Origin of the sequence: Achromobacter sp., assembly GCF_050285585.1 — a bacterium.
Lineage (GTDB): Bacteria > Pseudomonadota > Gammaproteobacteria > Burkholderiales > Burkholderiaceae_B > Achromobacter.
The window spans coordinates 54,354-108,112 of record NZ_JBLZXF010000013.1 but is presented as its reverse complement, the minus strand read 5'-3'; the positions used below and the strand labels follow the sequence as shown (position 1 = coordinate 108,112).

Here is a 53,759-nt window from a genome sequence, read left to right as displayed (position 1 = left end):
CGAAGGCGCGCCGTTGCTGCTGGGCCTGGTCCTGGGCCCCATGATGGAAGAGAACTTCCGCCGTGCCCTGCTGCTCTCGCGCGGCGACTTCAGCACCTTCGTCACGCGTCCGCTGTCGGCTTCGCTGCTGGCGATCGCTCTCTTCCTGGTGGTCCTGGTTGCTCTGCCCGCCATCCGCAAGAAGCGCGAAGAGACCTTCGTCGAAGAAGACTAAAGCGCTGGCTGCCGCGGCTTGCGGCGGTCCCTGCGCAAAAAGCCCCCGGCCTGGCCGGGGGCTTTTTTTTTGCGCGCATGCCTGGCACGACAAAAGCTACAAATTAATACAACACAATACCGGCTGTTCCGAAATTTCGGTCATCTACGTTAAGCTACGGGTTTACCCCACGCGATGATTCGAGATGAATTTCGACTGGAACAACCCCTACCCCAGCACGCGGCGGCCAGTATTTGCCCGCAACATCGTTGCCACTTCGCAGCCGCTGGCTGCCCAGGCCGGCCTGCGGGCCCTGGCCCGGGGCGGCAATGCGGTCGACGCAGCCATCGCGGCGGCGGCAACGCTGGCCCTGACCGAGCCGGTCAGCAACGGGTTGGGATCGGACTGCTTCGCGATCATCTGGGACGGCTCGAAGCTGCACGGGCTGAATGCTTCCGGGACCGCGCCCGCGGCCTGGAACCTGGATTATTTTCGCCGCAAGCACCAGGGAGCCATCCCGGCCCGAGGCTGGGACAGCGTCACCGTGCCCGGCTGCGTGGCGGGCTGGGCCGCCTTGCATGAAAAGCTGGGCCGCCTCGCTTTCGCCGATGTTCTCGAACCCGCCATCGAGTATGCCGAACGCGGATTTGCCGTGTCTCCGGTCGTGCAGGAAAAATGGGCCGCGCAGGCTGATGTCCTGCAGCCCCAACCCGGGTTCGCGGACCATTTCCTGCCTCGCGGACGCGCTCCGCAAATCGGCGAACACTTCGTCCTGCACGGCGCCGCCGCCACGCTCAAGCGCATTGCGGCAACCGGAGGACGGGATTTCTACGAAGGGGAAACGGCGCACAAGCTGGTGGCGCACGCGCAGGCGCACGACGCCGCCCTGACGCTCGCGGACCTGCGCGACTACGCGCCGGAATGGGTGTCTCCGATCAGCCAGCCGTACCGCGGTTACGCCGTGCACCAGATCCCACCCAACGGCCAGGGCATCGCGGCGCTGATCGCCTTGGGCATCCTGCAGCACTTCGACGTGGCGGCCCGCCCGGTGGATCATCCCGATACGCAGCACCTGCTGATCGAAGCCATGAAACTGGCTTTCGCCGACGTCTACGCCCACGTGGCGGATGCGCGCCACATGCGCATGACGCCCGAACAGATGCTGGACGCGGGCTACCTGGCCGAACGCGCGCGCCTGATCGATCCCGGCGCGGCCCGGGACTTCGTCAGTGGCCACGCGCCGCGGGGAGGCACGGTCTACCTGACCGCCGCGGACCGGAACGGCATGATGGTGAGCTTCATCCAGTCGAACTACATGGGATTCGGCTCCGGCGTGGTGGTGCCCGGCACCGGCGTCAGCCTGCAGAACCGCGGACACTGCTTCAGCATCGATCCCGGCCACCCCAACGCGGTTGCCGGCGGCAAGCGGCCCTTCCACACCATCATTCCCGGCTTTCTGATGCGCGACGGCGCTCCCGTGATGAGTTTCGGGGTGATGGGCGGCAATATGCAGCCCCAGGGGCAGGTGCAGGCGCTCGTGCGCATGCTGGACTACGGCCAACAGCCGCAGGCCGCCTGCGACGCCCCGCGCTGGAAATGGAACCACGGGCTGACGGTGGACCTGGAGGCCGGCATGGCTCCGTCCGTTGCCCAGGGCCTGCGCGCGCGGGGCCACATCCTGGAAGGGCTGGAAGACCCCTACATGGACTTCGGATCGGGTCAATTCATCTGGCGCCTGGGCGATCCGGCCGTGGACGGATACGTGAGCGCGAGCGATAGCCGCCGGGATGGGCTCGCCGCGGGCTTTTGATTGCGTTAAGGTTAGTGTCCTCAGACTGACCTTACCCTCATAGAGCGGAGTTCCCTGCATGGCAACGATCGGTACCAAGAGCTACGACGCGGTTGTAGCCCAAAAAGTCACTTTCCTCGGATTGGGCGTGATGGGCCTGCCCATGGCGGGCCACCTGGCCCGTGCAGGACACGACGTCACCGTCTACAACCGCACGCCGGCCAAGGCCCAGGCCTGGATGGCCGAGTTCGGCGGAAAAAGCGCGGCGACCCCGCGCGAGGCCGTCGCGGGCGCGCAGATCGTCTTCGCCTGCGTCGGCAACGACGACGACCTCCGCAGCGTCGTGCTCGGCCCGGACGGGGCGTTCGCGGGCATGGCGCCCGGCGCCGTCTTCGTCGACCACACGACGGCGTCGGCCGATGTGGCGCGCGAACTCTACGCGCAGGCCAAGGAGCTCGGCCTGAACTTCGTGGATGCCCCCGTGTCTGGCGGACAGGCGGGCGCGGTCAATGGCGTCTTGACCATCATGTGCGGCGGTGAACAGGCCGTGTTCGACGCGGTCAAGCCCGTGGCGCAGTGCTTCGGCCGCGCCGTCACGCTCGTCGGCCCACCCGGCGCCGGCCAATTGGCCAAGATGGTCAACCAGATCTGCATCGCCGGCGTCGTGCAGGGGCTGTCCGAAGCCGTGGCCTTCGGACAGGCGGCCGACCTGGACATGAAGCTGGTGCTGGACGTGATCAGCAAGGGCGCCGCGCAGAGCTGGCAGATGGAAAACCGCGGCGGCACCATGGTCGACGACAAGTTCGACTTCGGGTTCGCCGTGGACTGGATGCGCAAGGATCTCGGGCTGGTGCTGGCCGAGGCCCGCCACAACGGCGCGCGGCTGCCGCTGACCGCCCTGGTCGACCAGTTCTACGGCGACGTGCAGAAAATGGGCGGCGGCCGCTGGGACACGTCCAGCCTCATCAAGCGCCTGCGCGACTGAGTCTCGCCGGCCCGGCAAGCAAAAAAAGGCGAGCCCTCGGCTCGCCTTTTTTGTGCTTGCGCCCGGAATCACGCCGCCAGGCTGGCCGGAGCCGAATCGGACACCAGCGCATCGATGCGCTGCTTGGCCTGCGCAATCCCCTCCAGCGCCGCGACCTCGCCCATGGCCATGCCCTCGGCGGCAATGAACGTCACGTCGTCCATGCCCAGGAAGCTCAGCATCTGGCGCAGGTAAGGCGTCAGCGTGTCGGACGGCGTGCCTTCGGCCTTGCCGCCGCGGGCGGTCAGCACGAACACCTGCTTACCCTTGACCAGCCCTTCGGGCACGCCTTCGGACGTATAACGGAACGTGACCCCGGCCCGGGCGACGTGATCGAGATAGCTCTTGAACTGCGCGGGCAGGTTGAAGTTGTAGACGGGCACCGCGAAGACGATGCGATCGGCTTCCATCAGTTCTGCGACCAGCGCGTCGCTCATTTCGACGATGCGATGCTGCTCGACGGTGCGCGCGTCGGCCGGAGTGAAGAGCGCGCCGGCGGTATTACCGTCGAAATACGGGATGGGCTGCGCCCCGAGATCGCGCACCTTGACGGCGGCGGCGGGGTTGGCGGACTTGACGCGCGCAATCAGGTGATCAGCCAATTGCTTGCTGTTGGAACGGTCGCCGAGAATCGAGGAAAGGATAACCAGGGTCTTCATTGCAAATTTCTCCAGTGGGCAGGTGCCGAATGCATGGCGTCACTGTAGATCGGTTAATTGATCACATAAATACGGTTATCATGAACTGTTCGTTCCAGGCACAGAACAATCATGCAAGATCTCAATGACCTCTACTATTTTTCCCAAGTCGTCGAACAGGGCGGCTTCAGCGCCGCGGCGCGGGCGCTGGATATTCCGAAATCCCGGCTGTCGCGCAGGATCTCGCACCTGGAGGAAAGCCTGGGCGTACGCCTGCTGCAGCGCACGACCCGCCGGTTGCGCCTGACCTCGGCCGGCGAACGCTATCTGCACTATTGCCGCGAGATGGCGGCTTCCGCGCGCGCGGCCGACGAGGCCATGCGGCAGCTGCAATCGGAGCCTAGCGGGCCCGTCATCGTGAGCTGCCCGGTTTCCATCGCCCAGGACGTGCTATCGCCGCTGCTGCCCGAGTTCCTGGACGCCTGGCCGGCGATCTCCGTGCAATTGCTGGTGACCAACCGCCGCGTGGACCTGATACGCGAGGGCGTGGACCTGGCGCTGCGGGTGCGGACCAAGCTGGACACGGACGCCGAACTGGTGGTGCGCCATTTCGGCACGGCGCGCGGCACCCTGGTGGCGAGCCCGGGCTACCTGCAGCGCCACGGCGTGCCCGACACGCCGCAGGACCTGGCGACCCATACCACCCTCAGTTTCAGCGATCCGCAACACGAGGTGCGCTGGCCGCTGCGCAACGACAAGGGCGAAGAGGTGCACGTCGAACTGAAGCCGCAGCTGTCCTGCAACGACTTCATCGTGCTGACCGAAGCGGCGGTGCGGGGCCGCGGCATCGCGCTGCTGCCTTCGATCGCGACGCACGAGGAACTGAGGCGCGGCCAACTGGTGCCGGTGCTGCCCCAGTGGCAGTCGCCCGAAGGCATCGTGCACTGTATCTATCCCTCGCGGCGGGGCATGATGCCCGCCGTGCGCGCCCTGCTCGATTTCCTGTCGGAACGCCTGCCGTCCATGTATCAGCGCCTGGAAAAGGCGCCCGCTCCGGCGGCTCAATAGCCGCGCGAGCGCTCCACCACGCCGCTGATCGCTTCGCCGCGCAGCATTTGGGCGACCTTGCCCGCAATCTGCGCGATGCTTTCGTCGCGCAGCGTGCGCGCCGCGATGTGGGGCGTGACGTGCACGCGGGGGTCGTGCCAGAACGGGTGGTCCCGCGGCAAGGGCTCGGTGTGGAACACATCCAGCGTGGCGCCGGCGATCTCGCCCTCTTCGAGCATCTGGACCAGATCGTCCTCGACCAGGTGTTCGCCGCGGCCCACGTTGACCAGATGGGCGTCGGGCAAGAGCCGCGACAGGGTGTCGCGGTTGAGGATGCCGATGGTGTCGGGCGTCAGCGGCAGGACATTCACCAGGAACCGCGTGCGGGCCAGGAACGCCGGCAGCGCGGCCTCGCCCGCGAAGGACTCGACGCCGGGGAGGTCTCGCGGCGTGCGCGACCAGCCCGCCACGGGGTAACCGAAATCGGCCAGGGTCTGCGCCACGCGCAAGCCCACCTGCCCCAACCCCAGCACGCCCACCGGCCAATCGGCCGGCCGCGTGCCTTCGCGCGTGTCCCAGTGCTGGCGAGCCTGGGCCTGGTCGAAGGCTTCGAAATCGCGCGAAACGCGCAGCAGCGCGTACAGCGCGTACTCGGCCATCTGCACCGCCATGCCCGCGTCTTCCAGGCGCACGATGCGCACGTGCGGCGGGATTTCGGGCATTTTCAGCAAGGCATCGACACCCGCGCCCAGATTGAACAGCGTCGTCAGGCCGGTCTCGTGCTTGAACAGCTCGGCCGGCGGGCGCCAGACCAGCGCGACGTCCGCTCCCGACGGCGGGCCTTCGGGATCCCAAACCGAAATGCGGCAGCCGGGCATGGCGGCTTCCAGACGCGGAACCCAGGAGTCGGGATCGTGGTGGGGGCAGGCAAAGAGTATGTGCATGGTGGCGTTCATGTGCGGAACTCAGGGAACCCCAAGCATGAGGGAAGCCGGCGCACAAATCAAACGGCCCGGCAGGGGCCGGGCCGTTCGCTACCGTGAATGGAGCCCCGCTCAGGCCGCCTGCGGCACTTCGGGCTTGTTCCCGCCCTTGTTGCGGCTGCGGCGCAGGAAGGCCCACACCTGCAACAGGACCAGCAAGGCGCTCGCGGCGATGAACCAAGCGCTGATCGGCCGTTCGATGAACACCGCCAGGTCGCCGCGCGACAACAGCAGCGCGCGACGGAAATTCTCTTCCACCATCGGCCCGAGCACGAAGCCGAGCAGGATGGGGGCAACGGAGAATTCCAGGGTCATCAGGACGGCGCCGATCACGCCGAACGCCAGCACTTCCCAGATCTGGAAGAGGCTGTTCTGCGTGCTGAACACGCCCACTGCGATGAAGAACAGCGCGGACGGGAACAGGTAACGGTAAGGCACCTGCAGCAGTTTCACCCACACGCCGATCAGCGGCACGTTAAGCACCATGAGCAGCACGTTGCCCACCCAGAAGCTGGCGATCAGCCCCCAGAAGATGTCCGGATGCTCGGTGATCAACTGCGGGCCAGGCTGGATGCCCTGGATCAGCAGCGCGCCCAGGATCAGCGCCATCACGGCGTCCCCCGGAATGCCCAGGCTCATCGTCGGAATGAAGTCCACCTGCGTCTTGGAGTGCGACGATGCTTCGGGCGAAGCCACGCCGGCAATCATGCCGGTGCCGAACTTCTCTGGCGTCTTGGAAATCTTGCGCTCCAACGCATAGGCCACGAACGTCGTGATCGTGGGGCCGGTGCCGGGCATGGCGCCGAACAGCGTGCCTACCGTCGTGCCGCGGACCATGGGCCAGAAAGCCGTCTTGAGTTCCTGCCGGCTGGGCCGCATGTCTTTCAGGCGCAGCTTGGCGCCGCTGCCGATGATGCTCATGCGGTTGACGCTCATCAGGAAGTCGGCCACGCCGAACAGGCCCATCGAGATCGCCACCAGCTCCAGGCCGTCGGACAGATCCAGCAGGCCGAAGGAAAAGCGGATGGTGCCGGTGTTCACGTCCGTGCCCACCACGCCGCACATCAAGCCGAACAGTGTCATCGCCACGCCCTTCAGCGGCGAGCCGCGGGACATCGTCGCGCCCGCAAGCAGCCCCAGCAGCATGATGGAGAAGATTTCCGTCGGACCGAATTTGAACGCGATCTCCACCAGCAGCGGCGAAGCGAAGATCATGACGATGATCCCCACCGAGGCCGCGAAGAACGAGCAGATCATGGTGATGCCGAGCGCCGTCCCGCCCTTGCCCTGTTTGGTCAGCGGATAACCGTCCAGGCAGGTGACCGCGTGGGGCGGATGCGAAGGCAGATTGAGCAGGATCGCGCCGATGGCGCCGCCGTACTGGGAGCCGTAGAAGATGCCAGCCAGCATCAGAATGGCGGGCACCGGATGCATCACGTAGGTCAGCGGCAGCAGGATCGAAATGGCCGACAGCGCGCCCATCCCGGGCAGCACGCCGATGAGGTTGCCCACCAGCACGCCGAAGAACGACCACATGAGGTTGTGCCACTGGAAGGCGACGCCGAAGCCGTACCAGAGGTCCATCAAGGATTGGGAAATCATGGTGCTTCAACCCCAGCGAAACAGCGGCAGCTGCAGTTGCAGCGCCCACCAGAAAACGACGACCGCGATCGCGACCATGGAGATCGAAAGCAGGAACGCCTGCTTGATCGTGTTCTTGCGGTCGCCTAGCGCTGAAATGAAGACGACGGCGAACGTGGCGGGCAGCAGGCCGCCATAATGGCCCAGAAGCAGGAACGCCAGGATGCCCAGCAGGATGCATGCCCCGCCGCGGAAATCCGGCAGCCCGTGCGCGTGGCCGTCCCCGGGAGCCGGCGCCGCCGTCTGGCCCGAACGCGCCGACATCGCGATCAGCACCCCGGTCAGGGCCAGCAGGCCGCCCAATGCGGCCGGAAAGAAACCCGGACCCATGTGGCTCAGCGTGCCGATGTGATAGTCGGTGCCGCCGTAGATCGCCCCCAACCCGATGAGGACCATCAGCGCGCCGCCGTAGTAGTCCTTCCTGTTGATTGTTTTTTGCACGTCATCCTCCTTCCTGGTGCAGGGCACATGCCGGCCCTCGATGTGCCGCCCTGGACGGACGCCACCCGGCCTCTGACGAAAGGCCGGAGCGCAGATTAAGGAAGGAAGCTGCGAATTCGCTTTCTGCGCGCTGTCGCCTTCCTGAATTCAGGGGTAATCCCTGACCGGAAGACGAATCTCATGTGTAAGCAGCAGTGAAAGCCGCGCGCGTTATTGGTCGCCCTTGAGCTCGACGTCAAGCGGGCGGGGATACTGCGAGACCGTCGAGGCTATCGGCAGCCACAGCACGGAGGACAGGCCGATGCCGCCCTGCGCATTGGGTTCGCCGTCGCGCAGTTCGATATCGCCGTCGTTGCGGCGCGCGTAGGCGCGCGCGATCGCCAGCCCGAGGCCCGAGCCCGACGAGGTGACCGGCTTATCGGTGCCGACCCGCTCGAAACGCGAGAAGGCGCGCTGGCGCAGAAGCGGCTCCAGGCCGGGCCCGTTGTCGGATACGGCGACCTCCGCCCGGTTTTCCACACGGCAGACCGACACGGTGATGCGCGCCCCGGCGGGCGCGTAGTGGATGGCGTTGTGCACCAGGTTCGATAGCGCCTCGTGCAATTCGGCCTCGTTGCCCGAGACCGGCACGGGCGTCTCCTGCCCGTCTTCGGAGCCGGCTTGCACCCACCCCAGGTCCTGCTGCTTCTCGTGCGCCAGCGGGAGATACTGGAGCACCACCTCGCGCGACACGGCGTTCATGTCGAGCAACTGCCTCGGCAACTGGTCGGCCTGGTTGGCATGCGCCAGGGACAGCAGCTGTTCGGTGAGGCGCCGGGTGCGGCCCAATTGATCGACGATGGCTCGCAGGCCCTCCTGCGCGCGCGCGGGATCGCGTTCGCGCAGCGCATATTGCGCCTGCGTCAGCATGATGGCCAGCGGCGTGCGCAATTGATGGGAGGCATCGGCCAGAAAGTGCGACTGTTCGTCCAGCACCCGGCGATAGCGCGCGATATGGTGATTGACGGCGTCGACGAGCGGAGCCACTTCGCTGGGCACGCGGGACGCATCCAGCGGCGTGAGGTCGTCGGGGCGCCGCCCCCGGATGTCGTTGCGCAGCCGGCGCAGCGGCTTCAAGGCCCAGGATACGCCCCACCAGACGAGCAGCACCACCAGCGCCAGCATGCGGGTATCCCGCAGGATTTCCTGGCGCCGCGCGCGGTTCTCGGCCTCGATGCGCTTGCCGGTGCTTTCCGCCACGACGACCAGCACCTGGCGATGCTGCCCCTGGTAATACAGGTCCCGCACCACCGCAACGACCCGCACGGGGTCGTTGCGATAGACCCCGTCGTAGAAGACGGGTTGGCCATTCGAACGCGGCCAATTGGGCGGACGGGGCATTTCCGGCATGCCCAGCAGGGTCTTGCCCTGGTCCGCGGGCACCGGCGAGCCGTCCGGCAGGGGCGGATCGATTTCTTCGATGCGGAAGTACTTGCGCAGGCCGGCGCGCGATTCGAGCATCACCTGCGCATAGAGCGGCGTGGCGACTTGCAGCTTGCCGTCGGGCGTGAACTCCAGACTGCTTTCCAGGACGCGGGCCGGCTCGACCAGCGCGCTGTCGTACGCTTCGTTGGTGATCTCCGACAGGGTGCGGTAGTCGTTCAGGCTGTCGACGACCAGCAGCACCACCACGCCCGGCAGCAGCAGGATGATCAGCAGCGCGCGGATGCCGACGCGCGGAAGCCCCGGCAGCCGGAGGCTCACGGGCGCTTCGCGCCGATACGGCAACGGATGCGGGTAGCCATGCCAGGCGCCTTCCGGAGGCTATGAACCCGAGGGTTCCGCGGATTCGCTGGCCACGCTTTCGAGCATGTAGCCCAGCCCGCGGACCGTCACGATGCGCACGTCGCTGCCCGCGAGCTTCTTGCGCAACCGGTGCAGCACGACCTCGATGGCATCGGGATTGGCTTCGCTATCGTGCGTGAAGACCTTGCCGAACAACTGGGACTTGTCCACCGGATAGCCGCTGCGGGTCAAGAGCGCCGCCAAGGCGGCGTGCTCGCGCGGAGTCAGGAACAGCAGGGAGCCGTCCAGCGTGAATGCGCGGCTTTCACTGTCGTAGGACAACGAGCCGCACTGCAGGCGCGGATGCTGGCGGCCGCGGCTGCGCCGCACCAGGGCGGTCAGCCGGGCTTCCAGCTCTTCGAGGGCGAAGGGCTTGGTCAGGAAGTCGTCCGCGCCGAGGTTCAGGCCCCGCACGCGGTCCTGCAGGGCGCCCTGGGCGGTCAGCAGCAAGACCGGCGTGCGGTCGTCGCGGTTGCGCATTTCGCGCAGGACCACCAGCCCGTGCTTGTCGGGCAGGCGCAAGTCCATGACGATGGCGTCGTACTCCGTGCCCGCCATGAAAGCCTCGGCCGTCCTGGCGTCGGCGGCATGGTCCGGCACGAACCCGCTCTGGGCGAGCGCGCGCATCAACCAGGACGCCATGTCCCGTTCGTCTTCAACCAACAATATGCGCATGACCGTCCGTTCCTTCGGGCAAATTCTCTGCTGCCCGCTGACCATGCACCCGCTGGCGCAGGTAGCGGGTCTCGTGATGGCGCCGAAAGAGGATAGCCGACAACTCGTTCAACGCCTGGGTATAGACGTCTCGCTTGAACTCGATGACGGCATCCAGCGGAACCCAGTACTGGCTCCAGCGCCAGGCGTCGAATTCCGGATGCTGCGTCGCGCGCAAGCAAACATCACTGTCACGTCCCACCAGGCGCAACAAGAACCAAATCTGTTTTTGTCCTTTATAGTGGCCACGCCACTCACGCCGGACAAAGTGATCGGGCACGTTATAACGTAACCAATCGCGTGTACGCCCCAAAATACGGACATGCTCGGGCTTCAGGCCCACCTCTTCATGGAGTTCGCGATACATGGCCTGCACCGGGCTTTCGCCATATTTGATGCCGCCCTGGGGGAACTGCCATGCATGTTCCCTGATACGCTTGCCCCAAAAGACCTCGTTTCTACCGTTGACGAGAATGATGCCGACATTGGGGCGGTAGCCTTCGCGGTCAAGCATGGGCCACCCCCACCGAATTCAATACAATTACGGTCGATTATACGTATCTGCTGCCACCTTTAAACATGCGCGCATCCAACTACCACATCAACACCCTCAAAGAAGCCCCGTCCGAGGCCGAAGTCGCCAGCCACCAGCTGATGACCCGGGCCGGCATGATCCGCAAGCTCGCGGGCGGCATCTACACCTACATGCCCCTGGGCCTGAAGATCATCCGCAAGGTCGAGGCCATCGTCCGGGAAGAGATGAATGCCGCGGGCGCCATCGAGCTGCTGATGCCGGTGGTCCAGCCGGCGGAACTCTGGCAGGAATCGGGCCGCTGGGAGCAGTACGGCGCCGAACTCCTGCGCATCAAGGACCGGCACCAGCGCGATTTCGTGTTGCAGCCCACGTCCGAGGAAGTCATTACGGACATCGCCCGCAATGAGATCCACAGCTACCGCCAGCTGCCGGTGAACTTCTACCACATCCAGACCAAGTTCCGGGACGAGCGCCGCCCGCGCTTCGGCCTGATGCGCGGCCGCGAATTCACCATGAAGGACGCCTACTCCTTCGACCGCGACGAAGCCGGCGCCCAGCGCAGCTACGACATCATGTTCAACGCCTACATGCGCATTTTCGGCCGTCTCGGCCTGGAATTCCGCGCGGTGGCGGCGGACACGGGCTCGATCGGCGGCACCCGCAGCCATGAATTCCAGGTGATCGCCGAAACCGGCGAGGACCTGCTGGTCTACAACGCCGAATCGGACTACGCCGCCAACATCGAACTGGCCGAGGCGCCCGCGCTGTATCCCTCGCGCGCCGAGCCCGCCCAGGCCATGGCCGACGTGCCCACGCCGGGCGCGGCCAAGTGCGAAGACGTGGCCAAGCTCCTGGGCCTGCCGCTGGAACGCACGATCAAGTCGATCGTGCTGGCCACCGACGGCGAAAAGGGCGCGGACATCTGGCTGCTGCTGCTGCGCGGCGACCACGAACTCAACGAAATCAAGGCCGGCAAGCTGCCCGGCCTGGCCGGCTTCCGCTTCGCCACGGAAACCGAAATCGTCGAACACTTCGGCTGCAAGCCCGGCTATCTGGGCCCGGTCAAAACCGCCCGCCCCGTGCACGTCATCGCCGACCGCACCGTGGCCAACATGGCCGACTTCGTCTGCGGCGCGAACAAGGAAGATTTCCACATCCAGGGCGTGAACTGGGGCCGCGACCTGCCCGAGCCGGAACGGGTGGCGGACCTGCGCAACGTGGTCGCAGGCGACCCCTCGCCTGACGGCAAGGGCACCCTCTCCATCCAGCGCGGCATCGAAGTGGGCCACGTTTTCTACCTGGGCAAGAAGTACTCGGAGGCGCTCAAGGCCACCTTCCTGGACGAAACCGGCAAGCCGGCGGTGCTGGAAATGGGCTGCTACGGCATCGGCGTGACCCGCATCGTGGGCGCCGCGATCGAGCAGAACCACGATGCCCGCGGCATCATCTGGCCCCGAGCGATCGCGCCCTTCGAGGTCGTGATCTGCCCGGTGGGCTGGGGCAAAAGTGAAACCGTGCGTGACACCGCGCAGAAACTGTACGAATCGCTCCTGGCGCGCGGCGTGGACGTCATCCTGGACGACCGCGACGCCCGCCCGGGCGTGATGTTTGCTGAATGGGAGCTGATCGGCGCGCCGCTGCGTGTAACAGTTGGAGAACGCGGCCTGAACGATGGTGTGGTGGAATTGCAGGCCCGTCGGGAAACCGAAGCAGCCAAGATTCCGGTAGAGTCCGCGCTGGAAGCCGTGCTGACGAAGCTCGACACCCTGTAAACCCTATAGTAACTATGGACTTTCCGCGTCCCGACCCTGAAATTTGCCCATCGTGACCGACCCGAAGTCCCCAGAATCCATCCTGCAAGTCCGTGTCTACTACGAGGACACGGACGCGGGCGGGGTGGTCTTCTACGCCAACTACTTGAAATTCCTGGAGCGCGCACGCACGGAGTGGCTGCGCGACCTGGGGGTCAACCAGTCCGCCCTGGCCGCCAGCGAGCAACGGCTGTTCGTTGTCCGCGCGCTGGACATGTCCTATCGGAAGCCGGCCAGGCTGGACGATTTGCTTACCATACGCAGCCGGGTCACACGACTGGGCCGCGCTTCGATACACTTCGCGCAGCGCGCGGAGCGCGACGGGGAACTGCTTGCCGAAGGCAACATCCAAGTCTGCTGCGTCGATGCCATTCACATGCGGCCGGCGGAATTGCCGGCTGACGTTCGCGCCAAACTGAAATTCATTCAGGAATAACCATGCAAGTCACCAACGACATGTCGTTGCTTTCGCTGATCACCCACGCCAGCGTGCCGGTCCAGCTGATCATGCTGATGCTGTTGGGCATCTCGATCATGTCCTGGACCTACATTTTCGCCAAGCGACTGGCCATCAAGCGCGCCCATGCCCAGACCCGCCGCTTCGAAGACGATTTCTGGTCGGGCGGCGACCTCTCCATGCTGCAGCAGGCGGTGGCCTCGCGCCGTGACGAGCAAGGCGCTCTCGCCCGCATCTTCGACGCCGGCATGACCGAATTCCTGAAGGCCCGCCGCGGCAACGCGTCCGGCGACGCCACGGCCGTGCTGGACGGCCCGCGCCGCGCCATGCGCGCCGCCTACCAGCGCGAGATGGACTCGCTGGAGTCGCACCTGAACTTCCTGGCCTCCGCCGGCTCGGTTTCGCCCTATATCGGCCTGCTGGGCACCGTCTGGGGGATCATGCACGCCTTCATCGGCCTGTCGAACATGCAGCAGGCCACGCTGGCCTCGGTGGCGCCCGGCATCGCGGAAGCGCTGATCGCCACCGCCATCGGCCTGTTCGCCGCCATCCCGGCCGTCGTCGCCTACAACCGGTTCACCAACGACATCGACCGTATCTCGATCCGTTTCGACAGCTTCGTCGATGAATTCCTGAACATTCTGCAACGGCAGGTGCGCTAATGCCTTCGGTAAGCTCACGCGGCAGGGCCGGCCGCCGCATGAAGGCCGACATCAACGTGGTGCCGTACATCGACGTCATGCTGGTGCTGCTGGTCATCTTCATGGTGACCGCCCCCCTCATTACTCCCGGCCTGATCCAGCTGCCCTCGGTAGGCGCCGCCTCCGAGGTGCCGGTCAAGCCGCTGGAAGTCCAGATTTCGGAAGACGGCAAGCTCGCCCTGCGCATGCGCGAACCCGGCGCCACCCCGCAGGACATCGCGCGCCCCGAGCTGGTGGCGCAAGTGCGTTCGCGCATCACGGCCGAAACGCCGGTGGTCATCGCCGCCGACGGCAAGGTGCCGTACGAGACCGTGGTGAAGGTCATGGACGAATTGCGCACCAACGGCATCACCCGCCTGGGTCTGCTGGTGGACCAATCCTCCGGCGCCCCCCAGCCCGCACCCGCGAAAAAACGCTAACGCGACGCCTTCCGCCGGCGCCGCCGGCATGCAACGCTCATGACGCCACCCATTATTCGACATCGCAGCGGCCCCCCGGCCCCCCCGCCCAACCACGACAACCGGAAGGCTCTGCTCCTGGCCGTGGCGGTGCATTTGCTGCTGCTGATCGTCTTGATCTTTGGCGTGAACTGGCGCTCCGAGAACCCCGGCCCCGTGCAGGTGGAGCTCTGGGCCGACGGCAATTCGCCCGTCTCGCCGCCCCCCACGCCTCAGCCCGAGCCCGAACCTCCCAAGCCGCAACCCAAGCCCGAGCCGAAGCCCGAGCCCGAGAAGGCGCCCGAGCCGCCGCCCCCGCCCCCGCCTCCGCCCAAGCCTGAGCCCCAGGTCCAGCCCAAGACCGAGGAGGTCGACCCCGAAATCGCGCTTCAGGAAGCCAAGAAGAAGCGCGAGGAAGAGGAAAAGGCCCGCCAGGCCGCCGAGGCCAAGGAAAAGGCGCGTCTCGAGGAAGAGCGCAAGCAGGCGGAGCTGAAGGAGAAAAAGCGGCTGGAGCAGGAACGCCAGGCCGCGGAGAAGGCTGCCGCGGAAAAGGCCGCGGCCGAGAAAGCCGCTGCCGACAAGGCCGCCGCCGAGAAGAAGGCCAAGGAAGACGCCGCCAAGAAGGCCGCGGCGGAAAAAGCCGCCGCGGAAAAGGCCGCAGCCGAAAAGGCGGCTGCCGAGAAGAAAGCCGCGGCCGAGAAGAAGGCCAAGGAAGAAGCCGCCAAGAAGGCGGCCGCCGACAAGGCGCTGAAGGATGCGTTCCGCAACGACGCCATGGGCGCCGCGGGCATTCCCGGCGGCACGGCCGACCGCAATCAGGCGGGCGGCGGCCGCGACAGCGGCTATGGCGCCAAGGTCCGCGCCTGCGTGCAGCCCGGGGTGGCTTATCCGCCCCCGCCTCGCAGCGGATCGGAAAATCCCACGGCACAATACCGGGTACAGTTAGGTTCCGACGGGAAAGTCAACGGCGTGACGTTGACCAGTTCTTCGGGCAATGCCGGCTTCGACCGCGCGGTCGAAACCGGCATCCGCCGCTGCAACCCCTTCCCGAAGCCTTCCACGGGCCGCTACGAACCCATTATTGACGTTGTGTACAGAATGTATGATTGACAGGAGATTGAAGAATATGACTCCCGCTTATAGCCGACGAGTACCCCAGCTCGCTCTCTGGCGATCGTATGGACTCGGGCTGCTGATGCTGGCGCTGGCCTGCCTGATGGCCATGAAGCCCGCCCATGCCCAGTTGCGCGTCGATATCTCGGGCACCGGGGCCACCCAGTATCCCGTGGCGATCGCCGACTTCGCCGTGGACGACACCCACGGCCGCGCCCTGGCCGACGTGATTCGCGCCGACCTGACCCGCACCGGCCAGTTCCGCCTGATCAACGCGGCGGGCTCCGGCTTGAACGTCGATTCCCCCATCGCCCACGACGACTGGCGCGCCAAGGGCGCCGACTTCATCGCCTACGGCAGCATCTCGCGCGGCGCCGACGGCCGCTACGACGTCCGCTACCGCCTCGCCGACACCGTCAAGAAGGGTCAGCTCGACGGCGTGGCGTTCTCCGGCACCGAACAGGAACTGCGCCGGGTCGCCCACCAGATCGCCGACCGCATCTACGAGAAGATCACCGGCGTTCGCGGCGTGTTTTCGACCCGTATCGCGTATGTGCTGAAAAAAGGCGCCACCTACGAACTGCAGGTTGCCGACGCCGACGGCCAGAACCCCCAGGTGGCCCTGCGCTCGCGGGAGCCCATCATTTCCCCGTCCTGGTCGCCCGACGGCTCCAAGCTGGCCTACGTGAGCTTCGAATCCGGCAAGCCCGTCGTGTACGTGCACAATCTGGCTTCCAGCGCCCGCGCTCCTGTCGCCAACTTCAAGGGCAACAACAGCGCGCCCGGCTGGTCGCCCGACGGTTCCAAGCTGGCGGTGGCCCTGACGCGCGACGGTTTGTCGCAAATTTACATCGTTAGCGCGACGGACGGCTCCAATCCGACCCGAGTTACGCGTTCTCCCGGCATCGACACCGAACCGAGCTTTACGCCGGACGGGGCATCCATTATCTTTACGAGTGACCGCAGCGGCGGGCCGCAGATCTACCAGACCGGCTCGAGTGGTGGCGAAGCACGCCGCCTCACGTTTAATGGTGGTTACAACATCTCACCCCGAATTTCCCCCGACGGATCGACGCTGCTGTACGTTGCAAGACGCGACGGCGCGTTTCGAATCGCGTCGTTGAACCTGTCCTCAGGCGCCGAGACCTTGCTGACTGATGGTCGTGACGATCAGTCCCCGAGCTTTGCGCCGAATGGCATGCAAGTCCTTTACGCCGCCATCCAAAATGGCCGTAGCGTGCTTGCGGGTGTCTCGAGCGATGGCCGCGTACGGCAGACGCTTTCGGTACTGAACGGGGAAATACGTGAACCGACTTGGGGCCCATTTACCCGATAACACGTGTGACTCTCTTTGCAAAGGAACTATCATGAAGTCGCGCATTGCCAAAAGCCTAACCATCGCCGCTCTGGCTGCCACGCTGGCAGCTTGCAGCTCCGTCCCTCTCGACGATAAAGCGGGTCAGGGCGGAGGCGCTGGCCAAGGATCCTCGGCCTCCGGCCAGATCCTTGATCCCTTCAACCCCCAAAGCATCCTGGCGCAACAGCGCTCGGTATACTTTGACTTCGACAGCTACACGGTGTCGGACCAGTACCGCAGCCTGGTGGAAACCCACGCCAAGTACCTGGCCTCGCACCAGCAGCAGACCATCAAGATCGAAGGCAACACCGACGAACGCGGCGGCGCTGAATACAACCTGGCCCTGGGCCAGCGCCGCGCGGATGCCGTGCGCCGCATGATGACCCTGCTGGGCGTCAGCGACAACCAGATCGAAACCATCAGCTTTGGTAAGGAAAAGCCGAAGGCGACCGGTACGTCGGAAGCCGACTTTGCGGAAAACCGTCGCGCCGATATCGTCTATCGCCGCTAAACTCTCCGTATAGTCGAGTGTCCTACCACGCGTCGGGACGGTCAGCCGGCCGTCCCGACGTTTGTTTTTATACCCGGGAATTTTCATGCGCGATAACGTTCTGTCCCTGCGTCCCCTGATTTTGGCCACTGGCCTGGTGTTCGCGGCCCTGGCTGCTCCGGCCCACGCTTTTTCCGACGATGAGGCCCGCCGGGCCATCCTGGATCTGCGCCAGCAGGTACAGCAGCAGAACGAGCAGAGCCAGCGCGCCAAGCTGCAATTGGCCGACCAGATCCAGGCGTTGCAGCAGGAAGTCGCCCAACTGCGCGACCAGCTCGAACTGGTTTCGCGCCAGCAGCCCAGCGCCAAGCCGGGCGGCGCGGCCGGCAGCGCGAACCCGCCGGGAGCCTCCGCGGGCGATCCGCAGGAACAGGCTGCCTACGACGGCGCAATCGACCTGTTCCGCAAAGGCCAGTACAAAGACGCCGCCGAATCGCTCGCCGCGTTCACCGCGCTGTATCCAGCCAGCCAGCTGGCGCCCAGCGCCCAGTTCTACCTGGGCAGCAGCCGCTATGCGCTGAAGGACTTCAAGGGCGCCATCGACCAATTGAACGCCATGGTCCAGAAGTCTCCCGACAATGCCCGCGCCCCCGACGCCTTGCTCGTCATCGCCGGCAGCCAGATCGAGCTGAACAACCGCGCCGGCGCCAAGACGACGCTGCAGCGCATCGTCCGCGACTACCCGACCACGCCGGCCGCCGGCACGGCCAAGAGCCGGCTGCAGCTGTTGCAGTAATGCCGCCAACCGCAAGCGCGGTTGCCGCCTACCGGCACATCCTGCGCCGCCGGGCAGGGCTCGTCGCCCTGCTGCTGGCGGCGATTTTCTTGGCGCTCCTGGTCGACTTCACGGTGGGTCCTTCGGGCCTGCCATGGCGCGATCTGTGGCGCACGCTGACGGCGCCGGCGGCCGCCGATCCGACCTACCGGGTCATCGTGTGGGACATCCGCCTGCCCTCCGCGCTGATGGCGGCGCTGGTGGGCATGGCGCTGGGGCTCGCGGGCGCCGAGATGCAGACCATCCTGAACAATCCCCTGGCCAGTCCGTTCACGCTGGGCGTGTCGTCCGCCGCCGCCTTCGGGGCCTCGCTGGCGATCGTGCTGCAATTGGGCCTGCCCGGCATCCCCGCCGGGTGGCTGATCGCGGGCAACGCCTTCCTGTTCGCGATGCTGGCTGCGCTGCTGCTGGACGCCGTGACCCGCTGGGGCGGTATGAACACCTCGGCGGTGGTGCTGTTCGGCATTGCCATGCTGTTCACATTCAATGCCCTGGTATCGCTGGTCCAGTTCATGGCCAGCGCCGAAGCCCTGCAGAACCTGGTGTTCTGGACCATGGGGAGCCTGTCGCGTTCCGGCTGGGCGTCCGTGGGCGTGCTGGCGGCCGCCATCGGGCTCGCCCTGCCCCTGTCCATGCGCCAATCCTGGAAACTGACCGCCCTGCGCCTGGGCGAAGACCGGGCGGCGAGCTTCGGCGTGGACGTGCGCCGCGTACGCGTGGCCGCCCTGGCGCGGGTCAGCCTGCTGTCGTCCCTGGCGGTCGCCTTCGTAGGCACGATCGGCTTCATCGGACTGGTGGCCCCGCACATCGCGCGCCGCCTGTTCGGCGAAGACCACCGCTATTACCTGCCGGGCAGCGCCCTGGTGGGCGCCGTGATCCTGTCGCTGGCGTCGATTGCGTCGAAGAACCTCGTCCCCGGCGTCATCGTTCCAGTCGGCATCGTCACCGCGCTGGTGGGCATCCCCTTCTTCGTGTCCGTCGTCCTGCGCCGGCAAATGCCATGACTGCCGACGCCGCGCCGCCGATGGAGCTGGCCGTGGCCGGACTTAGCGCCGGCTATGGGCGCGGAGACGTGCTGCACGCGCTGACCCTGCCCGCGCTGCGGGCGGGGGAAGTCACCGCGCTGCTCGGCCCGAACGGCAGCGGCAAATCAACGCTGCTCAAGGCCCTGGCCGGCCTGGTGCGCGCCCGGGCGGGCAGTGCCGTGCTGGACGGGCAGGACCTGATCCGCCAGGGATTCGGAGAACGCGCCCGCCACGTGGTCTATCTGCCGCAGAGCCTGCCGGCCGCGGTGCATCTGCGGGTCTTCGAATCGGTGCTGGTGGCGGCCAGGGCCAGCGGCGACGCGGCATCGTGCTCCGACCCGCAAGCCATCGAACGGCTGCTGGAACGCCTGGGCATAGGCCACCTCGCGATGCACTACCTGGATGCGCTGTCTGGCGGCCAGAAGCAGTTGGTGGGACTGGCGCAGGCGCTCGTCCGGCACCCGCGCGTGCTGCTTCTGGACGAACCCCTCTCGGCCCTGGACCTGAATTACCAGTTCCACGTCATGCGCCTCCTGAAGCAGGAAACGCGGGAACACGGCCTCATCAGCCTCATCGTCCTGCACGATCTGAACGTGGCGCTGCAACACGCCGACCGCGCCGTGATGATCCATGGCGGGCGGCCGTATGCGGCGGGCGCGCCCGCAGACGTGATCACCCCCGCGTCGCTGGCGGACGTCTACGGCGTGCAGGGACGGGTTGAAACCTGCTCGCGCGGCTTGCGGCAGGTGCTGATCGACGGCCTGGAAGCGCACCCGCGCTGAGGCGGGCCGCGGCGTTCAGGCGCGCTGCGCCACGTCCGAGACCGGCGCGCCGGTCATATCCGCCAACTGCTGCGGAGTCAGGTTGAACACGGCATGCGGATGCCCTGCGGCGGCCCACAGACTGCCGTAGTTGAACAGGTCCGCGTCCAGCAACATCACCGGCTTGACCGTGTGGCCGATGGGGCATACGCCGCCGATTGCGTAACCAGTCATGTCGCGCACGAACTTGGCATCCGCCTTGGCCAGCTCGCCCACCTGCGCGGCCACCTTGGCTTCATCCACGCGGTTGACGCCGCTGGCGATCACCAGCACCGGCGCATTGTCGGATGCGCGGCGGAAGATGATGGATTTTGCGATCTGCGCGACTTCGCAGCCCAGGCCCGCCGCGGCCTCCGCCGAGGTCTTGCCGGTCTGCGGCAGGACGACCACGGGTTTGTCGTGGCCCAGCTCCAGCAACAGGCGAGCGACGCGTTGGGCGGATTCGGGCAAGGCGGCAATGGACTCGGGGGACATCGGGCAGGGCTCCGTTCTTGGAAAGCATGCCGGCGCGAACCGGCGCCGGCAGATCGGAAACGAGTGTATCAGCGTCGGCGCGCCCTGCCCCGCAGGCGGCGCCGGGCTAGAATGCGGGCCTGGCTTTTCCATACGAATCCCATGCGTTCCGAACCCGTCCTGCCCCTGCAAACCGCGCTCATCGACGGCTACGCCATGTCCTACACCGAGTACGGCACCGGCGCGCCCCTGGTGCTGGTGCATGGCTCCCTGTCCGACTGCCGGTACTGGAAATCGCAGATGGCGCCGCTGGGCCGGTCGTTCCGCGTGCTGGCCGTGTGCCTGCGACGCTATTGGCCCGAGGCCTGGGACGGCGCGGGCGACGGCTTTTCGATCGAGCAGCATGCCAGCGACGTGCTGGAATTCATCGACACCGTGGCCGGCGGCCCCGCCCACCTGGTGGGCCATTCGCGGGGAGGCCGCATCGCGCTGGAAGCGGCGTTGCGCCAGCCCGATACGCTGCGCAGCCTCACCCTGGCCGATCCCGGGCTGCCGCTGCCTGGCGAGGATGACCTGCGCGGCGGATTCCGCCAACAGGCGCTGGCCCTCATCCGCCAAGGCGACATCGAGGCAGGCCTGGCCCTGTTCGTCGATACCGTGACCGGCCCCAACACCTGGCAGCGCATGGTGCCCTGGTTCAAGGAAATGGTGCGCGACAATGTCGGCACGCTGTTCGGGCAGGCGCTGGAAACACCGCAGGCGCTGTCGCCGCAGCAGATCGGCGCGCTGAAATTGCCGACCTTGCTGATCGGCGGCGCCCTGAGCCCTTCCCCCTATCCGGCGGTGCTCGACGCGCTATCGCAATGGCTGCCGCAAGCGCACCGGGTGACGATCACCGGATCTTCCCACGGCATGAACCTGGGCAATCCACGCGCCTTCAATGGCGCCATCGAGGAATTCATCGGCGGCTAGGGCTCCACCGAAGGCGTGTGCTTCAGACGCCGCAGCACGAACGTGGAGCGGCTGTGGCGCACGCCGCGCAACTTGTATAGCCGCTTGCGGAGAAACGCCTCGTAGCCCTCGGTGCCCGCCACGGCCACCTTGATCAGATAGTCGTATTCCCCTGTGACGAGAAAGGCCTCGACCACCTCCGGCAGGCGGGTGATCTCCTCGCCGAAGCGCGCCAAGGTGTCGTCGTCGTGGTGCTCCAGCGTCACCTCGATCATGACGGTGTCCGGCAGCCCCAGCGCTTTCTGATTCAGCAGGGCCGCGTAGCCCTCGATCACCCCTGCCTCTTCCAGCGCCTTGACCCGGTTCCAGCACGGCGTGGGCGACAGCCCCACCTGCTCGGCCAGTTTCAGGTTGGTGAGCCGCCCGTCCGCGCGCAACGCACGCAGGATCTTGCGGTCGGTTTCATCGATCTTGGGCGTTGCGGACATGGCCTCGGGAGGGGGAAAGTGAAAATATCTGGGAAATCAGATTTTAATGGATAGATATTTTCCAAATCCACCGAATCTGGCGTGAATCAGGAAACCTATTTTCCGCTCCTCCCCGTAGACTCTCTTGCAAGACGGCCGCTTATCCCGGCCGTCGGATTTCGGCGCTGACGCTGCGGCACAACCCGGCGCGGGCGCCGGCAGTTTCAACGCCTCATGCCGCGTGCCGATCCGCGCGGCGGGAAATCATGTCCTTCGCAGCAGCACCCGCAAGATCCGGCCTGGGCCTCTCCGGCGCCGCCATGCTATTCACCGCCCCGGCGCTATTCGCCTCCAATATGGTCGCGGCCCGCTGGGCCCACGACGCAAGCCTTCCCCCCGTCTTTCTGGCCTTCGGCCGCTGGCTGATCGCGCTGCTGATCCTGCTGCCGCTGGCCGCGCCCGCCTTGCGCGCGCACCGCGGGACGCTGCGGCGCAGCCTGCCATCGCTCGTGCCGCTGGCGGTGCTGGGCATGGGCGTGGCGGTGGCGCCGCAATATATCGGCGCCCAGACCACCAGCGCCACCAACATCGCGCTGATTTTCTCCTGCAGCCCCATCCTGGTGGCATTGCTGGAGGCCGTGCTCTGGCGCAAGCCCCTGTCGGCGCTGCGCGGCGCCGGCCTGGCGCTCGCCCTGGGAGGCGTGCTGGTGGTGCTGTCGCGCGGCGACGCGCAAGCCTTCGCCCGCCTGGCTTTTGGCCAGGGCGACCTGTGGGTGTTGCTGGCGGCCACCGGCTGGGCCTTCTATACCGTGCTGCAAAAGCGCCTGACCCTGCCCGCGGTACCGGACAGCGCGCGGCTGGCGACGCTGATGCTGGGCGGCGTGTTCGCGCTGGCGCCCTTCGCCGCCATCGAGGCCGCCTCCGGCGCCATGCCGCCATGGACCGATCCGCGCCTGGCCGCGGTACTGCTGTTCCTGGCCATGGTGCCCAGCCTGGGCGCCTATTACGTGTACGGCAAGTTGATCAGCCAGGCGGGCCCCGCCACGGCGGGCGTGTCGATGTTCCTGGTGCCGGTCTATGCGGCGCTGCTGGCCTGGCCGCTGCTGGGCGAGGCGCCGCAGCTGTTCCATGCCTACGGTTTCGTGATGATCCTGCTGGGCGTGAGGCTGGCTTCGTCGCGCATGCGCGCGGCGGCGGCCAGGGCAGCGGCCCCGGCCTAGCCTCCGTTCAACGGCCCGCCCCCTGGGCCGCCATCACTTCCTGCGCGACCTGGCGCGGCGCCTCGGCGTAGTGCTTGAACTCCATGGTGTACGTGGCCCGCCCCTGCGTCAGCGAACGCAGCGAGGTCGAATAGCCGAACATCTCGGCCAACGGCACCTCGGCCCGCACCAGCTTGCCGCCGCCCCCGGCGATGTCCTCCATGCCCTGGACCAACCCGCGGCGGGACGACAGGTCGCCCATGACGTTGCCCGTGAAGTCCTCGGGCGTTTCCACCTCGACCTGCATCATGGGCTCAAGCAACACCGGATCCGCGCGGCGCATGCCTTCCTTGAACGCCATGGACGCCGCCATCTTGAACGCGTTCTCGTTCGAGTCCACGTCATGGTACGACCCGAAGAACAGCGTCACCTTCACGTCCACCACGGGATAGCCGGCCAGGACGCCGGCGTTCAGCGATTCGCGCACGCCCTTGTCCACAGCAGGAATGAATTCGCGCGGCACGACCCCGCCCTTGATGGCGTCGACGAACTCGTAGCCCTTGCCGGGCTCCTGCGGCTCGAGTTTGAGCACCACGTGGCCATACTGGCCGCGGCCGCCGGATTGCTTGACGAACTTGCCTTCGGCTTCGTCGCAGGTCTTGCGGATGGTTTCCCGGTATGCCACCTGCGGCTTGCCCACGGTGGCCTCGACGCCGAACTCGCGCTTCATGCGGTCGACAAGGATTTCCAGGTGCAGCTCGCCCATGCCCGAGATGATGGTCTGCCCCGATTCCTCGTCGGTGCGCACGCGGAAAGAGGGGTCTTCCTGGGCCAGGCGGCCCAGCGCGATGCCCATTTTTTCCTGGTCGGCCTTGGTCTTGGGTTCGACGGCCTGCGAAATCACCGGCTCGGGAAACACCATGCGTTCGAGGATGATCACGTGCGCGGGATCCGTCAGCGTATCGCCGGTGGTCACGTCCTTGATGCCGACGGCGGCGGCGATGTCGCCCGCATAGACCTCGGTGATCTCGCGCCGCTCGTTGGCGTGCATCTGCAGGATGCGGCCCAGCCGCTCCTTTTTTTGCTTGGTGGGATTGAAGACGGAATCGCCCGACTTCACCACGCCCGAATAGACGCGGAAGAACACCAGCTGGCCGACGAAGGGATCCGTCATGATCTTGAAGGCCAGCGCCGAGAACGGCTCGTTGTCGGCGGGATGGCGCTCGATCTCGCGGTCGCGCTCGTCATGGCCCTTGATGGCGGGCACGTCGACGGGCGAAGGCATGTAGTCGAGGACGGCGTCCAGCATGGCCTGCACGCCCTTGTTCTTGAAGGCGCTGCCGCACAGCATGGGCACGATCTCGTTGGCGACCGTGCGCATACGCAGGCCCTGCTTGATCTCGTCCTCGGTCAACGGTTCGCCCGACAGGTATTTCTCGAGCAGCGTCTCGTTGGCCTCGGCGGCCTTCTCGACCATTTTGTCGTGCCATTCCTGCGCCTGCGCCTGCATCGCGGCCGGGATGTCCCGGTACTCGAAGCGCACGCCCTGGCTGGCGTCGTCCCAGATGATGGCTTTCATCTTGACCAGGTCGATCACGCCTTCGAAATGGTCTTCGGCGCCCACGGGCAGCTGGATGGGCACGGCATCGCCCTTCAGGCGCTCGGCGATCTGGCGATGCACGCGCAGGAAGTCCGCGCCCACGCGGTCCATCTTGTTGACGAAAGCCAGGCGCGGCACCTTGTACTTGTTGGCCTGGCGCCAGACGGTCTCGGACTGGGGCTGCACGCCGCCCACCGCATCGTAGACCATGACCGCGCCGTCCAGCACGCGCATGGAGCGTTCGACCTCGATGGTGAAGTCCACGTGGCCCGGCGTGTCGATGATGTTGATGCGATGCTCGGGATAGTTGCCGGCCATGCCCTTCCAGAAGGCGGTGGTGGCGGCCGAGGTGATCGTGATGCCGCGTTCCTGCTCCTGCTCCATCCAGTCCATCACCGCGGCGCCGTCGTGCACTTCGCCGATTTTGTGGGTGATGCCGGTGTAAAAGAGGATGCGCTCGGTGGTCGTCGTTTTTCCCGCGTCGATATGGGCGCTGATGCCGATATTGCGGTATAGCTCGATACGCGTCTTGCGAGTCATGGCCTCTTCCTTGGAGTGAGCCGCCAGGCAAAGACGGCAAGCCCGACCGGGCGTTGCCGCGGCGGGCGCCATGCCGCAGAGAGTGCTTTAGAGTGGCGAAATCGCGCCCGCGCTGATGCTTAAATATTACGCGTGCCGGCCTCAACATACAAAGGCCGGCAACGTGTCCCGGACCGGGGAAAGGACGAAAAAAAGCCCCTCGGCCAAGAGGGGCTTGCATGCCTTGCGGCGGCCGGCCTGGAGGCAGGCGCCTACTTCTTTTCTTCCTTCACGCGGTAGACCAGCACGGCGGTGCTGGCCAGCGACAGGACCTTGGCCGTGACGCTGCCCAGCAGCAGGCGCGACAGGCCGCTGCGGCCGTGGCTGCCGATGAAGATCAGGTCGCAGCCGGCGTCGGCGGCGGCTTGCACGATGCCGTCGGCGACGTTGAAGTTGGACACGGCGCGCGCCTCGGACTTCACGCCGGCGGTGTCGGCGCGGTCCGTGATCTGCTTGAGGTACTTGTCGGCCTGCTCGGCCGAGGCCTTTTCGTAGTCTTCGTCGGTAATGGCATAGGCAGCGGCCATGCCGTCAAAGCCGATCGTGGCTGCGAAGGGCTGCGTCACGTAGAGGGCGACGACTTCAGCGCCTACGGAACGCGCAAAGCAAATACCAGCGTTGGCGGCTTGCGCCGAGAGCGGCGAACCGTCGGTGGGAATCAGGATCTTCTTGAACATCTGCCTGCTCCTGTTTGAGAGGAGTCTCCATGCTACCGGAAACACGCCAGGTTCACATCAATTGAACCCGGCATGCTTGATGCGCGTCAATCTCCCGTTCAGCCCAGCTGCTGGGCGGCCGCGAACAGGTTCGTGCAACGGGTGCCCGTGCGGCAGTACGCCAGCACCGGGCCCGGAAGGGTGCGCAGCAGTTCGGCGAAACGCTGCACGTCGGCGGCGGTCATGGCGCTGCCCACCACGGGCTGGTATTCGATCTGCAGGCCCGCTGCCTGCGCCGCCTTGGAGACATCCGCGGCGGTGGGTTGGTCCGGGCCGCCCTCGAAATCGGGACGGTTGATGATGACGCTTTTGTAGCCGGCGGCGGCGACGTCTGCCATGTCGTCCGGGCCTAGCTGCGGGGCCACGGCGAAATTCTGGGTAAGGGGTTTGATGGGTGCGGACATGACGTTTCCTTCAATGGCTTCAGAGATATTGCTGCCTACTATTATTGATTGCCGGACCGGGTTTGCGCGAAGATTTTTTCAAGATCGGCCCAAATGCCCCGGTGATCCGCGATGGTTACCGAAAAGCGCGCCATGGTCGACGGCGCCTGCGACGGGGAAAACAGCGTGCCCGGCGCCAGCAGCATGCCATGATCGGCCGCCACGCGCGCCAGCTGCTCGGAATCGCGGCCGCAATCCGCCCAGACGAACATGCCCGCGTGCGGTTCGCGGGGCACCGTCAGCCCCAGCCTGAGGAGCCCTTTCAGGCACCGCTGGCGGGCCTCGTCCACCCGCGCGCGCACGCGTTCGATATGCCGCCGGTACTGCCCTTCCATCAGCACGCGGTGCACGACCCGTTCGCCCAGTTCGGGCGAGGTCAGGCCTGCCAGCATCTTCAGGTCGGCCAGCTTCTGCAGGATTTCGGGATTGGCCGCCAGATAGCCCACGCGCAGGCTGGCCGCCAGCATCTTGGAATAGCCGCCCACGAGGATCACGCGGTTCAGGCGGTCCAGCACGGCCAGTTTCATGGCCCCGCCCGGGTGCAGCTCGCCGTAGGTATCGTCTTCGACGACCATGAAATCGTGCTTCTCGGCGATCCGCAGGATGTCGTAGGCCACGCCGGCCGACAGCGTATGGCCCGTGGGGTTGTGCACGGCGCTGTTGACGATGAAGAGCTTGGGTTTGTGCTGCTCCGCCAGTTGCTGCAGCAGCGCCGTGTCGGGGCCGTCCGGGCCGCGCGGCACGCCGATCAGGCGCGCCCCGAAGGCGGCGAGGCGGCCGAAGATGACGAACCAGGCGGGATCCTCGACCAGCACGGTGTCGCCCGGCTTGACCAGGTACCGCGCGATCAGATCCAGGGCGTGCGTGACCCCATTGGTCGTGAGCAGGTTCAGTTCCGGATGCGCCGGCACCCCATCGTTCTGCAACGAGGCGGCGATCTGCTGGCGCAGCGGCGCGAAACCTTGGGGATGGCCGTAGCTGACCAGATGCCCGCGCACCGAGCGTCCGACCGCTCGCACCGCCCCGGCCACCATTTCCGGGTCCAGCCAATCCGGCGGCAGCAGGCCCGCACCGCCCGGCATGCCCAGGGCGGAGTTGTCGCGGAACATGCTGCGCAGAAGCCAGGCGACATCGATCCTGGCCGGCGGCGCCAGGCTGCTGGGTGCCGCCGAGGCCACCGCCGCCAGCGGACCGCTGCGCGCCCGGACGAAGAAACCCGCGCCCCGCCGCGACTGGACCAGCCCCCGCGCCACCAGCCGGTCGTAGGCCTCCACCACGGTGAAGCGGCTGACGCCGGACTGTTCGGCCATTTTGCGGATGGACGGAAGCCGGGTGCCGGGCCGCAGGCCCTGCTCGTCGATACGGCGGGCCAGACCGTCGGCCAGTTGGGCCACCAGGGTGGCGTCGGCCTGGCGCACGGGCTGCCAGGGCAAAGTAGGCGAACTAGCGGAAGCAACTGTCATGGGGATTTCACCAGGCCAGTGATTAAAGTGACATGCAAAAGTGTACCGGTACTGTACCGATGACTATGCGTAGAGTGGCAGCAATAACGAAAACCCGCAACTGGTGGCTGTAATGACCCGTCCCGCTTTCTATCCCTCTTCCCAGGCCGCCGCCGGCGCGCCAGGCATGCCCTGGGAAGGCTACGCCTACGGATTCCTGGGGGTGCTGGTCTTTTCCCTGACGCTGCCCATGACGCGGCTGGCCGTGGCCGAGCTGCAGCCGCTGCTGGTCGGGCTGGGCCGGGCGCTGGTGGCGGCCGTGCCAGCCGTCGCCCTGCTGTGGCTGACGCGCGCGCGCCGGCCGAACCGGCAGGAGTGGCCCGGCGTGATCCTGGCGGCGCTGGGCATCGTCGTGGGCTGGCCGCTGGCCTCTTCCTTCGCCATGCAGACCGTGCCCTCGTCGCACGGCGCGGTATTCAACGGGCTGCTGCCGCTGTCGACCGCTGCCTTTGCCGCCCTGCGCAGCGGCGAGCGCCCCTCGGCCACGTTCTGGGCCTGGGCCCTGGCCGGCGCCGCGCTGGTCACGGCCTATGCCTTGCGCCAGGGCCACGGCACGCTGTCCCTGGGCGATCTCTGGCTGCTGGTGGCGGTGGTGCTGGGCGGCATGGGCTACGCCGAAGGCGCGCGCGCCTCGCGCACCCTGGGCGGCGGGCGCACAATATGCTGGGCCCTGGCGATCAGCGCCCCCGTCGTGGCGGCCCCGGTGGGCTGGATGGCGGCGCAGGCCAGCTGGCCCAGCGCCACGGTCGTCCTTGCCTGCGCCTATCTGGCGTTCGGCTCGATGTTCCTGGGATTTTTCGCCTGGTACCGCGGCCTGGCCGTGGGCGGGATCGCCCGGGTAGGACAAGTACAGTTGCTGCAACCCTTTCTCACGGTGGTGGCGGCGGCGCTGCTGTTCAACGAATCGGTGGAAACCGCAACCTTCTTCTTCGCGGCCGCGGTGATCGTCGTGATCGCCGGCGGACGCCGCGCCATCGTCGGAACCAAGAAATGAATCTGCTTCCCTCCAATTGGGCCGACGTGCCCCTGATGTCTTTGTCCTTGCTGGGCCCGCTGGCGACGTTCGCCCTGGTCAGTTCGATCACTCCCGGACCGAACAACGTGATGCTCGCGTCCTCCGGGCTGAATTTCGGCTTCCGCCGCAGCATGCCGCACCTGCTGGGCGTGAACCTCGGATTCACGCTGATGATCTTCCTGGTGGGCATCGGCCTGGGCTCGGTGTTCCAGCAGGTGCCCCAGCTGTACACGGTGTTGAAGTACGCGGGCGCCGCCTATCTGCTGTACCTGGCCTGGAAGATCGCCAACTCGGGCGGCATGGACGATGGCGAGGTGCGCGGCAAGCCTTTCACCTTCCTGCAGGCCGCGGCCTTCCAGTGGGTCAACCCCAAGGCATGGGTGATGGCTGTGGGCGTGGTGGCGACCTATACCCCGCAAAACGGCTTCTTCGCGAATCTCGTGATCGCCACCCTCGTCTGCGGCATCGTCAACCTGCCCAGCATCGGCATATGGGTGACCTTCGGCACGGCGCTGCGCCGCGTGCTGCACCGGCCATGGGCCATCCGCGCCTTCAACGTCAGCATGGCGCTGCTGCTGGTTGCGTCCCTGTACCCCGTCGCCCTCGAACTGGTGCACTGAAGCGGGCGCTCAGGCCTGCAGGGCCACGACCACGGCTGGCGTAACGAGCACGTTGAACAGGCCCGCCATCACCATCACCAGGCCCGCGACCGCGCCCTCGTCGGCGGCCAGTTCGCGGGCCTTCGCGGTTCCGGCGCCGTGCGCGCCCATGCCGAAGAGCGCGCCGCGCGCGAGCGCCGAGCGCAACGGCAGCCAGCGGCGCATGAACTGGCCGATGGCCGCGCCGAACACGCCCGTCACGATGACGAAGACCGCGGTCAGGTCGGGCACGCCGCCTACGTGGGACGACACGGCCACCGCGAAGGGCGTGGCCACGGAACGCGGCAGCAGGCTCAGCCGGAGATCCGCCGGCAGGTCCAGCAAGCTGCCCAGCAGCCAGGCGCTGGCGCCCGCGATGAGGCTGCCCACGGCCACGCCGGCCACCAGCACTGGCCAATAGCGGCGGATCAGGGCGCGCTGCTCGTAGAGCGGCAGCGCGAAGGCCACGATGACCGGCCCCAGCATCGCCATCAGCCAATGGGACCCCGCCATATAGTCCCGGTACCCGGTATGGAGCGCGATCGCCAGCGCCAGCAGCAGGGCCGGCGCCACGACCAGGGTCGACGTGCACCAATAGGCGTAGCGGCGATAGAAGAGCCGGGCGCCGGCGTAGGCGAGTACCGTCGCCGCCGGCCAGAACAGCAGGTTGAAATCACGCGGCACGGCGGTTCATCCAGCGATAGCAGAAGTCGATGGTGAGCGCCGTGCCCGCCATGACCAGCGCGGTGCCCAGCAGGATGACCGCGAGCAGCTTCAGGCCCAGCACGCCCAGGAACTCGCGATGGTCCAGCAGCGACATGACGGCGGGCACGAAGAACAGCAGCATCTCTCCCAGCAGCCAGCTGGCGCCGCGATGCACATTGCGCACGCGCAGGCGGCGCGTCGCCAGCAGGGCCAGCACGATGGCCATGCCGATGACGCCCCCGGGCACAGGCAGGCCCAGGACCTGGGCAAGCGCCTGACCCAGGCATGAAAACAGGACGATCAGACAGATCTGCAGCACGCGGCTGCGGCGCAGGACGCTGCGCAAGAGAATGGTGTGGCGGGGAAAGGGCATCACGACGGTTCCAGCGGCAAGCTTCCGTTTTACGCCCATGCTTTCCATAGATAAAATGAATTCATTGAATCCACCCTATTCCAATGAGGCATAGCCATGGAACTGCGCCCCTTGCGCGCCCTGGTCGAAGTCGTTCGCCAGGGGGGCTTCTCGCAGGCGGCCAAGGCGGTATTCGCGACCCAGCCCACGGTCAGCAAGGCTGTGCGCCAGCTCGAAGACGAACTGGGCATGCCGTTGCTGGACCGCCACGCGCAGCCTTTGCGCCTGACGGCGGCAGGCGAAATCGTCTATCGCCGCGCGCTGGCCATGCTGGCCCAGCGCGACGATCTGTACGCCGAACTGGACGAATTGAAAGGACTCAAGCGCGGGGTGCTGCGGCTGGGCCTGCCGCCGCTGGGCAGCAGCACCCTGTTCGCCCCCATGTTCGCGCGCTTCCGCAGCCGCTACCCGCAGGTGGAAATCAGCCTGGTCGAGCACGGCAGCCGCCGCCTCGAGGAAATGGTGATGGCCGGCGAAATCGAACTGGCGGCCTCGCTCAAGCCCGTGCCCGACCATTTCGAATGGCAGCCCGTGGCCCGCGAACCGCTGGTGGCGCTCATGCCGGCCGACCACCCCAAGGCCCATGCGGAGGCAGTGAGCCTGCTCGAATTGCGGGATTCGCCGTTCATCCTGTTCGAGACCGGCTTCGCCTTGAACCGCATCCTGCATGACGCCTGCCAGCGGGCCGGCTTCGCGCCTGCGATCGCGGCGCGCAGCGGCCAGATCGATTTCATCGTGGCGCTGGTGGCGGCCGGACTGGGCGTGGCGTTCCTGCCGCGCCTGAAGGCCCGCGAAGAGCTGCATGCCGGCGTGTCCCGCGTGCCTCTGCGCGACGAGGGCACGGACTGGGAAATGGTGCTGGTCTGGCGCCGCGGCGGCTATCTGTCGCATGCCGCGCAGGCCTGGCTGGCCTTGACCCGCGAGGTCCATCCCGAAGTATGCTGATGCCGGAACCCCGCCGCCCCGCCCGGGTCACATAAGCCATGCCCGCACTATCCCGCCTGCCTTTCCGCCGCCTGCTCGCCGCCGTCCTGCTCACGGGCGCCGGCGTCGTAGGTTGCACGCAACTCGATTCCTGGCAGCGCCAGACCATTTTTTCTCCCCAGGCCGAGCCCCAGACCTGGTGGCGCGAACCCGCCGCCGGCACCCAGGTATACGACCTGCCGCTGGCGGGCGGCGACCACGTGCGCGCCTGGTACTGGCAAAGCCCGCAGGCGAACGCCCCTACCGTGCTGTACTTGCACGGCGCGCGCTGGAACCTGAACGGCAGCGCCTTCCGGATAGACGGCTGGACGCGCATGGGCTATTCCGTGCTTGCCATCGACTACCGCGGCTTCGGCGCCTCCACCGCGCGCCTGCCCTCCGAAAAAAGCGCGCAGGAAGATGCCATCGCCGGGCTGCGGGAACTGGCCCGGCTCCAGCCTGACCCTTCCCGCCGCTTCATCTACGGGCACAGCCTGGGCGGCGCGATCGCGATCGATCTGGCCGCGCGGCCGGAACAGCCGGACTTCGCCGGCCTTATCGTGGAGTCGAGTTTCACCAGCATCGGCGCGATGCTGGCCACCCTGCGCTGGGGCAAGGTGCCGGGCGCGAGCCTGCTGGTCACCCAGCCCTTCGACTCGGTGGACAAGCTGGCCCGCATGCACACGCCCATGCTGTTCGTGCATGGCACCGCGGACCGCGTGGTGCCGCATACGATGAGCGACGAGCTGTTCGCCGCGGCGCGCAATGTTGCGCCGGACATGAAGCGCCTGGTGAAGATAGAAGGCGCCTCGCATTCGGGCGCCTTCCGCAGCGGGGCGCAGTACGAGGACGCGGTAAGAACCTTCACGCGCGACGCCAGCCGCGCCTACCGGCGCAAGGCGGGCTGAAGCGCCGCGCGAGCGCGCTCAGCGCGCGGCGGCCGGGGCGGCCTGCCCGCCGTTGCGGCCCAGCCATTTCATGGCGTGCGGGCGCAAGCGGTCATAAGCCAGGTTGTAGAAGAAGGCATAGGGCAGGTAGAACAGCACCAGCGCGATATCCAGGACGAACGCCTGCCACAAGCTGATGCTGAGCCACCAGGCCGCCAGCGGGATCACGATCAGGATCAGGCCCAGTTCGAAGCCGAATGCGTGCACCACGCGCACCCGCAGGTTGCGCGTCCAGCCGAGGCGGTTCTCGATGCGGTCGAATCCGGCGTTGTAGATCATGTTCCAGACCAGGGCGATCCAGGCGATCACCGCGGTCAGCACGCCCATCTCGAACAGGGACTTGCCCATGGCCCAGGCCGCTGCGGGCGCGCACAGGCCGATGGCGAGGACTTCGAACAGAAAAGCGTGGATGAAACGTTCTTTGAGGGTTTTCTTGGCTTGCGTCATGACCCACCTGAGGTCGATTGCGACAGAATGGAAGCGATTTTCGACGATATTTCCGTTACGATAAAGATAGAATTCATCGGAAAAACCGATATACCTCACACGGGCTCTTCCCATGCGCCACTCACTGGAATCCCTGGCGGCTTTCGCCCAGGTCGCCTCGGAAGGCACTTTTTCCGCGGCAGCCCGCAAGCTGGGCAAGAGCCAGTCCACCATCAGCGAGACCATCGCCAACCTGGAGGTGGATCTGAACGTGACCCTGTTCGACCGCAGCCAGCGGCAGCCCGTGCTGACCGAGGCGGGCCAGGTCCTGCTGGGGCAGGCCCTGCAGGTGCTTGCCGCCAACGACCGCCTGAACCGCAGCGCAAGCCAGCTTTCCGAGGGGCTGGAGCCCCGCCTGACGCTGGTGCTGTCCGATACGTTCCAGTCGGAAACCTTCGAAACCATGCTCAGCCAGATCGACCAGCGCTATCCGGCCCTGCGTTTCGAATGCCTGATCGCGGAATACGAAGACGTCGTGGCACTGGTGCAACAGGGGCGCGCGCACCTGGGGCTGATGGCCGCCCAGGACGACTATCCGCCCGACGTGGCGCACGCCACCCTGGCGGAGCGATCGGAAATCGTCCTGTGCGTGGGCCGCAGCCATCCGCTGGCCAAGCTGCCCAGCGTCACGGAAGACCAGCTGAAATCCGAACGCGCGCTGCGCCTGAGCACCTATGAGCTGGGCGACAAGGAGACCGAGCCGGCCTATTCCACCTGGTCGGCGCCCGGCTATCTGATGCTGCTGGAAATGGCCAGCCGCGGTTTTGGCTGGACCGAATTGCCGCGCTGGATGATCCAGCGCTTCGGCCAGGACCAGCTGGCCGAACTGAAGGCGCCGGGGTGGCCGCGCCACATCCGGGTGGATGCGGTCTGGTCCAGGCGCCGGGCGCTGGGGCCCGCCGGAGCCTGGCTGCTGCAAAGCCTGACGGGCGGCTAGGCCCCTCTCCTCACCGCGCGGCGGCCGGCAGGCGCGAGATGTGTACGCCGTTGTTGTTGAGCCAATCGCCCAGTTTGGGGCTGGCCAGCACGTCGAACTCCGCGCGGCGCTGGCGCGACATGGCGCTGCCGTCCTTGCAGTCCACGGCGGGGTGGCACATGAGCAAATCGCAATCGCGTGCATTGAACAGCCAGTTCTGCAGCAGGTCCGCGTAGCGCCGCCTGCCGCCCTCGAACCCGTAGACGCCGAGCAGCCGGCGATTGGTGCGCAGGCCATGCTTGCTGGCCTCGCGCGCCAACGCCGTCGCGCCCAAGGCGCCGATGACGCGGGCCTTGATGGCTTCGCGCAGCGGAATGCCGCTCTGCATGCCCGGGCTGGTCTGGCGCAGCCAGGGACGGTTTGCGCCGTAGCGGCGCTTGAGCAGCAGCAACAGGCGCGCGCGGATCCCGGGCAACTGATGCACGTGCTGGTGGCCGTCGACATAATCCGGCGCGCGCCCCACGGCGGCCTCGAAGGCATCGAACTGGCGTTCGAGATGCGAGTCGATCCATGCGGCGTCCAGGCGGCCCGCATAGGCATTGAAGACCAGCCGGCCCAACGCGGGCATCGGCTCGGCTTCCGGGTCCAGCGCTTCCGTGAAGTTCACGTGCAGTCCGACGTCGACATCCAGCGGCGCGAGCCGCCGCGCGTTCGCGGCGAACGACGTGCCCAGCGCCAGGCAGCTTACCGCGCTGAGACGGCCCATGCCCGCAAGGGCGATCATGCCTTCATCGATATCGGCATTCATGCCAAAATCGTCACCGCAGACCACGATACGTTTGCTCATCGCAATACCCCTTACTTCCAATCCACCACGTTTTCCATGCGCGCCCTGCTGCAACAAGTAAGCACCTTCATTGCTGTCGGATGCGCCGCCGCGGCCACGCACTGGGCCGTTGCCGTCGGCTGCGTGGAGGCCGCCGGAATCCCTCCGCTCGCCGCCAACCTGGCCGGCTGGCTGGTCGCGTTCGCGGTTTCCTTCGCTGGCCACTACCGGCTTACCTTCCGACATTCAAAAACCCCTTGGACAGTAGCAGCGCGTCGTTTCTTTCTTGTGTCAGCCGCCGGCTTCGCCATCAACGAAGCCTCGTACGCCTGGCTGCTGCACAGCACCGCCATCCGCTACGACATCCTGCTTGCCCTGATACTGGCCGGGCTGGCCATCGCCACCTTCATCGCTAGCCGGCTGTGGGCGTTCCGGCACAGACCCGCTGCCTGAGGGCGGCATCCGCCTCGACGAGCCACATGGCGTATTTCGCGCTGCTCACCACGGGCGCCAGGCCTCGCAGCGGCAGATAGACGGGATTGTCCGCGACGGTGCCCCACACCCAGTAGCGCGCCCCGTCCGGCGCCTTGCACAAGCGGGCGTTGAACTGAGCCGGGCTCACCAGCACTTCCTGTCCCGTGGCGGGGTCGAATTTGGCCGCGTCGTACAGTTCCTTGCGCCAGTTGTCCCGGTTCGGCACCTCGGGGTTGAGCCAGTCGTCGACGACCCACGTCGGCCGGGGGGCCCGGGCATACAAGGCCAGGTCGAAGGGATAGGCGTGCAGCGACACGAAGGTATCTTCCGGCCGGGCCTGCTCCCGCACGACCCTGGCCAGCGGGCCCGCGCTGCCACGCACGTTGTTGGCGGCGACGCCCACCGCGATCACGCAGATGCCCGCCGCCGCCGCCGCGCCCAAGCGCACCAGACGCGGCGTCACCGCTTCGCGCTCGCCGCGCCACGCGGCCAGAATGACTTCCGACAGCAGGAAAGCCAGCGGCGCCAGCGCGGGCAGGACGTAGCCCACCAATTTGGAATGCGGCAGCGAAAAGAACACGATCACGACGGCGAACCACAGCAGCGCGAACCGGCGCAGGTCCTGCGCCGGACCTTCCGCCCAAAATGCCTTGCGCAGGATTCCGCCGCCCCACAGGGACCAGGGCAGGCTCAACCCCACGATCACCGGCAGATAGAACCAGAATGGCTGGGCATTGTTGAACCCCGTGGCGGCGAAGCGCTGGAAGTGCTGATAGACGAAGAAATAGTCATAGAAGCCCGGGTAGCGCAGTTGCATCAGCACGAACCACGGCGCCATCACGGCAAGAAATGCCAGCACCGCGGGCGGCCAGAGCAGCGCGGCCAGCCCGCGCCAGCGCCGCCCCCACGCGAGCCAGAGAAACAGGATGGCGCCCGGCAGTACCACGCCGATCAGGCCCTTGGCCAGCACGGCCAGGGCCGCCAGCGCGGCGGCGGCCAGCGACATCCAGCGCCAAGGCTGCCCGCGCTCCGCCCGCAGTACGGTGTCCGCCGCGGCCAGCAGGCAGAGCGTGATCATGCCCGCGACCAGCATGTCCAGGTTCGCAAACTGCGCTCCGCCGTAGAAGAACGGCATGGTGGCCAGGATCAGCACCGTCAATGTGGCGGATGCCGCGTCGCGGTAGCGGCGCAGAAAGCCGTACAGCGCCGCCGCCGCGCCCCACGCGGCCAGCCAGGACGGCACGCGCGCCGCCCAGGGATGCACGCCGAACACCGAAAAGGACAGCTCGGTCAGCCAGTAGTAGAGCGGCGGTTTGTGAAAATAAGGCATGCCGTCCAGCAGCGGCACGGCATGCGAACCGCTGCGCAGCATGTCCCAGGCCACGCCGGCGTAGCGGCCCTCGTCGGGCAGCGTCAACGGCCTCAACCATGCCAGCCAGGCCAGCCAAATCCCGATCGCGAGCAGAAAGCGTCCTGCCGGCGGGGTCCAGATGGAGCGCCCCCGTTGTGTGATGGCGGACATGTCAGCGCAGGTCCTGGTCCGGACGGGAAGCGCGCCCCTGGCGGCGGCGCACCACGAACAGCGGCCGGCCTTTCACCTCGTCGAAGATGCGGGCGACGTACTCGCCGACCACGCCCAGCGAAATCAGGTTCACGCCCGCAAAGAACAGCACGGCCGTCACGATGGTCGTCCAGCCCGAGACCGGATTGCCCGACAGCAGGTAGTCGCCGACGAGATAGGCCGCGTACGCCAGCGCCAGCACGGCAAAGGCCACGCCCACCAGGCTGACCAGGCGCAACGGCCAGGTCGTGAAGGCGGTCAGCCCGTCCAGCGCCAGGCGGAACAGGCGCATGCTGCCGAAGCGGCTATCGCCGTGCATCCGTTCGTCCGGGGTATAGGCCAGCGCCTCGCCCTTGAAACCGACCCAGGCATAAAGGCCTTTCATGAAGCGGGTGCGCTCCGGCAAGGCATTCAGGGCGTCTACCACGCTGCGGTCCATCAGCCGGAAATCGCCGGCGTGGGCGGGCACGTCCACGCCGCGCGCGCCGCTCAGCAGCTTGTAGAACCAGCGCGCGCCCGAACGCTTGATCCAGGATTCGTCGGCGCGGCTCTCGCGCACCGCATAGACCATTTCGGCGCCGGCGGCCCAGCGCGCCAGCATCTGCTCGATCAGCGCCGGCGGATGCTGCAGGTCGGCGTCCAGGCAGATCACTACGTCGCCCGTGGCGGATTCCAGCCCGGCGCTGAGCGCGGCTTCCTTGCCGAAATTGCGCGACAGCTGCACATAGCGAAAGCCCGCGTGCTCGGTCCATTCCGCCATGAGCGCCTCGGTGCCGTCGGTGCTGCCATCGTCGGCGACGATCACCTCCCAGCTCGAGCACAGCGCCGTGAGCCGGCTGCGCAACAAGGGCAGCAGCACCCGCAGGTTCTCGCATTCATTCAGGCAAGGAATGACGCAGGTCACGCAGGTGTCGTACGGCACATTGGCTGCCGGCGCGGACCAAAGCGATTCCATGGGAAACGATTTGGCCAGCACTTGCGGGGCAATGGGATCGGACCGGAATTGGATGTGCATGGAACTCTAGACTCGGAATGCAGGACACTATGCCGGGCAGTATGCGCAGGGACTCGTCGAATTTTCATGAAATGCCGGCGGCAAAGCGGGGACGGGCCGGCATCGCTACAATGCGCCCGAGTTCCTGTTTTTCAGATCGTCATGCAATACCGAGTCAGGCCCATGCTTGCCGGCGACGTGGACGGCATCCTGGCCGCCCAGACCCTGGCCTACCCCGATTTCCTGCTTGAAAGCGCCGGTTTCTTCCAGAACCGGCTGGCGCTCGCGCCCTCGCACTGCTGGGTCGCCGATACGGCGGCGCCGGCCGGCCGTGACGGCCTGCTGGGTTATCTGATCTCTTATCCCTGGGATGCGGGGCTGCCGCCGGCCCTGGACGTCGCGCTGGAATCGCTGCCGGCCGGCGCCGACCACTGGTTCCTGCACGACTGCGCCGTCGTGCCACGGGCCCAGGGCCTGGGAGTCGGCCAGGCGCTGGTCCGCGCCGCCGCCGGTTCCGCCCTGGAGCATGGCCTGCGCCGGGCCAGCCTGGTATCCCTGGGATCCGCGACGGGCTATTGGCGGCGCCAAGGCTACGCCCCCATGGCCGTCGCCGGCGCTGGCCTGGCCGCAAAGCTCGCCGGCTACGGGCCGCAAGCTCAATATATGGCGCGCGAGCTGCCGCTCTAGCCGCCCGCGCGCGGCAGCCCTTCCCTGCTCGGCATCCCCGGGCGATGCCTGCCCGCCCCATGTACAACGCCGCCGCCGCGGACGTAACATAAGCCGCATGCGTGTGAGGCGGCAGGATTCCCATAGCCGGAAATCTAACTGCGCCCCGACAGGGCGCAAAGGTATCTATGATCTCGCTTTCGCCCGTTCAATCGCTGTTGGCCTGCTGCCTGGTGCTCGTCGTCGGACGGGTACTGACCACCCGGATCGGGCCCCTGGCCCGCTACAGCATTCCCGATCCCATCGTAGGCGGCCTGCTGTTCGCCGTGATCGCCTACCTGCTGTCGACCTGGGGCGGCATATCCGTTTCGCTCGAAACCAGCGTCAAACCGACCTTGCTGCTGCTGTTCTTCGGCTGCATCGGCCTGACTGCCAATCTCAAGCTGCTGGCCAAGGGCGGCCCCCGGCTGATCGCCTTCCTGCTGGCCCTGATTCCATTCCTGGTGCTGCAGAACGCCGTGGGGCTGGGCATGGCCTGGCTGCTGGACATGCACCCCTTGATGGGCCTGCTGGGCGGCACGATCACCCTGGTGGGCGGGCACGGAACGGGCGCGGCCTACGCCACCCGCTTCGCCGATTTCAACAATATCCAGGACGTGATGGCGCTGGCGATGACCTCCGCCACCATGGGCCTGGTGCTGGGCGGCGTGGTGGGCGGCCCGGTAGCGGAATGGATCATGCGGCGGCACAAGCTGTCCGGCAGCCTGGACCATGCGGCAGACGCCAAGCATGAGGCCCCGGACCTCGCGGACGACACCGGCCCCGCTTCCGCCGGCTCGTTCATCGTGTCGCTGACCGCCGCTTTCGTCTGCCTGGTCGTCGGCGGCTACCTGGCCGCGCTGGTCGAAGACGCGCCCGTCAGCCTGCCCAATTTCCTGTGGTGCCTGGCAACGGGCGTGGTCATCCGCAACGGCGGCGAGCACCTGGGCCTGAAACTGGATGACCGCGTCACGGACATCATCGGCACGATCGCCCTGTCGCTCTTCCTGGGCATGACGATGATGACGCTGGACCTGTCCAGCGTGGCGCGCCTGGCCGGTCCGCTGGCGCTGATGCTGGCGGTGCAGACCCTCTTCTGCGCGCTGTACGCGTCCTGGGTGGTGTTCCGCCTGCTCAAGCGCGACTACGAGGCGGCCATCATGTCGGCGGCCTTCTGCGGCTTCTCGCTGGGCGCCACCGCCACCGCCATCGCCAATATGCAGGCGCTGACGCGCCGCCACGGCCCCGCCCCCGAAGCATTCATCGTGGTGCCCGTCACCGGCGCGTTCCTGGTCGACATCCTCAACGTGATCGTGCTGACTTCGCTGATCTCCTTGCCGTTCGTGGGAGGGATGTGAGCATGTTCAAACGTCTCGTTCTCCTGCTCCTCTGCCTGGCGCTGACGGCCTGCGGCCGCGCGCCCGACGCCGACATGCTGCGAACCGACGTCGAGCGCAGCCTGGCCTCGGCCTACGGCGACGGCCTCTTCCGGATCGCCGAACTCAAACGCATGGGATCCGCCGCGGACAACGGCGCGCCCCCGGGCGAAACCCGTCGCGTGGTCTATTACGACATCGCCCTGGACGTGGGACGCGACGTGTCGCTCGGCGCCTGGGACCAGCCGGGCGCCGCGTCGCTGGTCACGCTGCTGGGCGCGGGCCCGCGCAGCATCAGCGGCGTGAAATCCGGCGGCAATCAGGCCGGCGACCGCATCGTCGCCCACGCCAGCGCCATCTACCGCCAGGAAGGCGAGGGCTGGAAGCTGGTGACGCCCGCCGGCTTCAAGGCGGCCGAGGCTCCCAACCTGGACACCGGCGCGCCGCCGCCCGTCACGCGCCAGCTGCTGGACACGCTGGACCAGATCACCCATTCCGTCGCCTACAGCGCTTCCAGCACCGCGCAGCACGTGGTGCAGCAGGAACTGGAGCGCTCGGTGGCCCGAATCAACGGCCGCCTGTCGCGCCTGCAGCAAGGCTATCCGCTGGCGGGCGGCCCGGACCGCGGCGAATACGTGGCGTTCGCCCGCGCCCTGAGCGCCGTGGCCCGCAGCCAGCAGATCCGCGTATCGCCGCTCATCACGGGCGGCGGCGCCGAGAACATCGCGCTGCTGCGCAGCGGCGACGCGGTGGTCGGGCTGGCGCAGGCCGACACGGCGCGGCTGGCCTATGACGGCAAAGGGCCGTTCGCGGGCCAAGGGCCGTTTACCGGCCTGCGCGCCCTCGGCAGCCTCTATCCGGAGCTGGTCCACATCGTCGTGCGCGACGACGCCTCCCTGCGCGGTGTGCGCGACCTGAAAGGCAAGACCATCGCGCTAGGCCCGGAAGGGTCCGCGGTGCGGGCCACGCTGGAAGCCGTGCTGGCCGCGCACGGGCTGCAGCCCGGCCGCGACTACACGGTCGCCAGCACGCCCTTCGCCGCCTCCCTGCCCGCGCTGAATTCGGGGGAGGTCGACGCGGCCGCCCAGGTAATCGGCGTGCCGGCGACGCCGCTGCGCGACGCGCTGACCCAGGCCCGCCTGAAACTGCTTCCGCTGGACCCCGCCGCCATCAAGGCGCTGACGGCCTCGGACAGTTCGCTGATGCCGCTCGACATCGCCGCGGGCACCTATCCCAATCAGGCGGAAGCGATACCCACCGTGGGCATGGCGGCGCTGCTGCTCACCACCGCCGACCTGACGCGGGACGAAGCCCTGGTGATCGTGCGCGCCGTCTACCTGACCGGGCAGGACCTGCTGGCCGCCGGCTCGGCCCAGGGTGCCCAGGTCTCCATCGCGACCGCCCGCCGCGGATTGACCGTGCCGCTGCACGATGGCGCCCAGGAAGGCCTGGCCGCGCTGGAACACGGCAAACCGCGATGAGGCCGTTGCGCTTATGATGGCGCTCCTCATCAGGAATACCCATGAACAAATTCGATCTGCAGAAAAACCAGGCCCTGAAGCTTGCGGGCCAGCTCAAGCAGGCCGGCACGCCGGACCGCTACGGCGCCGCCTCGCACGCCCCGGACCGCCGCGAGCAACGCAAGCTGGACCAGGCGGCCGGCCTGGTGCCCTTCCCGTTGAAACTGTCCCAGGCCGACGCCGACAGGCTGCGCGCAGCGGCGGCCGAGCGCGGCGTCTCCACCCACGACATCGTGGCCGAGGCGCTGCGCAAGGCGCTTGGCGAATAGGGCGATGCATATCTGGGTCGATGCGGACGCCTGCCCCGCGGTCATCAAGGACATCCTGTTCCGCGCCGCGCAGCGCTGGCAGACGCCCCTGACGCTGGTCGCCAACCAGCCGCTATACACCCCGCCCTCGCCGCTGATCCGCGCGGTGCAGGTGCCGCGCGGCTTCGACGTGGCCGACGCGCACATCGCCGAGCGCGCCGCCCAGGGCGATCTGGTGATCACCGGGGACATCCCCCTGGCGGCGCAAGTACTGGAAAAGGGCGCAATGGCGCTGAACCCGCGCGGCGAACGTTATTCGCCCGAGACCATCCGCGAGCGGCTGGCGTTGCGGGACATGATGGAGGAATTGCGCGCGAGCGGCGTGGATACCGGCGGGCCGTCGTCGTTCAGCCACGCCGACCGCAAGGCGTTCGCCAATCAGCTGGACTCCCTGCTGGCACGCGCGGCGCGCCAGCGCTGAGGATCCGCCCTTCGCGTCAATAGAAGGTGATGTAGGCCTTGTAGATGATGGTGCCGATGGCGGTGATCAGGCCCAGGCCCATCAGCCCCATGCCGATATTGCGGTCGCGCAGCCCGAAGCCGACCAGCATGAGCGCCACGCCCGTGACGATGATGATCAGCATGGTGTTGGTGTTCGGGGGCATCGCCTTCTCCTGTTCGCCTTGGCGTGACTCGCGAGCCAGCCTTTGTTATCAATGATAGACAGGCACGCAGGCGATGCGGCTCAATCGATGTAGGCCCGCTTGCGTCAAATCAAGAGAAGAGTAATGAATGGGCCGCGCCCGCGCAATGGCTTGCCCGCCAGGCCGGCGGCATGGCGGCGCCTGGCCCTGTCCCGGCCTGCCGGACCGCACCGGATCCGCCAAAACAAAAAAGCCAACCGCGAGGGCTGGCTTTTTGCGTGGCGTCGTTTGCCTGGATCTTCATCCGGGCCTTTCCTTGGACGCCGACAACGGCTGGCTTGGCGCAAGCGTTGTCTCTCAAGGGTCTTTGGTGGGTAGTACTGGGTTCGAACCAGTGACCCCTGCCGTGTGAAGGCAGTGCTCTACCACTGAGCTAACCACCCCGAAAGAGGCGAAATATTAGCACGTTTTTTTGAACGTGTGCAAGTCGCCTCGAAAAACCTTATTCCACCGGCGCTGGCGCCTCCAGTTTGCGCCAGATGCACTCCCCGCCCACGGACTTATCCAGGGCGGCCAGGTAGGCCTCGTGCTCGGCCAGGTCTTCCTCGCTGGCCTTCAGCACCGGCAGCCCGGAGGCGTCGAATTTGGCCAGCACGATGCCGCTGCCGCCGCCGCTGTCGCCGTCGTCCACGTCGATCAGCAGCGCATCCTGGCCGCGGGTCATGGCCAGCCAGACTTCCGCCAGCAGTTGCGAGTCCAGCAATGCGCCGTGCAGCGTCCGGTGGGCGTTGGAAATGCCGAAACGGTCGCACAAGGCGTCCAGCGAGTTGCGCTTGCCCGGGAACAGCGAGCGCGCGTGCAGGAGGGAATCGGTGACCGTTTCGCAGAAATCCGTGATCGGGCCGCGCCCGGTCTTGGCGAGCTCGGCGTTGAAGAACTTCACGTCGAACGCCGCGTTGTGCGCGATCAGCTCCGCGCCCTGGATGAATTTGACGAATTCGTCCGCGACCTCGGCGAAGCGCGGCTTGTCGGACAGGAATTCCGTGGTCAGCCCGTGCACGGCCAGCGCTTCGGGGTCGCTGTCGCGGTCCGGGTTCAGATAGATGTGCAGGTTGTTGCCGGTGGACATCCGGTTGACCAGTTCCACGCAGCCGATCTCGACGATGCGGTGGCCCTGGGCGGGATCCAGTCCCGTGGTTTCGGTGTCAAAGATGATCTGGCGCATAACTATTCCGACGCTTGGGCGGGCGAGGCGGGCGGCGCCTGCGGCGCCGGGCCGGAGTCCGGATGGCGCGCTGCGCTGCCGGCCTGGCCGGGTTTCTTGCGTGCGGCAGCGATAAGCGTATAGGCCACCGGCACGACGAACAAGGTCAGTAGTGTACCCAGCATCAGCCCGCCGACCAGGACCCAGCCGATCTGCTGGCGCGATTCCGCCCCCGCGCCCGAGGACAGAGCCAGGGGCACGGTGCCCAGCACCATGGCGCCCGTCGTCATCAGGATCGGACGCAGGCGCAGCACGCTGGCCTCGATGACGGCCTCGAAGAGCTCCTTGCCCTCGTCGCGCAACTGGTTCGTGAATTCGACGATCAGAATGCCGTGCTTGGTGATCAGGCCGACCAGCGTGATCAGGCCGATCTGGCTGTAGATGGACAAGGTGCCTCCGGTCAGCCACAGTGCCAGCAGCGCGCCGGTCATGGACAGCGGCACCGACAGCATGATGATGAACGGATTGCGCCAGCTTTCGAACTGGGCCGCCAGCACCAGGTAGATGAAGGCCAGCGCCATGGCAAAGACCAGGTAGATGCTGCCCGAGGAGTCCCGGAACTCTCGCGACTGGCCGTCCAGGTCGGTCACGATGGTGTTGGGAAGCACCTCGCGCGCCACCTGGTGCATGTGCGACAGGACCTCGCCCAGCGCGTAGCCCGGCGCCACGGCGCCGTCGATCTTCACGGCGCGCAACCGGTTGAAGTGGTTCAACGATTGCGGCGACACCCCTTCGTGCACGCCCAGCAGGTTGTCCAGCTGCACCATGCTGCCGTCGCGCGCGCGGACGTAGATGCCCGAGATGTCGGTGGGGTTGGCGCGGTCGCGCGGCGTCACCTGGACGATCACGTCGTACTGCTCGCCCTCGTCCTTGTAGCGGGTGACCTGCCGCCCGCCGAGCATGGACTCCAGCGTGCGGCCCACGGTATCCACGTTGGCGCCCACGTCGGCCATCTTGTCGCGGTCCACGCGCACGCGCAGTTCGGGCGTGTTCAGCCGCAGGTCGGTATCCAGGTTGATCAGGCCGGGGTACTTGCGCAGCTCGGCCATGAACACATCGGTCAGGCGCGCCAGCTCCGCGTATGAAGCCTGGCTCATGATGATGAACTGCACCGGTTTGGACCGGGCGGACTGGCCCAGCGACGGCGGATTGGTCGGGAAAGCGCGCACGCCCGGCAGCGAGGCGAACTGCGGCTGCAGCAATTCGGTGATGGTCTGCTGCTTGCGGTCGCGCTCCTCCCAGGGCTTCAGGCGCAGGATGGCGGTGCCGTCCGTGACGGTGGGAAAGCCCACCGTCACCTGGCTGCCGCTGGCTTCCGGAATGTCGGCATAGAACTTCTCGATGCCCAGCATGCTCTCGAGCGTGTAGTTCAGCGTGGCGCCTTCCGGAGAACTGACGATCCCGAACACCACGCCCCGGTCCTCGATGGGCGCCAGTTCGCTCTTGACCACCTTGAACAGCACCCCGCTGCCGGCCGCGACCACCAGGCCGATCGCCACCACCAGCCAGCGATGGCGCAGCGACGCCGCCAGCACGCGCCGGTAGCCGCTGCTCAGGGCGTTCAGCCAACCTTCGATCAGGTTGTACCAGCGGCTGTGGCTGCTCTGGTGCCGCAGCAGCACCGAACACATCATGGGCGTGAGCGTCAGCGCCACGAAGCCCGACACCAGCACCGCGCCGGCCAGCGCCAGCGCGAATTCGATGAACAGGCGGCCGGTGCGGCCCGTGGCGAACGCGAGCGGCGCGTACACGGTGACCAGCGTCATCGTCATGGCGACCACGGCGAAGCCGATCTCGCGCGACCCGCGCAAGGCGGCCTCCTTGCGCGGCATGCCGTCTTCGATGTGCCGGAAGATGTTCTCCAGCACCACGATGGCGTCGTCCACCACCAGGCCGATCGCCAGCACCATGGCCAGCAGGGTCAGCGTGTTGATCGAAAATCCGAACAGGTACATGAGCGCGCAGGCGCCCACCAGCGACACCGGAATGGTGACGATGGGGATGATGCTGGCGCGCAGGTTGCGCAGGAAGAAGAAGATCACCAGCACCACCAGCACGATGGCTTCGCCGATGGTGTGGAACACGGAATCGATCGAACGCTCGATGAACACCGACGAATCGTAGGCGATGTTCAGCTTCATGCCGGCCGGCAGGTTCTCGTTAAGCCGGGCCACCTCCTCCCGCGCAGCCTTGGACAGTTCCAGGGGGTTGGCGGTGGACTGGCGCGTCACGCCGATGTTAATCGCGGGCTTGCCATTGAAGCGCGACAGGATGCGGTCGTTGGCCGCCCCGATCTCCACCTTGGACACGTCGCGCAGACGGACGGGATAGCCTTTCACGTTGGCGACGATCACGTCCTCGAACTGCGCCGGCGTCTGCAGGTCGGTCGACGAAACGACGGAGAACTCGCGCGCGCGGGACTCGATGCGGCCCGCCGGGATCTCGACGTTCTGGCTGCGCAGCGCGGACTCCACGTCCTGCACGGTCAGGCCGTAGGCGGCCAGCTTGTCGCGGTCCACGTAGATGCGCATGGACGGCAGGCGCTCGCCGAAAACGCGAACCTCCGCCGCCCCCGGCAGCACCGACAGCCGCGTCTTGATGTAGCGGTTGATGTAATCGGACGTCTGGATGGCGGAGTACGACCCGGCCTCCACCGCGATATAGATGATGGGCTGGGAGTCCGCCTCGACCTTGCCGATGATGGGTTCGTCGATCTCGTCCGGCAGGAAGCGCCGGGCCCGCGACACCTTGTCGCGGACTTCGGCTGCGGCCGCGTCGGGATCGCGGGACAGGTTGAACTTGATGTTGATGAGACTGCGTTCGGAGCGGCTGCGCGAGGTCATCACGTCCACGCCTTCGATGCCGGCGAGCTGGTCCTCCAGCGGCTTGGTCACCTGCGATTCGATCACCTCGGGCGAGGCGCCCTTGTAGGTGGTGTCCACCGAGACGATGGGCTCGTCGATCTTCGGATACTCGCGCACGGTCAGGCGCGAATAGGAAATCAGGCCGATCAGCACGATGATCAGCGACAGGACCGACGCAAACACCGGCCGCTTGATACAGGTTTCCGAGATACGCATTGCGCTATCGCCAAAAATGGAAAAGGGCCGGCATCACGCGCCGTTGGCAAGCACGGTCACCGCCGCGCCGTCCGTCACGCGTTGCAGGCCGGACACCACCAGGCGGTCGCCCGCGGCCACGCCGGTCAGGATTTCCACGCGGCCCTCGCGGCGCTCGCCGATCGTGACCTCGCGCCGCTCGGCCATGCCGTTCCTTACCCGGTAAACGTACTGCGTTTCTCCCGAGGGCGACAGCGCGGCTTCCGGGGCGACCAGCGCCTTGTCCTGGCTGAACAGCAGCTGCACGCGGGCGAACATGCCCGGGCGCAGCACGGCGTCCTTGTTGGCGACCGTGGCGCGCAGCAGGATGGAACGGCCGCCGGCGTCGACCAGCGGACTGACCGCATAGACCATGCCCTGGCGCTCCTGGCCGGGCAGCGCATCCAGGCGCACGGTCAGCTGCTGGCCCACGCCCACCTTGCTCAAATACATTTCCGGCACGCGGAAATCCACCTTCAGCGGGTCGATCGCCTCCAGCGGGGCCAGGTCCTGGCCCTGGTTCACATAGTCGCCCACGGATACGCTGCGCAGGCCCACGATGCCGCCGAACGGCGCCGTGATCGTCATCTTGTCCAGCCGCGCCTGCGCCAGCGCCACGGCGGCCTCCTGCACCTTCAGCGTGCTGGCCGCCTCGTCACGGGCCTGCTGGCTGACGAAGCCCTTGCCCTGCAGCTCCACGGAACGCCGGTAATGGCTCTGCGCCAGGGTAAGGTTGGCCCGCGCCTGGGCCAGCTCGGCGCGCGGCACGGAATCGTCCAGCCGGATCAGCGGGTCGCCGCGCTTGACGGGCTGGCCTTCCTTGAACTCGATGGACTGGATGCGGCCCGCGACCTCGGGCCGCAGCACGACCGATTCGTCGGAACGCAGGCTGCCCACGGCGGACAGGCCGCGCGCGAAGGGGATTTCCTGGACGGCGGCGACCTCCACCCGGACCGGTGCGACCGGCGAGGCGGCGGGCTTGGCGGCGCCGGCGGCGGCCTGGGGAGGAGGGGTTCCGGGCGCGAGCCAGCGCGGCACAAAAACGCCGAACGCGGCCCCCGCGGCCAACCCTGCCGCTACGGCGGCCAGCAGTACTGCTTTTTTCATGCGCGAATGTGGCGGTATTGCGGCGCGGGCGCGAGCCTGGGCCGCGCGGACGGCGCCGCAGGAACGGGAAAGAGGGTAGGGACTTTAGCACCCGGATTTACATACTGGAACAATCCAGAAGCCGGATGAAAGAACTAAATTCGCCCCGAAAGGCGGATTTGAGGGTATATCCCAATGCCTTGCGCCGATTCCCGGTCATGCAACGGGACCGCGGGGCGCCCGCGCAACTGGCGGGCGGGGACGGGATCAGCCGCGCCGCGCCGCCTCCACGCCCATGTTGGCCAACTGGTCGGCCCGTTCATTGCCCGGGTCCCCGGCATGCCCGCGCACCCAGCGCCAGGACACCGTATGCCGGCCCACCTGCTCGTCCAGCAATTGCCACAGTTCGGCATTCTTGACGGGCTTCTTATCCGCCGTCATCCAGCCTCGCCGCTTCCAGTTGGCCAGCCATTCGGTCATGCCCTTCATGACGTACTGGGAATCCGTATGGATGGTGACCGCGCACGGGCGCTTGAGCGCCCGCAGGCCCTGGATGACCGCCAGCAGCTCCATGCGGTTGTTGGTGGTCTGGAGCTCTCCCCCATGCAGCGTCTTCTCGTGGCTGCCGGCGCGCATCAGCACGCCCCAGCCGCCCGGACCGGGATTGCCCTTGCAGGCGCCGTCCGTCCACATTTCCACTTTCTGCTCGTTCGCTTTGCTGTCCTGCATCGTGCTGCCTGGTTTTCCTTGTTCGTGCTGAATCCGCGCCGGCCGCTCAGGAGCGGTCGAAGCCGTCGTCCGCCTGGCGGTTGACCACCACCGACGCGGCCCGCGCGCGCTTGGGCTTGGTCTTCCAGGCGGGGCCAATGATACGCATGCCGGCCACGCGCTTGACGGCCGACACCAGATAAACGGCGCCGCCCACGCTCCACCAGCGGGCCCCGGCCGATTCCAGGAAGGCCCAGCGCTGCAGCCATTTTTCACTGCGGCAGGCGGGCGCGTAGCAGCCGAAATGGCTCTGCTCGACTTCCAGCGAGAGAAGCTTGAACCAGTCCTTCAGGCGGGGCAGCGAAACCTGGGACGACGGCGGCTGGGGCAGCCAGGGCTCCATGCCGGGCATGCGCGTGCGCGCGCCCCACATGCTCCAGGGGTTGAATCCCGAAATCACGACGCGCCCTTCCGGCACCAGCACACGCTCGACCTCGCGCAGCACGTTGTGGGGCTCCTGCGTGCATTCGAAGGCGTGCGGCAGGATCAGCAGGTCCACGCTCTGGGATTCGAACGGCAAGGCCTCCGGCTGGGCGATCACCACCCGGGAATGCCAGCCGGCCGCGCCATCCTCCGATGGCGCCTCCGTGCCCACGTATCCCTTGAAGGGCATGCGGTTGGCGCGCAGCAGGTTCATGTCGGCCAGACCGACCTGCCAGGCGTAATATCCGAACACGTCCGCGACAGCCGCGTCGAACTGCGCCCGCTCCCAGGCCAGGACGTATTGCCCCGGCGGCGTCTGGAACCACTCGGTCAGTTCTACAATCGGCGGAGTATCTTCTGCCACGTTCTATTCCTTCGAATCCCATGCAAGCCTTGACCGCCCCTTCAGGCGGCCGCGAGCGCAACGCCGCGGTCTTGCCGCTACCCGCCTTCACCGACAACTACATCTGGGCGATCGTCCGCGACGGCCAGGCCGCCGTGGTGGACCCCGGCGAGGCCGGCCCGGTGCTGAGGCTGCTGCAGCAGGAAGGCCTGAGACTGCGCGCCATTCTACTCACGCACCATCATGGCGACCACGTCGGCGGCGTTTCGGAATTGTCCCGCATCGAGGGCCTCACCGTATACGGCCCGGCGCGGGAACGCCTGCCGCGCTGCGACGTGCCGCTGGCGCAAGGCGACCGCGTCGCAATCCCGGAACTCGACCTGGACCTGAGCGTGCTGGACGTGCCCGGCCATACCGCCGGACACATCGCCTACACCGGCCGGGCGGCGGGCGTGGAGCCCGTTTTGTTCTGCGGCGACACCCTGTTTGCGGGGGGCTGCGGCCGGCTGTTCGAGGGGACTCCCGCGCAAATGCTTGATTCCTTGGAAAAATTTTCCGTTTTACCGCCAGATACACAGGTTTTTTGCGCGCACGAGTACACTCTAGCGAACTTGCGCTGGGCGTCGGCAGTCGAACCGGCCAACCGCAACCTGCAGCAATGGCATCAGCGGGCCCGGCAATTACGAGCAGAAGGTCTTCCCACGCTTCCGTCGACCATCGGTCAGGAACGCGCGACCAATCCGTTTTTGCGCACGCAACAAAATGAGGTCGTCCAAGCGGCAGAACGCTGGGCAGGCCACAGCCACGCTACGCCGGTAGAGGTTTTTGCCTCCCTTCGTGAATGGAAGAACGAATTCAAGTGACAGCCCGATGAATCTATCCCGACTCCTTCTGCCGCTCATGCTGGCAGTCCTCGCCGGTTGCGCAGGAACCAAATCCCCCGACAGCAAGAACCTCACCACCAATTCCCAAGGGCGCTACATCGCCCGCGACACCTCCCGGACGGTGGACCTCACCAATCCGCCCGCGGACGCCTGGGACCGCATCCGCCGCGGTTTCGCCATCCCCAACCTGAACACCGAGCTCTCGCAGCAGTGGACCGACTATTACGCGTCCCACCCGGAATCGGTGCAACGCATGGCGGAGCGGGCCGGCAAATACCTGTACTTCATCGTCGACGAGATCAACCGCCGCGGCCTGCCCACCGAACTGGCGCTGCTGCCCTTCGTCGAAAGCGCCTACAACCCCACGGCCCTGTCGCGCGCCCAGGCCTCCGGCCTTTGGCAGTTCGTGCCGGCCACCGGCCAGCACTTCAACCTGAAGCAGGATTGGTGGCGCGATGAGCGCCGCGATCCCATCGCCTCGACCAACGCGGCGCTGGACTACCTGGAAAAGCTGTTCGAAATGCAGGGCGACTGGTACCTGGCGCTGGCTTCGTACAACTGGGGCGAAGGCTCGGTGCAGCGCGCCATGGCCAAGAACGAGGCCGCCGGCCAGGGCACGGACTACCTCTCCCTGAACATGCCCGATGAAACCCGCAACTACGTGCCCAAGCTGCAGGCCATCAAGAACATCATCGCCGACCCGCAACGCTATGCGGTGGCCCTGCCCCCGGTAGGCAACACGCCCTACTTCGTGACGGTGCAGAAGAACAGCGACATCGACCTGGAAATCGCCGCCAAGCTGGCCGAAATGCCGCTGGACGAATTCAAGGCGCTGAATCCCTCGTTCAACCGCCCGGTCATCCGCGGCGACCACGGTCCCACCCTGCTGCTGCCCGCCGACCGCGTCGAAATCTTCAACGCCAACCTGACCAACTACAAGGGCGATCTCAGCGCCTGGAAGATCTACCATACGCGCCGCGGCGAATCCTACGCCTCGATCGCCAAGCGTTTCGGCATCAGCGAAGCCACGCTGCGCCAGACCAACGACATCGGCTCGCGCCAGAAATCCGCGTCCGGTCAATCCCTGCTGGTGCCGGGCGAGTCCGGCTCGGGCGGCGTGCAACTGGCCTCGCTGGCGCCGCCGGTGGGCGCCCTGGACTCGGCGCCCTCCAGCGACAAGGCGCCCGCGGCCCGCAACCGCACGCAGGTTCCGGCCGCCCGCTCGGCCAGCGCCCGCCCGAACGTCCGCACGCACAAGGTCCGCCAGGGCGACACGCTGTTCTCGTTGGCCAAGCAGTACGGCACCTCCGTCGACGCCCTGCGCGCGCTGAACAACATCAAGGGCAGCGCCCTGAAGATCGGCACCCCGCTGCGCGTTCCGGGCACCAACGCGCGCGGCTGATCGCGCATTCGACCGCAGGAGGGCGCTCCCCCGGAACGGGCGCGCCCTTTTTTCTTCGCTGCCCCCCCAAAAACACGAAAGCGGCCCTGCGGGGCACCGGTACGCCTCGCGGGCAGCGCGCGGGGGAGGCCACTTTTCATGTCGCTGGGCCGCCAAAGTCCTTAAAATAGGCGGATTCCAGAAGGGAAAAAATCAAAGGATAAATATATGGGCTTTCTCGCCGGCAAGCGCATCCTGGTCACCGGGGTGCTTTCCAACCGATCCATCGCCTACGGCATCGCGCGCGCCTGTCACCAGCAAGGCGCCGAACTGGCGTTCACCTATGTGGGCGACCGCTTCAAGGACCGCGTGGGCGAATTCGCCGCCGAGTTCGGCAGCAAGATCGTGCTGCCCTGCGACGTGGCCGAGGACAGCCAGATCGAAGAGGCCTTCGCCGAGCTCGGCAAGCACTGGGACGGCCTGGACGGCCTGGTGCATTCCATCGGATTCGCCCCGCGTGAAGCCATCGCCGGCAACTTCCTGGACGGCCTGTCGCGCGAAGCCTTCCGCATCGCGCACGATATCTCGGCCTACAGCTTCCCGGCCATGGCCAAGGCCGCGCTGCCGCTGATGGAAGGCCGCAACGGTTCCGTGCTGACGCTGACCTACCTGGGCGCCGAGCGCGTGGTCCCCAACTACAACACGATGGGCCTGGCCAAGGCCTCGCTGGAAGCCAGCGTGCGTTATCTGGCCACCGCCCTGGGCCCGCGCGGCATCCGCGCCAACGGCATTTCCGCCGGCCCCATCAAAACGCTCGCCGCCAGCGGCATCAAGGACTTCTCGGCCATCCTGAAATTCGTCGAAGCGCAGGCTCCCCTGCGCCGCAACGTCACGATCGAAGAAGTCGGCAACGTTGCCGCCTTCATGCTGTCGGACCTGGCCGCCGGCGTGACGGGCGAAATCACGCACGTGGACGCCGGCTTCTCCACCGTCGTCCCCGGCATGGAAGACTGACGCCGGCGCGGGCGGCGCCTGGCGTCCGCCCGCCGCGCCCGGCCGCTCAGGCCGGCCGCACCACCACGGTGGACACCTGCACGTCCACCGCCGTCATCAGCTTGTGGACCGGACATTTCTCGGCCACCGCCAGCAACTCGTCGATCTGCGCATCGGACAGTTCGCCATGCAGCGTCAGCTTGGCTGTCAGCCGGTAGACGCCCTTGCGCTCTTCGCTGGCATCGCGCACCACCTCCACCCCCACCGACTCCAGCGGCAGGCCCTTGCGCTGCGAATAGACCATCAGGGTCAACGCCTTGCACCCGCCCAGCGCGGTATCGAAGTAATCATGCGGATCAGGGCCTTCGCCCTGCGGCTGCGGCATGGCCAGCGGAAGCTCATGGCCTTCGGCCGTGGCGGTGAACTGCAGGGTGTTGGGCGCATTCTGGCGCACGCGGATGCTCATGGACCGGGTCTCCTTGGATCGGGCTCTGAAAGACGGCCGCAAATGCGGCCCCAGATCACGTTGTAGCACCTGGCGACGCAGGCTCCCCACCCCGGCCCCGCGACGGCTGACGGACAGCTGAACTTCCTGGCCCGATGGCGGTCGGATATTCCTATCCGCAATACCCGAACACCTATAGGGGGCCGCATGAGCGCCAGACAACTCCTCGATCAACTGCTGCAATCCGGGCAAAGCCTGCTGTCCGACACCACGAACCGCGTGCAGAGCGCCACGGGCGGCAAGGGCGGCTCATCGTCCTTCCTGGCCGGCCTGGGAGGCGGCGCGCTGGGCGCGGGCGCCCTCGGGCTGCTCCTGGGCAGCAAGAAGGCCCGCAAGATCGGCGGCAAGGTCGCCATGTACGGCGGCATGGCCGCGCTGGGCGCCCTGGCGTACCGCGCCTACGGCGACTGGCAGCGCAGCCAGGCCGGCGCGCCTGCCGCGCCGCCCCAGACGCTGGACCGCCTGCCGGCGCCGGAGGCCGAACAGCACAGCACAGCCGTGCTGACCGCCATGATCGGCGCGGCCAAGGCCGACGGCCACATCGGCCCCGAAGAGCGCGCCCTGCTCGAAACCGAACTCGCCAAGCTGTCGTCGGATGCCCAGGACCGCGGCTGGCTCGAAACCGAGCTTTCGCGCCCGCTGGATCCGGCCGCCGTGGCCCAATCGGCGCGCACGCCCGAAATGGCCGCCGAGATGTACCTGGCCAGCCTGCTGGTCGTGGACGAAGAAAGCTACATGGAACGCGCCTACCTGGACGAGCTGGCGCGCCAGCTCAAGCTGCAGCCCGGCCTGAAGGAG

At 66.9% G+C, this 53,759-nt stretch carries 57 protein-coding genes and 1 tRNA gene (2 of these 58 cut by a window edge); 31 read left to right on the top strand and 27 right to left on the bottom strand.

The features are described from left to right. The 3 genes from ACN6PJ_RS18655 to ACN6PJ_RS18645 form a co-directional block, all read left to right on the top strand. Window positions 1–214: the end of a tripartite tricarboxylate transporter permease gene (locus ACN6PJ_RS18655; RefSeq protein ID WP_427997320.1), read on the top strand. It extends 1,292 nt beyond the left edge of the window; 214 of the gene's 1,506 nt are visible here — the last part of the coding sequence; its start codon lies beyond the left edge, outside the window; its stop codon occupies window positions 212–214. Between the two features lie 184 nt (window positions 215–398). Further along, window positions 399–2,003 (top strand): gamma-glutamyltransferase family protein, encoded by a 1,605-nt coding sequence (locus ACN6PJ_RS18650; RefSeq protein ID WP_427997319.1) that lies wholly within the window; start codon window positions 399–401, stop codon window positions 2,001–2,003. Between the two features lie 58 nt (window positions 2,004–2,061). Continuing rightward, the gene (locus ACN6PJ_RS18645; protein WP_427997318.1) at window positions 2,062–2,967 is read left to right on the top strand and encodes an NAD(P)-dependent oxidoreductase; all 906 of its coding nucleotides are present in this window, start codon (window positions 2,062–2,064) and stop codon (window positions 2,965–2,967) included. A gap of 68 nt (window positions 2,968–3,035) precedes the next feature. On the opposite strand, the gene ACN6PJ_RS18640 is transcribed toward ACN6PJ_RS18645, so the two are convergent. Continuing rightward, on the bottom strand, window positions 3,036–3,665 hold the full coding sequence (locus ACN6PJ_RS18640; RefSeq protein WP_427997317.1) for an FMN-dependent NADH-azoreductase: 630 nt from the start codon (window positions 3,663–3,665) through the stop codon (window positions 3,036–3,038). A gap of 111 nt (window positions 3,666–3,776) precedes the next feature. Between ACN6PJ_RS18640 and ACN6PJ_RS18635 the strand changes: the two genes are divergently transcribed. After that, entirely contained in the window at window positions 3,777–4,712 is a 936-nt protein-coding gene (locus ACN6PJ_RS18635) for a LysR family transcriptional regulator (protein WP_427997316.1), read from the top strand. Here ACN6PJ_RS18635 and ACN6PJ_RS18630 read toward each other — a convergent pair. The 6 genes from ACN6PJ_RS18630 to ACN6PJ_RS18605 all read right to left on the bottom strand — a co-directional run bounded on the left by ACN6PJ_RS18630 (window position 4,706) and on the right by ACN6PJ_RS18605 (window position 10,808). After that, window positions 4,706–5,635: a 2-hydroxyacid dehydrogenase gene (locus ACN6PJ_RS18630; protein WP_427997315.1), complete on the bottom strand. Its 930-nt coding sequence runs from the start codon at window positions 5,633–5,635 to the stop codon at window positions 4,706–4,708. The genes ACN6PJ_RS18635 and ACN6PJ_RS18630 overlap by 7 nt on opposite strands. 111 nt (window positions 5,636–5,746) lie before the next feature. Beyond that, complete coding sequence (locus ACN6PJ_RS18625) at window positions 5,747–7,276, bottom strand: tripartite tricarboxylate transporter permease (RefSeq protein WP_427997314.1); 1,530 nt, start codon at window positions 7,274–7,276, stop codon at window positions 5,747–5,749. Window positions 7,277–7,282: 6 nt separating this feature from the next. Then, window positions 7,283–7,711, bottom strand: a complete 429-nt coding sequence (locus tag ACN6PJ_RS18620) for a tripartite tricarboxylate transporter TctB family protein (RefSeq protein WP_427997334.1) — start codon at window positions 7,709–7,711, stop codon at window positions 7,283–7,285. Window positions 7,712–7,966: 255 nt separating this feature from the next. After that, window positions 7,967–9,499 (bottom strand): sensor histidine kinase, encoded by a 1,533-nt coding sequence (locus ACN6PJ_RS18615; RefSeq protein ID WP_427997313.1) that lies wholly within the window; start codon window positions 9,497–9,499, stop codon window positions 7,967–7,969. Between the two features lie 60 nt (window positions 9,500–9,559). Further along, complete coding sequence (locus ACN6PJ_RS18610; RefSeq protein ID WP_427997312.1) at window positions 9,560–10,255, bottom strand: response regulator; 696 nt, start codon at window positions 10,253–10,255, stop codon at window positions 9,560–9,562. Continuing rightward, a complete protein-coding gene (locus ACN6PJ_RS18605) occupies window positions 10,236–10,808 on the bottom strand; it encodes an RNA pyrophosphohydrolase (RefSeq protein ID WP_042796390.1) in 573 nt (190 codons plus the stop codon). Before ACN6PJ_RS18605 ends, ACN6PJ_RS18610 begins: the two co-directional genes overlap by 20 nt. A gap of 65 nt (window positions 10,809–10,873) precedes the next feature. Here ACN6PJ_RS18605 and ACN6PJ_RS18600 point away from each other — a divergent pair, with 65 nt between their 5' ends. From ACN6PJ_RS18600 to ACN6PJ_RS18555, 10 genes are all read left to right on the top strand, one after another. Further along, window positions 10,874–12,601: a proline--tRNA ligase gene (locus tag ACN6PJ_RS18600; protein WP_427997311.1), complete on the top strand. Its 1,728-nt coding sequence runs from the start codon at window positions 10,874–10,876 to the stop codon at window positions 12,599–12,601. Window positions 12,602–12,653: 52 nt separating this feature from the next. Continuing rightward, window positions 12,654–13,076 (top strand): tol-pal system-associated acyl-CoA thioesterase, encoded by a 423-nt coding sequence (gene ybgC / locus ACN6PJ_RS18595; protein ID WP_427997310.1) that lies wholly within the window; start codon window positions 12,654–12,656, stop codon window positions 13,074–13,076. Window positions 13,077–13,078: 2 nt separating this feature from the next. Further along, the gene (gene tolQ / locus ACN6PJ_RS18590; protein ID WP_043542406.1) at window positions 13,079–13,759 is read left to right on the top strand and encodes a protein TolQ; all 681 of its coding nucleotides are present in this window, start codon (window positions 13,079–13,081) and stop codon (window positions 13,757–13,759) included. Beyond that, window positions 13,759–14,217, top strand: a complete 459-nt coding sequence (locus ACN6PJ_RS18585) for an ExbD/TolR family protein (RefSeq protein WP_043542407.1) — start codon at window positions 13,759–13,761, stop codon at window positions 14,215–14,217. Before tolQ ends, ACN6PJ_RS18585 begins: the two co-directional genes overlap by 1 nt. 39 nt (window positions 14,218–14,256) lie before the next feature. Then, the gene (gene tolA / locus ACN6PJ_RS18580; protein ID WP_427997309.1) at window positions 14,257–15,345 is read left to right on the top strand and encodes a cell envelope integrity protein TolA; all 1,089 of its coding nucleotides are present in this window, start codon (window positions 14,257–14,259) and stop codon (window positions 15,343–15,345) included. Window positions 15,346–15,361: 16 nt separating this feature from the next. Then, a complete protein-coding gene (gene tolB, locus ACN6PJ_RS18575; RefSeq protein ID WP_427997308.1) occupies window positions 15,362–16,684 on the top strand; it encodes a Tol-Pal system beta propeller repeat protein TolB in 1,323 nt (440 codons plus the stop codon). A 31-nt stretch (window positions 16,685–16,715) separates the two neighbouring features. Continuing rightward, window positions 16,716–17,216 carry a peptidoglycan-associated lipoprotein Pal gene (pal, locus tag ACN6PJ_RS18570; RefSeq protein ID WP_175209997.1) on the top strand — a complete coding sequence of 167 codons (501 nt, stop codon included), beginning with the start codon at window positions 16,716–16,718 and terminating at the stop codon, window positions 17,214–17,216. A gap of 85 nt (window positions 17,217–17,301) precedes the next feature. After that, window positions 17,302–17,991 carry a tol-pal system protein YbgF gene (ybgF, locus tag ACN6PJ_RS18565; protein ID WP_427997307.1) on the top strand — a complete coding sequence of 230 codons (690 nt, stop codon included), beginning with the start codon at window positions 17,302–17,304 and terminating at the stop codon, window positions 17,989–17,991. Beyond that, the gene (locus ACN6PJ_RS18560) at window positions 17,991–19,034 is read left to right on the top strand and encodes a FecCD family ABC transporter permease (RefSeq protein ID WP_427997306.1); all 1,044 of its coding nucleotides are present in this window, start codon (window positions 17,991–17,993) and stop codon (window positions 19,032–19,034) included. Before ybgF ends, ACN6PJ_RS18560 begins: the two co-directional genes overlap by 1 nt. Then, entirely contained in the window at window positions 19,031–19,837 is an 807-nt protein-coding gene (locus ACN6PJ_RS18555; protein ID WP_427997305.1) for an ABC transporter ATP-binding protein, read from the top strand. Before ACN6PJ_RS18560 ends, ACN6PJ_RS18555 begins: the two co-directional genes overlap by 4 nt. A 15-nt stretch (window positions 19,838–19,852) precedes the next feature. Here ACN6PJ_RS18555 and ACN6PJ_RS18550 read toward each other — a convergent pair whose 3' ends face one another. After that, complete coding sequence (locus ACN6PJ_RS18550; RefSeq protein WP_427997304.1) at window positions 19,853–20,350, bottom strand: YbaK/EbsC family protein; 498 nt, start codon at window positions 20,348–20,350, stop codon at window positions 19,853–19,855. A 141-nt stretch (window positions 20,351–20,491) separates the two neighbouring features. Between ACN6PJ_RS18550 and ACN6PJ_RS18545 the strand changes: the two genes are divergently transcribed. Next, entirely contained in the window at window positions 20,492–21,301 is an 810-nt protein-coding gene (locus ACN6PJ_RS18545) for an alpha/beta fold hydrolase (protein WP_427997303.1), read from the top strand. On the opposite strand, the gene ACN6PJ_RS18540 is transcribed toward ACN6PJ_RS18545, so the two are convergent. Beyond that, window positions 21,298–21,768 (bottom strand): Lrp/AsnC family transcriptional regulator, encoded by a 471-nt coding sequence (locus ACN6PJ_RS18540; RefSeq protein WP_427997302.1) that lies wholly within the window; start codon window positions 21,766–21,768, stop codon window positions 21,298–21,300. The two genes, ACN6PJ_RS18545 and ACN6PJ_RS18540, sit on opposite strands and share 4 nt — an antisense overlap. A gap of 245 nt (window positions 21,769–22,013) precedes the next feature. On the opposite strand from ACN6PJ_RS18540, the gene ACN6PJ_RS18535 reads away from it, so the two are divergent. Further along, the gene (locus tag ACN6PJ_RS18535) at window positions 22,014–22,967 is read left to right on the top strand and encodes a DMT family transporter (protein ID WP_427997301.1); all 954 of its coding nucleotides are present in this window, start codon (window positions 22,014–22,016) and stop codon (window positions 22,965–22,967) included. A 7-nt stretch (window positions 22,968–22,974) separates the two neighbouring features. On the opposite strand, the gene fusA is transcribed toward ACN6PJ_RS18535, so the two are convergent. From fusA to ACN6PJ_RS18515, 4 genes are all read right to left on the bottom strand, one after another. Continuing rightward, window positions 22,975–25,086 (bottom strand): elongation factor G, encoded by a 2,112-nt coding sequence (gene fusA / locus ACN6PJ_RS18530; protein WP_427997300.1) that lies wholly within the window; start codon window positions 25,084–25,086, stop codon window positions 22,975–22,977. A 251-nt stretch (window positions 25,087–25,337) separates the two neighbouring features. Further along, the gene (locus ACN6PJ_RS18525) at window positions 25,338–25,802 is read right to left on the bottom strand and encodes a universal stress protein (protein WP_043544932.1); all 465 of its coding nucleotides are present in this window, start codon (window positions 25,800–25,802) and stop codon (window positions 25,338–25,340) included. A gap of 98 nt (window positions 25,803–25,900) precedes the next feature. Continuing rightward, window positions 25,901–26,245: a TIGR01244 family sulfur transferase gene (locus tag ACN6PJ_RS18520; protein WP_043544931.1), complete on the bottom strand. Its 345-nt coding sequence runs from the start codon at window positions 26,243–26,245 to the stop codon at window positions 25,901–25,903. Between the two features lie 41 nt (window positions 26,246–26,286). Next, complete coding sequence (locus ACN6PJ_RS18515; RefSeq protein WP_427997299.1) at window positions 26,287–27,747, bottom strand: PLP-dependent aminotransferase family protein; 1,461 nt, start codon at window positions 27,745–27,747, stop codon at window positions 26,287–26,289. A 112-nt stretch (window positions 27,748–27,859) separates the two neighbouring features. Here ACN6PJ_RS18515 and ACN6PJ_RS18510 point away from each other — a divergent pair, with 112 nt between their 5' ends. Together ACN6PJ_RS18510 and ACN6PJ_RS18505 are read left to right on the top strand one after the other, a co-directional pair. Next, window positions 27,860–28,780, top strand: a complete 921-nt coding sequence (locus ACN6PJ_RS18510) for a DMT family transporter (protein ID WP_427997298.1) — start codon at window positions 27,860–27,862, stop codon at window positions 28,778–28,780. Then, window positions 28,777–29,421, top strand: a complete 645-nt coding sequence (locus ACN6PJ_RS18505; RefSeq protein WP_427997297.1) for a LysE family translocator — start codon at window positions 28,777–28,779, stop codon at window positions 29,419–29,421. The genes ACN6PJ_RS18510 and ACN6PJ_RS18505 overlap by 4 nt, the downstream gene beginning before the upstream one ends. 9 nt (window positions 29,422–29,430) lie before the next feature. On the opposite strand, the gene ACN6PJ_RS18500 is transcribed toward ACN6PJ_RS18505, so the two are convergent. Together ACN6PJ_RS18500 and ACN6PJ_RS18495 are read right to left on the bottom strand one after the other, a co-directional pair. Continuing rightward, a complete protein-coding gene (locus tag ACN6PJ_RS18500) occupies window positions 29,431–30,123 on the bottom strand; it encodes an LrgB family protein (protein WP_427997296.1) in 693 nt (230 codons plus the stop codon). Further along, entirely contained in the window at window positions 30,113–30,517 is a 405-nt protein-coding gene (locus ACN6PJ_RS18495) for a CidA/LrgA family protein (protein ID WP_427997333.1), read from the bottom strand. The genes ACN6PJ_RS18500 and ACN6PJ_RS18495 overlap by 11 nt, the downstream gene beginning before the upstream one ends. Window positions 30,518–30,613: 96 nt before the next feature. Here ACN6PJ_RS18495 and ACN6PJ_RS18490 point away from each other — a divergent pair, with 96 nt between their 5' ends. Then, window positions 30,614–31,501: a LysR family transcriptional regulator gene (locus ACN6PJ_RS18490; RefSeq protein ID WP_427997295.1), complete on the top strand. Its 888-nt coding sequence runs from the start codon at window positions 30,614–30,616 to the stop codon at window positions 31,499–31,501. 38 nt (window positions 31,502–31,539) lie between these two features. Then, window positions 31,540–32,427, top strand: coding sequence for an alpha/beta hydrolase (locus ACN6PJ_RS18485; protein WP_427997294.1), 888 nt, complete (start codon window positions 31,540–31,542; stop codon window positions 32,425–32,427). An 18-nt stretch (window positions 32,428–32,445) separates the two neighbouring features. On the opposite strand, the gene ACN6PJ_RS18480 is transcribed toward ACN6PJ_RS18485, so the two are convergent. Then, window positions 32,446–32,913, bottom strand: a complete 468-nt coding sequence (locus tag ACN6PJ_RS18480) for a multidrug/biocide efflux PACE transporter (protein ID WP_427997293.1) — start codon at window positions 32,911–32,913, stop codon at window positions 32,446–32,448. Window positions 32,914–33,025: 112 nt separating this feature from the next. Between ACN6PJ_RS18480 and ACN6PJ_RS18475 the strand changes: the two genes are divergently transcribed. Continuing rightward, window positions 33,026–33,889 carry a LysR family transcriptional regulator gene (locus tag ACN6PJ_RS18475; protein WP_427997292.1) on the top strand — a complete coding sequence of 288 codons (864 nt, stop codon included), beginning with the start codon at window positions 33,026–33,028 and terminating at the stop codon, window positions 33,887–33,889. 10 nt (window positions 33,890–33,899) lie between these two features. On the opposite strand, the gene ACN6PJ_RS18470 is transcribed toward ACN6PJ_RS18475, so the two are convergent. Then, the gene (locus ACN6PJ_RS18470; RefSeq protein ID WP_427997291.1) at window positions 33,900–34,715 is read right to left on the bottom strand and encodes a ChbG/HpnK family deacetylase; all 816 of its coding nucleotides are present in this window, start codon (window positions 34,713–34,715) and stop codon (window positions 33,900–33,902) included. 36 nt (window positions 34,716–34,751) lie between these two features. Here ACN6PJ_RS18470 and ACN6PJ_RS18465 point away from each other — a divergent pair, with 36 nt between their 5' ends. Further along, on the top strand, window positions 34,752–35,147 hold the full coding sequence (locus tag ACN6PJ_RS18465; RefSeq protein WP_427997290.1) for a GtrA family protein: 396 nt from the start codon (window positions 34,752–34,754) through the stop codon (window positions 35,145–35,147). Here the strand turns inward: ACN6PJ_RS18465 and ACN6PJ_RS18460 are convergent. Both ACN6PJ_RS18460 and ACN6PJ_RS18455 read right to left on the bottom strand, forming a co-directional pair. Further along, window positions 35,107–36,690 (bottom strand): glycosyltransferase family 39 protein, encoded by a 1,584-nt coding sequence (locus ACN6PJ_RS18460; protein ID WP_427997289.1) that lies wholly within the window; start codon window positions 36,688–36,690, stop codon window positions 35,107–35,109. The genes ACN6PJ_RS18465 and ACN6PJ_RS18460 overlap by 41 nt on opposite strands. A gap of 1 nt (window position 36,691) precedes the next feature. Continuing rightward, entirely contained in the window at window positions 36,692–37,684 is a 993-nt protein-coding gene (locus tag ACN6PJ_RS18455; RefSeq protein ID WP_427997332.1) for a glycosyltransferase family 2 protein, read from the bottom strand. Between the two features lie 222 nt (window positions 37,685–37,906). On the opposite strand from ACN6PJ_RS18455, the gene ACN6PJ_RS18450 reads away from it, so the two are divergent. From ACN6PJ_RS18450 to ACN6PJ_RS18430, 5 genes are all read left to right on the top strand, one after another. Continuing rightward, window positions 37,907–38,410, top strand: coding sequence for a GNAT family N-acetyltransferase (locus ACN6PJ_RS18450; protein WP_427997331.1), 504 nt, complete (start codon window positions 37,907–37,909; stop codon window positions 38,408–38,410). 167 nt (window positions 38,411–38,577) lie between these two features. Further along, window positions 38,578–39,786 carry a sodium/glutamate symporter gene (gene gltS / locus ACN6PJ_RS18445; protein WP_427997288.1) on the top strand — a complete coding sequence of 403 codons (1,209 nt, stop codon included), beginning with the start codon at window positions 38,578–38,580 and terminating at the stop codon, window positions 39,784–39,786. After that, window positions 39,783–41,285: a TAXI family TRAP transporter solute-binding subunit gene (locus ACN6PJ_RS18440; protein WP_427997287.1), complete on the top strand. Its 1,503-nt coding sequence runs from the start codon at window positions 39,783–39,785 to the stop codon at window positions 41,283–41,285. Before gltS ends, ACN6PJ_RS18440 begins: the two co-directional genes overlap by 4 nt. Before the next feature lie 41 nt (window positions 41,286–41,326). Further along, window positions 41,327–41,593, top strand: coding sequence for a hypothetical protein (locus ACN6PJ_RS18435; RefSeq protein WP_427997286.1), 267 nt, complete (start codon window positions 41,327–41,329; stop codon window positions 41,591–41,593). A 4-nt stretch (window positions 41,594–41,597) separates the two neighbouring features. Next, window positions 41,598–42,053 carry a YaiI/YqxD family protein gene (locus tag ACN6PJ_RS18430; protein ID WP_427997285.1) on the top strand — a complete coding sequence of 152 codons (456 nt, stop codon included), beginning with the start codon at window positions 41,598–41,600 and terminating at the stop codon, window positions 42,051–42,053. 16 nt (window positions 42,054–42,069) lie between these two features. On the opposite strand, the gene ACN6PJ_RS18425 is transcribed toward ACN6PJ_RS18430, so the two are convergent. From ACN6PJ_RS18425 to ACN6PJ_RS18395, 7 genes are all read right to left on the bottom strand, one after another. Next, window positions 42,070–42,237, bottom strand: coding sequence for a hypothetical protein (locus tag ACN6PJ_RS18425; RefSeq protein WP_087881433.1), 168 nt, complete (start codon window positions 42,235–42,237; stop codon window positions 42,070–42,072). 347 nt (window positions 42,238–42,584) lie between these two features. After that, window positions 42,585–42,659, bottom strand: a tRNA-Val gene (locus ACN6PJ_RS18420). A 59-nt stretch (window positions 42,660–42,718) separates the two neighbouring features. After that, window positions 42,719–43,441, bottom strand: a complete 723-nt coding sequence (gene dnaQ / locus ACN6PJ_RS18415) for a DNA polymerase III subunit epsilon (RefSeq protein ID WP_427997284.1) — start codon at window positions 43,439–43,441, stop codon at window positions 42,719–42,721. A 2-nt stretch (window positions 43,442–43,443) separates the two neighbouring features. Continuing rightward, window positions 43,444–46,560, bottom strand: coding sequence for an efflux RND transporter permease subunit (locus ACN6PJ_RS18410; RefSeq protein WP_427997283.1), 3,117 nt, complete (start codon window positions 46,558–46,560; stop codon window positions 43,444–43,446). Window positions 46,561–46,593: 33 nt separating this feature from the next. Continuing rightward, window positions 46,594–47,685, bottom strand: a complete 1,092-nt coding sequence (locus ACN6PJ_RS18405) for an efflux RND transporter periplasmic adaptor subunit (protein ID WP_427997282.1) — start codon at window positions 47,683–47,685, stop codon at window positions 46,594–46,596. A 246-nt stretch (window positions 47,686–47,931) separates the two neighbouring features. Further along, on the bottom strand, window positions 47,932–48,393 hold the full coding sequence (rnhA, locus tag ACN6PJ_RS18400; protein ID WP_427997281.1) for a ribonuclease HI: 462 nt from the start codon (window positions 48,391–48,393) through the stop codon (window positions 47,932–47,934). A gap of 46 nt (window positions 48,394–48,439) precedes the next feature. Continuing rightward, entirely contained in the window at window positions 48,440–49,219 is a 780-nt protein-coding gene (locus tag ACN6PJ_RS18395) for a class I SAM-dependent methyltransferase (RefSeq protein WP_427997280.1), read from the bottom strand. A 20-nt stretch (window positions 49,220–49,239) separates the two neighbouring features. On the opposite strand from ACN6PJ_RS18395, the gene gloB reads away from it, so the two are divergent. From gloB to fabI, 3 genes are all read left to right on the top strand, one after another. After that, window positions 49,240–50,061, top strand: coding sequence for a hydroxyacylglutathione hydrolase (gene gloB, locus ACN6PJ_RS18390; RefSeq protein ID WP_427997279.1), 822 nt, complete (start codon window positions 49,240–49,242; stop codon window positions 50,059–50,061). 7 nt (window positions 50,062–50,068) lie between these two features. Continuing rightward, window positions 50,069–51,484, top strand: a complete 1,416-nt coding sequence (locus ACN6PJ_RS18385) for a transglycosylase SLT domain-containing protein (protein ID WP_427997278.1) — start codon at window positions 50,069–50,071, stop codon at window positions 51,482–51,484. 207 nt (window positions 51,485–51,691) lie between these two features. After that, entirely contained in the window at window positions 51,692–52,477 is a 786-nt protein-coding gene (fabI, locus tag ACN6PJ_RS18380; RefSeq protein ID WP_427997277.1) for an enoyl-ACP reductase FabI, read from the top strand. Window positions 52,478–52,523: 46 nt separating this feature from the next. Here the strand turns inward: fabI and ACN6PJ_RS18375 are convergent, their stop codons facing one another. After that, entirely contained in the window at window positions 52,524–52,922 is a 399-nt protein-coding gene (locus ACN6PJ_RS18375) for an OsmC family protein (RefSeq protein ID WP_427997276.1), read from the bottom strand. Window positions 52,923–53,108: 186 nt separating this feature from the next. Here ACN6PJ_RS18375 and ACN6PJ_RS18370 point away from each other — a divergent pair, with 186 nt between their 5' ends. Continuing rightward, a protein-coding gene (locus tag ACN6PJ_RS18370; protein WP_427997275.1) for a tellurite resistance TerB family protein crosses the window boundary here: on the top strand, window positions 53,109–53,759 show its 5' portion. 36 nt of this gene lie beyond the right edge of the window; only the first 651 of its 687 coding nucleotides appear in the window; it begins with the start codon at window positions 53,109–53,111; its stop codon lies off the right edge, out of view.

Coding starts and splice junctions, on each gene's coding strand:
- ACN6PJ_RS18495 (WP_427997333.1), bottom strand. CDS start 30,517: ATGCCCTTTCCCCGCCACACCATTCTCTTGCGCAGCGTCCTGCGCCGC.
- ACN6PJ_RS18535 (WP_427997301.1), top strand. CDS start 22,014: ATGTCCTTCGCAGCAGCACCCGCAAGATCCGGCCTGGGCCTCTCCGGC.
- ACN6PJ_RS18540 (WP_427997302.1), bottom strand. CDS start 21,768: ATGTCCGCAACGCCCAAGATCGATGAAACCGACCGCAAGATCCTGCGT.
- tolA (WP_427997309.1), top strand. CDS start 14,257: ATGACGCCACCCATTATTCGACATCGCAGCGGCCCCCCGGCCCCCCCG.
- ACN6PJ_RS18510 (WP_427997298.1), top strand. CDS start 27,860: ATGACCCGTCCCGCTTTCTATCCCTCTTCCCAGGCCGCCGCCGGCGCG.
- ACN6PJ_RS18375 (WP_427997276.1), bottom strand. CDS start 52,922: ATGAGCATCCGCGTGCGCCAGAATGCGCCCAACACCCTGCAGTTCACC.
- ACN6PJ_RS18465 (WP_427997290.1), top strand. CDS start 34,752: ATGCGCGCCCTGCTGCAACAAGTAAGCACCTTCATTGCTGTCGGATGC.
- ACN6PJ_RS18635 (WP_427997316.1), top strand. CDS start 3,777: ATGCAAGATCTCAATGACCTCTACTATTTTTCCCAAGTCGTCGAACAG.
- ACN6PJ_RS18450 (WP_427997331.1), top strand. CDS start 37,907: ATGCTTGCCGGCGACGTGGACGGCATCCTGGCCGCCCAGACCCTGGCC.
- ACN6PJ_RS18625 (WP_427997314.1), bottom strand. CDS start 7,276: ATGATTTCCCAATCCTTGATGGACCTCTGGTACGGCTTCGGCGTCGCC.
- ACN6PJ_RS18545 (WP_427997303.1), top strand. CDS start 20,492: ATGCGTTCCGAACCCGTCCTGCCCCTGCAAACCGCGCTCATCGACGGC.
- pal (WP_175209997.1), top strand. CDS start 16,716: ATGAAGTCGCGCATTGCCAAAAGCCTAACCATCGCCGCTCTGGCTGCC.
- ACN6PJ_RS18645 (WP_427997318.1), top strand. CDS start 2,062: ATGGCAACGATCGGTACCAAGAGCTACGACGCGGTTGTAGCCCAAAAA.
- gloB (WP_427997279.1), top strand. CDS start 49,240: ATGCAAGCCTTGACCGCCCCTTCAGGCGGCCGCGAGCGCAACGCCGCG.
- ACN6PJ_RS18505 (WP_427997297.1), top strand. CDS start 28,777: ATGAATCTGCTTCCCTCCAATTGGGCCGACGTGCCCCTGATGTCTTTG.
- fabI (WP_427997277.1), top strand. CDS start 51,692: ATGGGCTTTCTCGCCGGCAAGCGCATCCTGGTCACCGGGGTGCTTTCC.
- ACN6PJ_RS18610 (WP_427997312.1), bottom strand. CDS start 10,255: ATGCGCATATTGTTGGTTGAAGACGAACGGGACATGGCGTCCTGGTTG.
- fusA (WP_427997300.1), bottom strand. CDS start 25,086: ATGACTCGCAAGACGCGTATCGAGCTATACCGCAATATCGGCATCAGC.
- rnhA (WP_427997281.1), bottom strand. CDS start 48,393: ATGCAGGACAGCAAAGCGAACGAGCAGAAAGTGGAAATGTGGACGGAC.
- ACN6PJ_RS18650 (WP_427997319.1), top strand. CDS start 399: ATGAATTTCGACTGGAACAACCCCTACCCCAGCACGCGGCGGCCAGTA.
- tolB (WP_427997308.1), top strand. CDS start 15,362: ATGACTCCCGCTTATAGCCGACGAGTACCCCAGCTCGCTCTCTGGCGA.
- ACN6PJ_RS18425 (WP_087881433.1), bottom strand. CDS start 42,237: ATGCCCCCGAACACCAACACCATGCTGATCATCATCGTCACGGGCGTG.
- ACN6PJ_RS18550 (WP_427997304.1), bottom strand. CDS start 20,350: ATGTCCCCCGAGTCCATTGCCGCCTTGCCCGAATCCGCCCAACGCGTC.
- ACN6PJ_RS18405 (WP_427997282.1), bottom strand. CDS start 47,685: ATGAAAAAAGCAGTACTGCTGGCCGCCGTAGCGGCAGGGTTGGCCGCG.
- ACN6PJ_RS18435 (WP_427997286.1), top strand. CDS start 41,327: ATGAACAAATTCGATCTGCAGAAAAACCAGGCCCTGAAGCTTGCGGGC.
- ACN6PJ_RS18480 (WP_427997293.1), bottom strand. CDS start 32,913: ATGACGCAAGCCAAGAAAACCCTCAAAGAACGTTTCATCCACGCTTTT.
- ACN6PJ_RS18520 (WP_043544931.1), bottom strand. CDS start 26,245: ATGTCCGCACCCATCAAACCCCTTACCCAGAATTTCGCCGTGGCCCCG.
- ACN6PJ_RS18485 (WP_427997294.1), top strand. CDS start 31,540: ATGCCCGCACTATCCCGCCTGCCTTTCCGCCGCCTGCTCGCCGCCGTC.
- ACN6PJ_RS18620 (WP_427997334.1), bottom strand. CDS start 7,711: ATGGTCCTCATCGGGTTGGGGGCGATCTACGGCGGCACCGACTATCAC.
- ACN6PJ_RS18470 (WP_427997291.1), bottom strand. CDS start 34,715: ATGAGCAAACGTATCGTGGTCTGCGGTGACGATTTTGGCATGAATGCC.
- ACN6PJ_RS18560 (WP_427997306.1), top strand. CDS start 17,991: ATGCCGCCAACCGCAAGCGCGGTTGCCGCCTACCGGCACATCCTGCGC.
- ACN6PJ_RS18585 (WP_043542407.1), top strand. CDS start 13,759: ATGCCTTCGGTAAGCTCACGCGGCAGGGCCGGCCGCCGCATGAAGGCC.
- ACN6PJ_RS18605 (WP_042796390.1), bottom strand. CDS start 10,808: ATGCTTGACCGCGAAGGCTACCGCCCCAATGTCGGCATCATTCTCGTC.
- ACN6PJ_RS18555 (WP_427997305.1), top strand. CDS start 19,031: ATGACTGCCGACGCCGCGCCGCCGATGGAGCTGGCCGTGGCCGGACTT.
- ACN6PJ_RS18455 (WP_427997332.1), bottom strand. CDS start 37,684: ATGGAATCGCTTTGGTCCGCGCCGGCAGCCAATGTGCCGTACGACACC.
- ACN6PJ_RS18515 (WP_427997299.1), bottom strand. CDS start 27,747: ATGACAGTTGCTTCCGCTAGTTCGCCTACTTTGCCCTGGCAGCCCGTG.
- ACN6PJ_RS18385 (WP_427997278.1), top strand. CDS start 50,069: ATGAATCTATCCCGACTCCTTCTGCCGCTCATGCTGGCAGTCCTCGCC.
- ACN6PJ_RS18525 (WP_043544932.1), bottom strand. CDS start 25,802: ATGTTCAAGAAGATCCTGATTCCCACCGACGGTTCGCCGCTCTCGGCG.
- ACN6PJ_RS18430 (WP_427997285.1), top strand. CDS start 41,598: ATGCATATCTGGGTCGATGCGGACGCCTGCCCCGCGGTCATCAAGGAC.
- tolQ (WP_043542406.1), top strand. CDS start 13,079: ATGCAAGTCACCAACGACATGTCGTTGCTTTCGCTGATCACCCACGCC.
- ACN6PJ_RS18600 (WP_427997311.1), top strand. CDS start 10,874: ATGCGCGCATCCAACTACCACATCAACACCCTCAAAGAAGCCCCGTCC.
- ACN6PJ_RS18490 (WP_427997295.1), top strand. CDS start 30,614: ATGGAACTGCGCCCCTTGCGCGCCCTGGTCGAAGTCGTTCGCCAGGGG.
- gltS (WP_427997288.1), top strand. CDS start 38,578: ATGATCTCGCTTTCGCCCGTTCAATCGCTGTTGGCCTGCTGCCTGGTG.
- dnaQ (WP_427997284.1), bottom strand. CDS start 43,441: ATGCGCCAGATCATCTTTGACACCGAAACCACGGGACTGGATCCCGCC.
- ACN6PJ_RS18640 (WP_427997317.1), bottom strand. CDS start 3,665: ATGAAGACCCTGGTTATCCTTTCCTCGATTCTCGGCGACCGTTCCAAC.
- ACN6PJ_RS18475 (WP_427997292.1), top strand. CDS start 33,026: ATGCGCCACTCACTGGAATCCCTGGCGGCTTTCGCCCAGGTCGCCTCG.
- ACN6PJ_RS18630 (WP_427997315.1), bottom strand. CDS start 5,635: ATGCACATACTCTTTGCCTGCCCCCACCACGATCCCGACTCCTGGGTT.
- ACN6PJ_RS18460 (WP_427997289.1), bottom strand. CDS start 36,690: ATGTCCGCCATCACACAACGGGGGCGCTCCATCTGGACCCCGCCGGCA.
- ACN6PJ_RS18410 (WP_427997283.1), bottom strand. CDS start 46,560: ATGCGTATCTCGGAAACCTGTATCAAGCGGCCGGTGTTTGCGTCGGTC.
- ybgF (WP_427997307.1), top strand. CDS start 17,302: ATGCGCGATAACGTTCTGTCCCTGCGTCCCCTGATTTTGGCCACTGGC.